We start from the raw sequence: 46,178 nt of genomic DNA on the forward strand, positions 1-46,178 counted from the left end.
TTGATGCAAAATTTCAGGAAACTGGATTATCTTGGAACAGGATAAAATTGATTAATTAAACCGCCCATTGAATAAAGGGCGACCCGACCTCATTGAGTGGATGGGTATTTTCCATTAATGCAAGCGGGTCGCCCCTACCGGTTTTATTTTATGCTTAATTGATGCAAAATTTCAGGAAACTGGATTATCTTGGAACAGGATAAAATTGATTAATTAAACCGCCCATTGAATAAAGGGCGACCCGACCTCATTAAGTGGCTGGGTATTTTCCATTAATGCAAGCGGGTCGCCCCTACCGATTTGATTTTATGCTTAATTGATGCAAAATTTCAGAAAATTAGATTATCTTGAAACGGGATAAAATTGATTAATTAAACCGCAAATTTGGTAAATAGCGAACCGACAAAATTGAATATAGCTATCGCAATAGCGGTTAGGAGGCATTATTTGTTCCCTGTTCCCTGTTCCCTGTTCCCTAATCTCCACCGCTAACTTTAATGTCCACCTACTTACTGTACCCAATTTAAAGCCGTAACAGCTTATTTCCCGCATAAAACAGGCTAAGATTTTCATAGGGGCGTTTTTTCAACTCACGCCGTCGAACCGTCAACCGTCTTCCCCAACTCTCCTCTCCTCCGACTTATGCCTCAACCCCAATGGCACGTTCAACCCTCTCCAGATGTTCCACAATGGTTCCTCGATGCAGTTAAATCCTACGCCCCCGCATCAGAAGGATATTACGCCGCCCAATTATTATGGCAACGCGGAATTCGGGAGTTAAATCAATTAGCTGGATTTATTAATCCCGATTTATATCAACCCGCGAGTCCCTTTGAATTTGGTCAGGAAATGAAACGCGCAGTACAACGATTACAGCAAGCGCGGGATAAGGGGGAAAAAGTAGCGATTTGGGGAGACTTTGACGCGGATGGAATTACCGCAACTAGCGTTTTATGGGACGGATTGGGGCAGTTTTTGCCGCAGAATCAACACCTCACCTATTACATTCCCAATCGTCTCACGGAATCTCACGGGTTGAATTGTCCAGGAATTGACCAACTAGCAGAATCGGGAACTCAACTGATTGTCACCTGCGATACAGGCAGCACCAATCTCAGCGAAATTGACTATGCTGATCAGTTAGGCATAGACATCATTATTACCGATCATCATACCTTACCAGAGGAGCGACCGAACGTCCTTTCAATTATCAATCCTCGCTATTTTGCCGAAACCCATCCCCTGTTTCATCTCTCTGGTGTGGCGGTAGCGTATAAGTTAGTTGAGGCACTGTATCAAACATTACCCGATATTCCCCAACAACCTTTAGAGGACTTATTAGATTTAGTGGCAATTGGTTTAATTGCTGATTTAGTCCAACTGAGTGGTGATTGTCGCTATTTAGCCCAACGGGGAATTCAAACGCTACAGCAACAATTGAAAACTCGCACCCGTCCCGGTGTAGCTAAACTTTTAGAACTCTGTCAGCGCAGTGGCGATCGCCCCACGGATATTTCCTTTGGTTTAGGTCCAAGAATTAATGCAGTCAGTCGGATTCAGGGTGATGCGTCTTTTTGTGTGGAATTATTAACCCGTCGCGATGAAACCTATACTCAAACCTTAGCCTTAGAAACCGAATTAGCTAATAGTCGCCGCAAATCCTTACAGAAAGATATTACGGAACAAGTTAAACGGAAACTGGCACAACTTGACCTTTCCACAACCTGTGTTATTGTCCTAGATGATCCCCAATGGTCAGCGGGAGTTTTAGGCTTAGTTGCGGGTCAAATTGCCCAGGAATATGGACGCCCGACGGTTTTATTAAGTACAGGCGAAGAGTGGGGAGACGAAGGTGCAGAGGCGCAAGGTAGAGACGTGCCATGGCACATCTGGGAGCAGAGAAGCGGGGGAGACAAAGGAGATTTTTTTCAATCAACAATCAACAATCAACAATCAACAATCGCCAGAGGTTCTGCCCGTTCCGTGAATAGAATTGATTTGTATGAATTAGTCCAATCCCAAGAACACCTATTACACCGATTCGGCGGACATCCCTTTGCTGCTGGGTTAAGTTTACCTGTGGAGAATATTCCCTTATTTAGCGAAGGGATTAATCAAAAGTTACGCCAACAACTTGCCGCCCAAGACGCCTTATTAGCCCCAGTGGTTACCGCTGATATTGTCGTCACGGTTGCGGCTTTGGGAAAACCGTTATTCCAGGAACTTAAACTCTTAGAACCGTGTGGCATGGGAAATTCGGTTCCCAAATTGCTAATTGAAAACTGTTGGTTTGAATCGGTTTGGAATCGTAATACCCAGGACTTAAAGGGAAAAAAGGTACACTATATTAAAACCCAACTAGAAATCTGGGATGATTCCACAAGTGTGGGATTTCCCGGTATCTGGTGGGGACATTATCGCGATGAAGTTCCCAAAGGTCGATGTAATGCGATTGTAGAACTGGACTATAATAACTTCAAAAAACGTCCCGAAGTGCGCTTAGTGGCCGTTCAATCGGGGGATAGGATTTCCTCGTTTAATCTTCCCAGTCAACTGGATTGGATTTTAGATTGGCGCGATGGAATGCAGGAGGATAGAGATAAGCTTTTGTCCATATCCGATCCGTTGATGCAACCCGCCTTGGTTGGCGAACCAGGGGAAACGCCCACACCTGAACCCATTGATCCGTTAACCGTTCGCGAATGTCCCACCAGTTGGGATGAATTGCAACTCTGGTTTAGACGGGCGATGCAAAGTGAACGGAAATTAGCGATCGCGTATCCGCCACCGCCTCAACACTCCTCCCGCCAGGTTTGGGAGACATTAGTTGGATTGGCTAAATTCCTCAGTCGCACCGGGAAATCCGCTACCCTAGGGCAATTGCAAGACAAGTTAGAATTAAGCGATCGCACCTTACATCGGGGACTCACCGCCCTTTCTGGGTTAGGGTTTCAGGTAACCCACCAAGGCGGGTCCATCCAAATCAGTGGGTCGATTGGGGAGTTGGGTGAAGACGCGATCGATCCAACCACAAAAGAAAGCATTCAACTCTTTTTATCGGCTGTCGAAGAAGAACAATTTTTGCGTCAGTATTTTTATCAGGTTCCCTTGTCCACCATTCATGGAATGTTAGCGCTATCACCAAATAATAAGTAGGTAGGGACAATTAAAGTGAACGGTGGAGATCGTCATTTGTCATTTGTCATTCGTCCTTTGTAAGGATTTGAACTCTATTTATAGCAATAGACACATCGATTAGGACGTTCGGCACCATTGTAGAGACGCGCCATGGCGCGTCTGGAACATAAATGATGTGTCCTAACAGCCATGGCGGTTGCTATATATAACTTAATATAGGTAGATTTATTGCCACCGACCTACTTATCATGTTTGGTTGAATATTGTGTTTATGCAACAGGGAAACAGTAGAGATACGCCCTTGATATCATGTACTGACGATTGCCCATAATTGTCATGCGGTAATCACAAGGGTTTCAGGCGTTGTTATTAGGGGTGTTTGACCGGACACGATATGAACCCGTTTTAACGGGACGCGAGCTTTTAGCCGGAACTTTAGTTCCCGGCTTGGTGCTAGATTAAGTGTTTGTCGTCAATGGTTCAACATTTATGGCTTTCAAATTTGACGAAAACGCAGCATCTGCAAAAGTTCCTCAGTATCCATTTCCAACCCTTCAGCAATATACTCTAATTCCGTATCCGTTGGTCTCGCCCCCTCTTTGATTTCCTGGAGTCGTTCATCTGAGATGGGTGGATTATCTTTATATTCTTCCGTCCATTCCAATCCAGCTACTAAGTCACTCAATAGCGGCTTACCCAAAGCATCAACATGGCGTTTAATCCGCTCATTTGTCGCCTTTTGCAGCGTTCGCAGTTCATCAATCCTTAAATTGTCAAGGCTATCCAGGATTTGTTGCAGAGTTAAGGAGGTCGCCATAAGCAAAACTAATGATAAGGAGCGACATTTGTTACTGGTAAGGATTTAATCCTCACTTTCTAGAAGATAACATAGATGGCTCTCTGGGAGTCATGGTGATAAGTTTGCTCAGGCTTTCTGAGACTTGATAAAAGTGTTAACTTTCTCCACAAATCGCTCAGCAAAAAGTTGAGCCGAGTAGGGATCTTGTCCCGTAATCAGTTCCCGATCTTCGACCACTTTAGCCCGCATTGGGATATTTGTCTGTTCCAGAATTGCCCCCGCTTCTTTTAACACCTGGGTTGGATACTTTTTCAGGTGACCTGGAATGACTTTCATCAGTGGCGTGTCTTCCATGAAAAACTCACTCAGCATGGTGATTGCCGTCATCCGATAACCTTGATAAATCCATTTGCCATCAACATTGGGAGCGGCAGCAAGCACAGCCGGAGCATGACAAATCAGTCCAGTCGGTCGCTGTGAATCATGGAAGAATTGGAGAATACGACCCATCTGTTCATTAGGGGCTTCGTCTTCTAGATGGTTTCGGTGGAGCAGATCAACCATTGGTGCATGACCCCCCGGTATAAATAATCCATCAAACTGGGCAAGCTGTCTAGGATCTTCAGCCAGTTCCTCTAGCAGCAATGGATGGGCTAATCCCTTGTTCAGCAAGCTTTCATAGAATACCTTAGCCTGATTAACCCGCTTCTTCGAGAAACCCCAATATATCAGGTCGTAGCTATGTTTGTCGATGATGGGTTCCTTGCCTCCAGGACTGGCAAATGTTAGCTTAAAGCCTGCTTCATGCATCGCTTCGACGGGTTCCGTAAGTTCTCCCAGAAAGATTCCCGTTTCGTGGGTTCCGCCCTCCCTGAGAGGAATTTCACTCGCCGTGGAAACAACGACTAATATATGGGGAATATGGGACATGCTCTCCTCCGTTGAACCAGGTCTTTCAGTCAAGGATAACAGTTTACAAACCTTAGAGGGAAAGAATTATAAGGTTTTCAGGTATTCAATCAGAGCTTTTTTCTCTCCAGATGACAAATCAGTTCCATAGAGATGTCCTTGATTTCCGTTAGCCGCCACATGGGTATCGTATTTAAACCCAACCTTTTCGGCTTCCGCTCCTTGAGCCACAAAGCCAACATTTTCTGGATTGTAAACATCGTACCCTCGATAGAATATTTGTGTCCGATTTTCCGGCGTTTCTAGTAAATCGGTGAGGTTGGGTACTGAGCCATTATGCAAATAAGGCGCTCTTAACCAAATCCCATCTAGGGATACCGCTACATAACCATCCGTTTTGCGTACATTGTCGAAGTCAAAGTCATACCCTTCGGCAAACTCGTTATAAGCCTCAGCCGCTTGTTGAGTCCACATATCTAAGCGGAAAGGATCCGTTCCCACTTCTTCAACGGGGATGACTGTACCTGTTCTTTCCCCACCAAAAGCATGGCAAGAGGCACAGTTACTGTCAAAAAGTTTGCTCCCTTGGTTGGCTAATTCTGGATCAATGGAGAATGGATATTTGGGGGGATCGAGTTTTGTCATGTACTCTTCAACCCGCCGTAGACTTGGCAGATCTATTGAATCCTTGGTTGCACCATTGCCAATACCTCCCATGTTTACCGCTTCTGTGAGTGAGGTTTCCAATCCATCCAAATGTCGGGCAAACCCTTGATGTTGCTTCTGATTCCACAGGGGCATCATATCTGAGGTGCCAATGGTATCGTCTAGGGGTAGACCCAAAGTTCTAAACTTCACCGGATTAAACGGATCAATTCGACCTGGACCCCAGTTGGGTCGAGAATCCATCCAAGCAAAACTTTCCTGCTGCTTGAGCAGTGCTTCTTTAGTTTGGGGAATGATCAGATAGCGATACAGCAGTTTTTCCACCAAAGAAAATTCATGGTTATATTCGATTTCCGGGAGAATATAGTCAGCGGTAAATCTGGGGTCGCTGGCACTCTCAAGGAGAAATCGGGTGTAGGTTTGACCATCAAACTTAATCGCTGGTCCGGTGGGGACAATGATCGGCTTATCTTTAGGGGTTTTACGATAAGTTGCGGTATGGCAAACAGCACAAGTAACACCTTGACGAGGAAAACCAATGGTTTTCTTAGAAATTCCCACTGGAGTTTCTTTGCCCTCTTCCCAGGTCAATCCTAGAGACGTATACCCTCCAGAACCGGGTAACTTTTCCGGAAAAAGTCGAGGCAGAACCAGCCAAATCCAATAGGGAATCCCTTCAGCCTTTTCGGTACCAACCGAACCATATTTGAAATGCTCTTCGGCTGACTCGTAATAAGTGGGGACTTCGCGAAACAGGTTATACCAAGCGATATACCCAACACTACCAACGAGGAGGACAATGACCAGGATAATTGCTGTTATCGTTTTTCCTAAATTTTTCTTCAGTGTTTCCATAAATTCTCTCTACGGCTTCCTTGATAATTCAACTTATGAATCCAGCATCCAGAACTTTCCTTTATGGCAATACCTTTGCTGTTGACGAGATGGGTGATGATTGAGTTTTAGGCTACATGGCTATGAACAAGAGGATTCCCTGAACAATTTTGTCATTTTTGATTGGTCATTTGTCCTTTATCATTGGTCATTGATGAATTACCGAGTCAAGACAAAAGTGCGGATTTATGTGTGGACGTTAAAGTGTCTTCATATACTCAACTAGTGCATCTTTTTCCTCTGGTGAAAGGTTTAAGCCATAGTCATGACCACTGTTGCTGTTACCAGGAGCGGTAGTGTCAAATTTGAAGTACGTTTTACCATTTTCTGCAGCGACATCAGAGACAAAGCCGACTTTTTCTGGGTCGAAAACATCGTAGCCACGATAGAATGTTTCGGGACGTTTATCTGGAATTTCGAGCAAGTCTCGCAAGGTGGGTACTGAGCCGTTATGCAAATAAGGCGATCGCAACCAGATGCCATCTAGGGGATGATTGGCATAACCGTTGGTCTTACGGAACTTGGTGAACCGTTGATCTTCACCCTGATAGGAAATTCCTGTAAATAGGGTATATTGATTGGATGCCAGTTCGTAGGTGTAGGAATCCAGACGCCCCGGATCAGTCCCAATTTCGGCAATCGGGACAACCTTGCCCACCTGAGATCCACCAAAGGCATGGCAACTGGCACAGGTGTTTTCGTAAATCGGTTTACCCACAGCGGCTAACTCTTGATTAATCGGATAGGGATAGCTGGGGGCTGGTAGTTCCATCAGCCAATCTCTGACTCGGTGAATGGAGTCAAAGTCAATGGTTGTTGGCTGAACCAATGCCAATGCGGCACTCTTATTGCGTTCATCAACGGAGGTATTGTTACCATCCCAGTGAAGTTGCATCCCTTCCCTCGGTCCTTGATTCCAGACACTGGGGAAATCGGCAATACCATTGAGTTCATCTTCCTCTAATTTGTCAGTGGGGAAGTTGAAGCGACGGGATTTATAGGAGCTAAACGTATCTACTCGTCCAGGTCCGTAGGGGGTTTGCCGTTCCATGAACGTAAAGCCATCTCTGAGGTTAACCAAAGCATCCCGTGTTTGCGGAATTGCGATGTAACTATAGATCAACTTCTGTAGTGGGTTGAGATTAGCCCCCATCTCGTCAATGTAGGGCATGATCTCGTTAGCCGTGAAGCGCTTGTCTACCCCAACATCAGCGAGAAACTGAATGTAGCCTTGCAGATTGACGGTATTACTTGGCATTGCTGAGATAATAACCGGTTCGCTATCCGTCCTATCCCGGAGACTGCCCACATGACAGGTGGCACAGTTTTGGGTGACAACATCCAAGCCTAGGGAGTTGGGGCTTTTGGCAAAGCCAATGGGTAACTCATGTCCGGCTTCTTGAATAAAGCCAAAAGACGTTAACCCTTCTCCTGGCAATTTGTCAGAGAAGACAACGGGAAGGGCTTTCCAAATCCAGTAGGGAATTCCATCCGAGTCTTCACCACCAATTGAGCCATATCTAAAGTGGTCATTAATATTGGCATAGTTGACGGCATTCCGATTGGTGAGCAAGGGCAATGCCAAAATCAGGGCGATAATTAAAACCGCACCGACGATAAAAACAGACGCTTTTTGGATAAAAACCCAAATTTTCTGGAGAAGACTTGGTTGTCCTTTGTCATTTGTCATTTGTCCTTTGTCCTTTGTCATTTAAACCAATGCCTCTACATCACCGGGGGCTGGCTTATAGACGGTCATCACTTCGTCAATCATTGCCTGGTAGTCGCCACCGAAACGAGCGGGTTCATAGCACCCTAAGGGATTTTCTAAGGTGTTGAGTAAGCATTTATTGCAGTAGGTGCAGGGGCGATCGGGAAGATCTTTACCGGCGGCAAATTGTTGAGGCAGATCGTTGTTTGCCACAAACATGCGTGCCATACTGACGGCATCACAATAGCCATCATTAATCGCGTTGCGAATATAGGAGGCTTGCTGGAATCCACCCGTACAAATTATGGGAACCTTAACCGCCGCTTTGATAGCTTTAGCATCCTCTATGCTGATGCCTTGATACTTGCGTAATAGTTCCTCAACCTCTTGGGGGGCGAAGAACTTACGGAACTCAGGGTTTAGGGATTCGGCGGTGATATCTAAGCCTTTAAATGGTTTCTTCTCCCGATTTCTCATATTGGGGATACGATACCACAACCACATAAATAGGGGTTGGAGAAATGGATATCGGAACAAGAGATAGTTGCGGAAGGTGGCATTCCCGCTGGATAACATGGTGTCGTAGGAATTTTTGGCGCAATCGGTAGCATAATCTCCAAACAGCGGAAATGTTCCCGGTGGGTTTAAGGGATGGGGAAACAAGCTGCCACTGGAGACATGAATGGAATCAATTCCAGCTTCTTCTATCCATTTACAGATTTGTACGGATTCTTGTAGGGTATTTCCTGGCTTTTCCCAAGGAATCACCGCGTCATTGTACTCCACAGCACTAATCTTGCACTGGAAGTGAAAATCGTCTCCCACTTTCTGGCGCACGGCTTCGATAATCTCTAAGAGAAAGCGGGCGCGATTTTTCAAGGAACCGCCATATTCGTCCGTGCGATCGTTGATACCGGAACTGAGGAATTGAGTAATCAGATAGCCATTTGCTCCATGCAACTCCACCCCATCAAGTCCGGCTTCTTTTGCCCGTCTCGCCCCTTCAGCAAAGGCATTCACCGTGTCCTTGATTTCGTCTTTCGTCATTGACCGACATTTTAAGCCATGAAAGGATTCGGTTTTGCTGGTGGAACTGAGGCGGATGTGATCGTTCTCAACCCCTTCAATATCCTGTTGTCGTCCACTGTGACTTAGCTGCATGATGAATTTGCAGTCATGGCGATGAACAGCTTCACCGACTTTGCTCCAAAAGTGGATGCGATCGTCCGAGTGAATTGTGGCGTAGTTAGGAACGATACGCCCTTTGAGCGTAACAGGGACAAAGGACGAAATGATTGCGCCAGCACCCCCACGAGCAAATTTCTCTTCCCAATTAATCCGAGCTTGATTGCCGGAACCATCGTAGTTATCAAATCTCCCGCTGATGTTAGAGCGGAAAATGCGATTTTTGACAGTCAGGTTGCGGAACGTGAGCGGTTCAAAAATGACATCCTTGTCCATGGGAGTTTCGGCTTGTACTCAATAGGCTGAATTTTAATCGGATTGTTGTGCTTTGGGCAAATTCGACCGAATATTTTAATATTGCGTAATATTTAGTGAGTCAGTGAGTCATCAATATAAATGAGTTGTAAAACTCTGTGTCACTCAAGGATTTTCTTTGTAAAAGGTTTTATCCGCCCAGAGTTTTATCAGTCGTGAAATTTTTCACCACCTATGTTTAGAGTTATTTAGAGTTTTGCCCGTTCAACATTAAGATTTATTTATTTGTGACTTCAATCACACTCATCGCCAAAACGTTAAAAAATGTTACAATTTCTTGGTTTCTTTCCCATTACAGAAGACGTTGGAAAATAAGTAATACTTTGAGCAGACATATACAGCTAAGGCTTCTATCTTTAAGGAGAGTTTAATTTTGATGAAGAAGTCATATCTAGGCTTCGTGTGCTGTTTGATCCTAATGGTGACACTTCTGGGCTGTTCCGCTGATAACTTTCAAACCACATCAGCAGAACATCTCAGAGATCTCCTAGCTCAGACCTCTACATACGCCACTGATACCTCTACTTCACCCACTGATTACACTGGTGACATCTCAACTCAGCCAACTGGGTACGACAAGGATAGCGATTCAGAATCCTATGATGGTTATCTCGGTTATGTGCCGGAGGATTCCTACGGCGATTTGACAGAAGCACAAAAGCGTGGTCTTCAGACCTGGTACTATTGGACTGGCTTTAATGAGGAATTCTTCCGTGGAATTGCCAAACAGAGTCATGGAGAAATCGACTTTTTGAGTCTGGTTGATGCTCGTCCGGATAGTGAACTCGTACCAGGAGATCAACCTCACCTACCGCGCAATCAGCGGTTTAAGACCATCGGCGTGGTCAATGATCCGAGCTGTAAAACTGCAACTGAGCCGGATGAGTATGGGTTATGGTTAGACCAATGTGACAAAGACCCCCATTCTGCGGGAGTCATGGGGGTACGAAAATTCCCCAATCCCAACTTTGACTCAGAGAAATGGGATCTAGTCAGCTACTATCAACCCGGAGAAAAACGGGCTCAAATTGAACCGCCCTACCGCATCGGCATATCCTGTGGCGTTTGCCATATTGCCTTTAACCCCCTCAAGCCTCCTGCTGATCCCGAAAACCCCAAATGGGAAAACCTCGCGTCAGCCTTGGGGAATCAGTACATCAAGGAAGGCGGATTATTTGGCGGTAGTGTCCCAGACGCGGATTTTCGCAAACAGGTGTTAGAGAGTCAGCCCCGAGGCACTTCGGATACCTCTCGTATCGCCACCGATCACATTAATAATCCCAATGCGATTAACGCGATTTTTAACCTAGCGGATCGACCCCGGTATGATGAGGTGATGAATGATGGTTCTATTGAGCCAGTTCCTCACATCCTTAAAGATGGTGCAGACTCCGTTGGTGTAGCCTTAGCATCCCTGCGGGTCTATGTCAACATTGGTATGTGTTCTGATCAGTGGCTACGGCGTCATGATGCTGTCTCTGGGTTAACACCTCAGTCTCCCTTCGATATTGAAGAAGCGCGGCGGGATTGCAAGGGTTGGCAAGAAACTGAAAAACGCATGGCAGATGCGGAGAAATTCCTGGCGACGATTGGACCAATGCATCTAGAAGATGCACCTGGGGGTAAGGCTTACTTAACCAAAGATGAGTCGGTTCTCAAACGCGGGAAAATTATCTTTGCTGAGACTTGTGCCACTTGTCATTCCAGCAAGCAACCCCCTGCGGAAATTGTTGGAGATCCAGAACAGGCGCAGCAATGGTATCGGGAGTCGGTACTGAGTTCCGATTTCCGGGATCATAACTTCTTGTCCAATGACAAGCGTTACCCCGTAACCTTGATCGGCACAAATGCTGCCCGTGCGTTAGCCACCAATGCGCTCAAGGGTCATGTTTGGGAGCAATTCTCGTCGAAGACCTACAAAGAACTGCCCTCACCGGGTACTCTTGAACTGGAGAATCCCTATAATCCAGATAAGCCGATTGAGTTGGAGATTCCAGCCGGTGGCACAGGTTATTATCGCGTCCCCTCACTGATCAGCATTTGGTCAAGTGCGCCCTTCTTGCACAACAATATGTTGGGTAAATACACCGGAGATCCATCGGTGAAAGGACGGATGGAAGCCTTTAATGACGCGATTGAAAAGCAACTGTGGCCCGAAAAGCGCGAAGGTATCATCAAGCGAACCGATCGCGAAACCTATTTGCAACAGGGTAAACTGGTGGCTACGGTTCCTAAAGGTGCGACAATCAACTTGCTGGCAAATTTAGATCCCCGCAATACACCAAGCATCCTACAGCGGAAGTTAAATTCTGACATTGGCTCAAAGGTGTTGGAAAAGCTGGTGGACTTTGTACCAGATGATGTGATTGCCCCAGTTTTGCTCAAGGCAAACCAGGTGCCTGATTTCATTGAGGATCATGGACATTACTTTGGCACAGAGTTGCCCGATGAGGACAAGCTGGCGCTGATTGAGTTCTTGAAGACGCTTTAATCGTTACTTGTCCTTCGTCTTAATATCATGTCCTGATGATTGCTAATAATGGCAATGCTGATTAACGGTGTTTGACATGATCTGAGATAGAAAGAACCCCGACTTCTCCAAGAAGTCGGGGTTGTTGTTTGGATACTCTGAGTTAATAGAAATGGCGCTGACTTGAGTCTGGTGGGCAATGCCCACCCTACGGTAAGCCGTTAATACAGAACGTTTTCGTCTAATTTCAACCACCATTGATACTCACAATCGAAGCCTAACTTACGCCAAGCGTCTAAATCAATATCCGTTAGGGGCGTAACCTGGGAACAGTGCGGTTGAATTCCCTGACTCAACAGCGCCCAAGCTAGGCTGCGCGTCACATCTAATCCCGTCTTCCACCAGGATTCTTGATTCCCCGGAATTCCCCGTTCCTGTACCGTATCCACATCCACCCAAATCCCATTCGCACCCAAAAGAATTTGCGCCATCCACCCTGCTCGTGGTAAATGGGTGGGAGAGGTAATTAACTGAACATGACGCACCCCCCACTGCCGTAAAATCGGAATCCCGAAGTAGAAATTACCAAACGTGGAATCCGCACATTTTTCTAACCAAACCTGACCCATGGGTGCGTTATACTTTTGAAAGATTAGCCAAATACAGGGTTCATCAGAGCCTTGAGAAATCAAAACCGGAGTTTGGGGATGTTGCTTCACTAACTGAGCCACATAAACCTCCCGGCGAATACTTCCCCCCAAAACAAAAAACGTATCTACAGGTGCAGCGGCTCCTGCCGACAATCTGAAGATACTAGAAAGTAACCCTATACTAAGAATAACGACTAGGCTTAATAGCCCTAAGCCTAACCAGCGTAGTCGTTGCTTAGACAGTAGCCAACGTGCAATCCCTAGCCAATGGCGTGTTATCGATCGTCTCACTGAGGCTTTCCACTTGATTCACTCTGACTGTCCGAGGCAAAGCCATTGTCTTCATCACTAGGACAATAGGTCAACTGGCACAAAATTTCTGGAAATTAGCCAGATAAGTTGAGTATAGTAGCAATAGACGGATTTGATGCCGCCAAAACCATGCTATACCTACTCAGGGTGAGTAACTTGAACTAAGTCCTTGGACACCTCTACCTGTTATTACCCAAAACTGGGGAGAGACTTGTCTTGATGAAGGTTACCACCGGGAGTATGTATACTTTATTGGTATACCTATCTAGCCAAAAACCACAGTTAGGTAGGTCAAAGAATGGTTCAGCCAGTTAGGTGGTGTTAGCCTGTGGACTGGTCGAGTGCCGTCACCACCAGGATGAAACAGGAAGTAAGTTCCAAAGATGTCCGCCTGTAGGTAACTTTGGGTAAGTCTTATGTAACGGAATGCTAATTATTGCAGCTAACGACTGGGTACGCTTTGACTGTCCGCTTTAAACCAACCCATAGTCTGTTCGACGTATTTCCCATGAATCAATATTCTAAAACCTTCCCTTGGCTGAAAAGCATCCTCGTAACGGGTGCGATCGCAACAACAGCCACATTATCATGGTTAGCCCCAATTGGCAGCAATCGCTCCGTCTTTGCGGCGCTTGAGGATAGTCCCAAGACGGTTGTTGATGAAGTTTGGCAAATTGTTAATCAGGAATACGTTGATCCCTCGTTCAATCAAGTGGATTGGCAAGCGACCCGTCAACAGCTACTCAACCGCAATTATACCTCTCCAGAACAAGCCTACAAAGCCATTCGCGACGCCCTAGAACCCATCGGTGATCCCTATACTCGCTTTTTAGAACCCCAACAATTCAAAGCGTTAACGGATCAAACAGCAGGTGAACTGTCTGGGGTAGGGATTCGTATGGGCGTTGATGATAAAACCCAGAAGCTGCTTATTATTGAACCGATTGAAAATTCACCGGCATTCAAAGCCGAACTTAAATCTGGAGACAAAATTATCGCCATTGATGGCAAATCCACTCAAGGGATGAGTGCGGAAGAAGCCTCGGCGTTAATTCGCGGCGAAGTTGGCTCATCCGTCACTCTGAAAATATCTCGTCAAGGGCAAAATCACTTTGATGTCACCCTAACCCGCGCTCAGATTGAGCTACCGTCTGTACACTATACCCTCAAGCAGGAAGGTCAAATGCGGGTGGGTTATATCAGCATTGATGAATTTAGTTCCCACGCACCTGAACAAATGCAACGGGCAATTCGCAATCTGGATAACCAAGATGTGAATGGTTATGTTTTAGATTTGCGTGGTAATCCTGGTGGATTATTGTACGCCAGTATTGAAATTGCCCGGATGTGGCTCGATGAGGGTGAGATTGTCCACACCATTGATCGCAAAGGGGGAGAACAAAAGTTTTCTGCCAACCAAACCGCACTAACTCAGCTTCCCCTGGTTGTTTTAGTTGATGGCAATTCAGCTAGCGCCAGTGAAATTCTAGCGGGTGCGCTGAAGGATAATAAACGGGCGAGGGTTGTCGGTTCGACGACGTTTGGTAAAGCTGTCGTACAGTCTGTTCATTCCTTATCGGATGGTTCAGGTTTAGCGGTGACGATTTCCCGCTACTATCCTCCCAGTGGTATTGATATTAATCACAAGGGAATTAATCCTGATGTGCAAATTGATTTAACTCGCGCCCAACAGCGGCGTTTGGTTACACAACCGATGTTACGTGCCACAATCGAAGATCCCCAATACAAGCAAGCGCTTACGGTTCTCGAAAATACGATGCTGGCAGAACGGGGTTTGAATCAACCACCGGAACCGATTAGTGTTCGTTAAAAGTATCTCTCCTGTTGATGACACAGGGCGGGTTTTGTTGAGAGGTTATCGGTAGATAACAAAATTAAACGGCTCGCGCCCGCCCCTACAATTGACAGACGTTCCGCTTTCCTTGAAGTTGAGCCAACGTCAATTATAATCAGTCAATCATAATCAAATGGGTCTAACCAAAGAGATTAGACCCAAGTGATCGTTTTATTAGGACTTTTCAAGCCGTTAATTTTTCAGGTTTTAATCTGAGCTTACTAATGTTTACAAATCCCACAGGTTCACCGCTTATTGACCCGCATAAATGTGTCTTTCTGGACTTGAGTTGGGTTTCGGTTTTCACCGAATCTAACCCCTTAAGGCTACGCTAGGTTGGTTACTTCTGTGCCAGAGCCAAAGATTGGGGATGATCGTCATGACGTTCGACATATTGCATTTGCCTTTCGTCTGGGCAATTACAGACTCGTGCTTTTAACCTGTACGCACAAGGGTTGTTTAATTGGGCTTGCGCCCCTCCCGTTTCTGGGGTAATGTTAGCTTCGCATAAGTTAACGGTCGGTACTTTCTCCAACACACTGGCTTAACCCTGTACACCTGTTTAATGCTGGAGTTGTAGAGCTACAAACTAGCGGAAGCATTTGTAGGTACGAACTTTAACGCTTACCGTTAACGTAGACCGCGTAGGTCTTATGCTGGTCAGGTATGGGCTTTATTTCAAGCCCCCGCCTTTAGGCGTGGGGTTCCTGACCACCTCTGACTCTTCGTTGGTTTTTCTCCAGTTATTGTCTCTGGAGGACGATCTCCATATTTAAAGTAACATGGTTCTCTCTGGCTGCCAAACAGTATTTACCAAAGTTTAGGAGTTGTTACAAATAGCAATTTTCTGGGGGAGAAACGCTAAAGCGTAGTGGCTGAATATTAGCCAACAAAGAACGAACTAGCGTTGCGGTTCCATATCCCCGTACTTAATTAAAAGCGCGATCGCAATACTCACGGCAAAGATTAACACCATACTCAGCGCTGAACCAAATCCCCAGTTTTGGGTTGCGCCCAGAAACTGGTTGTAAATGAGACGGGATACCGTCATGCTGGAAGCCCCCCCTAACAACTCCGGATCAACGAAATCCCCCAAAGCGGTAATAAACACCAGAATCGAACCCGCCGCAATACCGGAAAAGGTTTGGGGTATAGTTACCTTCCAGAAGGTTTGCACCGGATTAGCACCCAAATCCGCCGCCGCTTCCAATAAACGCCGATCTAATTTCTCTAAGGACGCATAGAGAATCAATACCATGTACGGTAAATAACTATACGCCATACCAATTAATACCGCCGAACTGGTATTTAAGAGTTCCAACGCGGGTAAGCCAATCGAGGTTAAGATGCTATTGAGTACCCCGGTGGGTCGCAAAATCGTAATCCAGGCATAAGAGCGTAACAGGGAGGAGGTAAAATTGGGTAGGATAAACCCTAACAGGAGTAAATTCTGCCAGCGCTTCGGTGCCATCTGAGCAATCCAGTAGGCTACCGGAAATCCCAACACCAGACAAATCGCCATCGTACCTACTGCAAAAAACACTGATCGCCCCATCACCTGAAGATTGATTGGTTCAAAGACGCGCAGATAGTTATCCAGTCCCGACGGGTTAACAATATCCCCCGGTTTAATATCAGGAACCAAGCTCAACTCAAAGATGATCAGAGTTGGTAAAACCAACAATAAAAACAGCCACAGTCCAGCCGGTCCTAATAACGCCAAAGGTTCTAACCACTGGCGTCGAGAACGTGTGGGTTCTTCTATAAATGATGGTTCAGCCTTATGATCTTTGGCTGCGGGATTGGGTAAGGAGGTGGGAGAAACTTTTTTGTCGGTAGACACAGTATAAGTATTGATTATGAATTAGTCAGCATTTATAGAAGGAGACAGAGGGCAAAAGTTGGGGTCATTTTAGGCGTTAAAGAAAGTCCTAACCGTTAGGACGACAGCTATAATTAGGCGCTGGTCAATTTAGTCCAATAGCGGTCATAGACGGCTTCAACATCTCCTAACGGTTCCAAATTTTCGCACCGTTCCAGGGCTTCTTCTGGAGGAAATAGACTGGTATCATTTTTCAGGTCAGGCGGTAAGAGATTATAGGCAGCTTTATTGGGCGTCGCAAAACTTAGGCGTTCCACGATGCGTGCGGCGACATCCGGCTGCAACATAAAATTAATCCAAGCATAAGCGCCCTCGACATTGGGAGCGGTTTTGGGAATGGCTAGGGTATCAATCCACAGGGAGGAACCACTTTCAGGAAGCACATAGCGTAAATCTTCATTCTCTGGCATGATTTCCGTGGCATCGGACGAATAACACATGGCAATTTTTAAATCTCCGCTGAGAATCTGGGGACGCCAAGCATCAGACGTAAATGATGCGATCGCAGGTTTTAAGTCCATCAGGGCTTGATAGGCGGCTTGAATATGTTCCACGTTGGTTGAATTGTAAGAATATCCCAACTTTTTCAACGCCGCACCCATAACTTCTCGCACATCATTGACCAACGTCATCCGTCTTGCCAACTGCTGTTGATACACCCACAGATAGTCCCAATCTGCTGGCGGGGGTTGGACTTGCTGGGTATTGTAAACCAAGCCAGTAGTTCCCCAACTGACGGGAACAGAGTGGCGATTCCCCGGATCATAGTCGGCTTGCTGAAAACGGGGAAACAACCGATACATACCCTCGATGCGGGGTTGGTCGAGTTCTAGCAACATCCCCATCGTGATCATCTTTTGCACCATGTACTCCGAAGGGTAAATGATGCTGTAAGCGCCCCCGCCACCCGCCTGTAATCGAGCCAACATCGCTTCATTAGAATCATAGACATCCGCGATCGCCCTGATCCCGGTTTCTTCCTCAAAGCGGTCTAACAAATCTTGGTCAGTATAGCCAGCCCAAGTGTAAATGTATAACAGATTGGCATCATCTTGACTCCCCGCCGCAGGGCGCACATTCGCCAGTCTCCAGCCACACCCTGACAGCGTTAGCCAAGGTAAGGTTAAAGCCGCCGCTTGTAAAAACTGACGGCGGGTTGGTCGTTTTCGGGATCTTGGCTGATTAGTCATTAGAAAGGACGAACAACAACTTTAGCAATAGCGGACAGATTGTTCTAGGGGTAAAGGTTCCCCAGTTTCTGCATCAGTGTTGTGACAGGCAAACATGACCTTGGGGGGAAGTTTCTCAAATTCCAGATCATTCCCCGTCCCTTGCAGAACATAGCCACGTAATTCTTTGATGGGTAACTGGGTAAATTCGTCAATATCCGGCGTAAACGAACGCAGGATCAACGAACCATGAGGTTGACATCCCCCCAAAAGTTTGGCGACAAAGAATTCCTTAATATCCAAATCCGTTCCATACGTTACCTTATGTCCCTGACGATTAAGGTCAATGGCAAACGACTCTCCATCACTATTGAGGAACGTCGCGATCGCACTCGAGTTACAGTGCGACTCCAATTCAGCTAAAAACAACCTGACTCCTGATTGTGCCATGGTGATTACTCCTCTAACGCGATACAATCGGTCGTTGCCCAACGGGCGTACACTGAGGTATGGGGTTCGGGTAGCTTGTTCATAGTATTATTCGGCAGCATAACCGTCAGGCAATCGCCGGTTAGGAGTTCCACGACCAAGTGAACGTGAGTTCCCAGATACATAACATGTTTGAGACGACCTTCAAAGCAATTCACGGTTGAGTTGGGTGGTGAAAGACTCAAGCGAATTTTCTCCGGACGCACGCTAACCACCATTTCCTTAGAGTTACTCATCCATTCTTTGGCGTCAGAGGATTGCACAACCATCTCCAAACCGCTGGACGTGATAATTTGTAGCGTAGAAGAATCAGCAGCGTGCAGGCGACCCTTAAACAGATTCGTATCACCGATAAAATCAGCCACAAAGGGGGTACGGGGACGTTCATAGATTTCAGTGGGGTTGCCCACTTGTTCAATCTTCCCCGCCTCCATCACGGCAATCCGATCAGAGAGGCTCAAAGCCTCTTCTTGGTCGTGGGTCACCATAATAAACGTTAACCCTAAATCCTGATGTAAGTTAGAGAGTTCCACCTGCATTTCTTTGCGAAGCTTAAAATCTAACGCCCCCAAGGGTTCATCCAACAATAGAACAGTAGGACGATTCACCAAAGCTCGTGCTAATGCTACCCGTTGTTGTTGTCCTCCAGACAGTTGAGCGGGAAATCGATTGCTATAAGTTTCCATTTGCACCTGTTTGAGGGCTTGTTTGACTCGCTCATCAACGTCTGTCCCCTTGAGCTTTTTCAGTCGCAACCCGAATGCGACATTTTCCGCAACGGTCAGGTGATTGAATAGAGCATAACTTTGAAATACCGTATTGACAGGTCGACGGTGAGGAGGTACGTGATTCATGGATTGCCCTTGAATCAAAACCTCACCTGCAGAGGGAGACTCAAATCCTGCCACTAAGCGCAGAGTAGTCGTTTTACCGCAACCCGATGGACCGAGAATGCTAAAAAATTCTCCCCGTCGGATCTTCAAGTCAATTCCCCGAACCGCTGTCTCGCCATTGAAAACCTTGAAAACCTTGCGGAGTTCAACATCAAGCTCAGCCGTAGTATCCGGAGCGCGTTGGTCTTTAACGGAAGGTTGAAACATAATAATTCATTCACTAGCGCTTTCGTCGCCCTGATTTAACCAATCAAACCCGATGAACCTGTGAATTCGTTAATCCTTTTTTTTATACTTGGGTCTATTTTATCTGTCTACTAACCTTGTGGGGTGGCTTCCAAGAATTGACCCGCTAAAAATGCATTCGAGGAAAGGATGCGCTATTATTTCACCTTGATGCGACTGGGTTAACGACCTAGTTTGGCACAGATAAGCCACTTCTGTGAAAAAAGCGTCACAATCAACACTAGACTGAGTACAAACTACTAAAGAGAGTTGAGAAGCCGTTTACTATGACCGTGATTCAGCCCTATTCCGGAGGTCGCCAAACGACACCCCGTACCGTTGGACGCAATTACCAATCGGTCATTGTCATGCTGATTGTCAGTTTGTTCCTAGTCGGGGCAATGGGTTCTCGTCTGGCGTACTTACAGTTGGTTCAGGGAGAACGTAACCGACAACTGGCTGAAAATAACCGGATTCGGCTGGTGCCGAAACAGCCAGTGCGGGGCAATATTTTTGACCGCAAGGGCAACGTGCTAGCCAGCTCTCGCTTGTCTCATTCGGTGTTCTTGTGGCCCGTGGCACTGAAAAAAGATGAATGGCCCCAAACGCGACAACGTCTATCCCAACTGTTAGAGCTTCCCGAAGACGAGATTCAAAAGCGGGTTGAACGCGCTGGCTTTAATTCACCTTCGCTGATCCGGATTGAACGGGGTCTTTCACCTGCCCAAATTACCGCTCTACAGGAGTATAGCCATCAACTGGATGGGATCGAGGTGGATATCGAAGCCGTCAGGGATTATCCCAATGGGGATTTAGCCGCTCACGTTTTGGGATATACCGGGGAACTGAATGATCGAGAACTAGGACAACGTCGCGCCCAAGGGTATCGCATGGGCGATGTTGCTGGGAAGATGGGGGTTGAAGAAGCCTTTGAACCAACCCTGCGAGGAGAATGGGGCGGTCAGCAAGTGGAGGTCGATGGTGCAGGTCGAGTTCTGAGGATTCTGGGTGAGAAAGAGGCAAAATCAGGTAAAGACCTGCAAATTACCCTTGATTTAAAGACCCAGAAGGCAGCCGAAGCTGCATTGGGCAATCAAAAGGGTGCGATTGTCGCCCTTGATCCCAGAAATGGAGCGGTTTTAGCTATGGTTAGCCGCCCTACATTCGATCCCAACATTTTTTCAAGCCGGATTACTCCAGATATGTGGAAGCAATTGCAAGGGAAAGGAAATCCCTTTGTCAATCGAGCGATGCGCGGATTTCCCCCGGCGAGTACGTTTAAGGTGGTGACCCAAACAGCGGGTATGGAGTCGGGGAAATTTAGACCAGGTACCGTGTTGCCTACCTTTGCCGCCCTGAATGTTGGGGGTACAGCCTTTGGCGAATGGAACCGTGCCGGTTTTGGTCCGTTGGGATACCAGCAAGCTATGGCATGGAGTAGTAATACGTTTCATGGTCAAATTGGCAAAGGGGTAGGTGGACCGACTTTGATTAAATGGGCAAGGAACTATGGATTTGGTCAACCCACCGGAATTGAGTTGTCTGAAGAAGCTGCCGGTTTGATTGCGGATGATACCTGGAAGCGGGAGCGCTTCAACTGGGAATGGACAGTGGGGGATACCGTGAATATGTCCATTGGTCAGGGATTTACTCAGGCAACACCCCTGCAAGTGGCAGTCATGTTTGCTGTTCCGGCTAATGGTGGCTATCGAGTTAAACCGCATTTACGTAAGGATAATGAGGCGGTGGACAACTGGCGGGTGTCAATGGAAATGAAACCTTCAACGATAGAGACACTACGTAAGGGATTACGAGCGGTGGTTGCTGGTGGTACGGGACAAGTGTTAAATGTGCCTCATCTACCGCCGATAGCTGGAAAGAGTGGCACAGCCGAAGCGCCACCTGGAAAGCCTCACGCCTGGTTTGGTGCCTTTGCGCCATTCGATAAGCCCGAGATTGTCGTGGTCGCTTTTGCTGAACATTCCGGTGGTGGTGGCGGTTCCGTAGCTGCACCGATGGTTAAGCAGGTGTTGGAAGCTTACTTTGATGCCAAGTCCTCGGAGGAGGCAAAGGAAAAGTAGGTAGAGGGGTAGAGGGGTAGAGGCGTAGAGGGGTAACATTAAGAGACGTACCATGGTATGCTGTAAAATTGTAGCCCTTCTGTATTTGCCGCCATGCTGTACTAAGACAGATAACGTATTCATCTTACGCCAATTGGCTGATGCTAGTTCCGGAAAACTTATTGTATGATTACGTTAGAATTCCGCTGCTCCTATATGTCAAAAACATTAAGTGTGCACCCTAAATATATCCAAGCTGTCGAACAAGCTTGGAGATATAAGAGTAACGGACAAGAGCAAGAGCTAGCTGAACAGCTAGGTCGCTCGCTGCCTATTGTAATTAATAATCTTTTTCTCAAAGGTCAACCCGTTAATCGGCTAAATTTTCTGCAAATTTGTCAGCTATTAGGACTGGATTGGCGAGAAGTGGCTGGTTTTGAGGGACAAGAATCATCGCTCACCTCTGTATCTTCTGTAGCGTTCAATTCTGGTGAGAATCAAATTAACTCCTATTTTTCAGTCGAAAAAGACACGGTCGATAAAGCGTTACAGGATTTGGTACGCACTCTTTGTGAAATGTTAGGTCGTATCACTCGTAAAGCTGGAGACTTGCTGAGTGCCGATCGCGCCAGTATCTTTTTAATCGATCAGCACAAGAAGGAAGTGGGTTCTTTAATCGCTGAGGATGGAAAAGGGGGTTCCTTAATCATTGATATCCCCATGAACAAGGGAATTGTTGGTTTAGCTGCCCGCTCGTCCAACATGATCAATATTCCCTTTGATGTCTACGACGACCCCCGTTCAGAACAAGCGAAGAAAACGGATAAAAAAACAGGTTACCGTACTTATACAATCCTGGCGTGGCCCCTGTTGAATCGCCAAAAAGAGGTTGTTGCTGTTGCCCAATTTATCAACAAGCTCAAACCTCAGTCAAACTCTCACGAAGACTTATCGCAGCGAATTGACAAAAAGGGGTTTACTTCAGAAGATGAATTCGTTTTTGCGAAATTTTCCCCATCAGTTATGGGTATCTTAGGCAAATGTCAGCTCTGCCATCAACTGGCACACAAACTTGAAGCGAAGCAACAAATTACCAGAGGTGGTGTTGTTTTGGGAGAAGATGAGTTGATTGCTGAACTCAGGCAGCGAGCGCAACAGCTACGGCAGGGCTTTGCCAAGCTAGTATAGCAGAAGTTCCCTAACAAATAAATTTAACTCGGTGGTGGAAAGAAGAGAACGGGATGCCAACTGCGCCGCATTAATTCCCCAGCAAAGCTACGGATAGGCAATTCAATAATACTGCCGATTGTTTCAGAGGAAACCGCGATCGCGCGGATGTCAAACACTGTCGCCGCATCTAAAACTTCCAGATAAGGATTACCGACTCGGACTTCTGTCTTAACTTGCAAACCCAGCGCTTCTAAGTCAGCTTTAATCTGCTTCAGCTTTTCCTGTGCGACTTGGACTTGTTGCTCCTTGGACACAGGTTTACGTCCCACTTCTTCAATCACCCACATTAACAGACACTCAGAGAGTGAGTGATCCGGGCGATTTTGAGCATAAGCTTTCACCTTTTGCAACAGATACTCCGACGCCTTCCCGCCGTTATAAGGAATCAGAAAATAGCGGAATAAATGTTGACAGCGCAGCTCGAGTTCTTCACAGGTATAAGTCGAAACCAGTTGGGGACGCAGGATCAACAGGGGAGTGGTATAGTTCCTGGCTAATCCGGCTGTAGTGCTACCAAACAGCTTTTCTTGTAAAAAATTGCGGCTTTCCATCCCCGTCAGAATCACATCGGCGTTGTAACGTTTGGCAACTTTGGGAATAGTATCCAAAGGACGTCCTGAAAGAACTTCAATGTGAACCTCTACACCCTCGGGTATCGTCTTCAATCCAGTTTGCAGGCGATCGCGAGCGCGGGTAATTCTTTCCTCATCTATCCGGGGAATTTCCCCTTCTTCCCACAACGGTACGCTATGAAGAAAGATAATCGTTTGGATACCATTAGCCGCTAAACTGGGTACAAACTCGACCAACCGATACAAACCGTCGGCAAAATTGGTGCAAATTAAGCAACGCTGAAACATAAGATAGGAAGAATATTTTTTGATCACAAAACCCAGTGTCAAAGCAGGTTTGGCATTGGGCGGCTTAGGGATTCAAGCTTACCGCTTGGCGGATGTCTATAGTAAATGTGTGCTTTTTTTCTGAGAAAACTCTTCGATAGTCCTTAACCCGCCTAACTGTTAATTCGTCAAATTCCTTAACAGGACTGGCTCTCTAGTGTATGACTTTGTATGACTTATTGTGTTTTCACTGCAGCTGTATAAGAGTTGACGCCCCAGCATCCCCAGCTCCTTTCCGCCGTAGGAACCGAGCAAGAGACGGAGGTCGCCCACTACACAGGGACCACTGCTCGTACTTTTAACTGGGTTCTAGACCCCATTCATGTTTGAGAAACTCCTTGTACATATTTTCACGCATGATCATTTGCTCGTAGAGCTTAACCAGAAAGTCTTGAGCTTGCTCACGGCTCATTTTCTGCACCTGGGTTTCAAACGAGCGGATATTAAATTGTTGTTCTAGGGAAAGTTGCATGGGTTGGGACATGGTTATCTCCTTGAATGCTAGAAAAAATGGACATTCAGATGACACAAGCCTGCATTTGGCAAGGGCTATGTTCTGTGAACGGGTCAACCGTTCCCAAGCTATATTAAAAATTGTAACAATTATTTGACAAATTGCCTATACCTCCAAATGACGAATCCTGTGGAAGTCCAAGATGGAGAACCCTTCGGAAAAGTTTCTGCTCTTGGATTGAGGAAGTTGTATCAGTTTGTTACCAAAGCAAACTGCTCAAGGTGAACATGTCGTCCATCATCCTTTTTTCTTGGAATGTATCTAATTTGACAGGCAACAGCGATAGACAGTTATGACTCGTTGTGAATTTATACTCATTGATGTCTGGCTTCACAAAAACTTTATATAAATGAGGAAATTGATAAAGAGTTGATAAATAATGCCCATTGAAGGGGGATATCTCTAGACAAAAGTTTGTTGTGTTCTAATATAGAGTTATGAGAGAAAAAGCAAATCGGCTTTCAGAAGTGAAAACTTATTAACTTAAGCATAATTTTTCTCTGGTCAAATATAACCCGCTAAAGGGAAGGAATTACCATTATGAAACTACCAATTATTTCAACATTAAGTATTGTTGCCGCCACAGCTACCACACTAGCAAGTTTTGCTTCTCCTGCAGCCGCTATTACTCTAGGTGTTGATGTCATTGATAATAGCCCGTTTATGAAGGGTATCGGTCCAATGCCTATTCCCCACGCTACAGGAACATTTGAGGGGAATGGTAAAACTTACGAATTTAGCGTTGTGGTTCCAACAGGGCTAGGTTCTAGAGGTGCGACTTACTCAAACTTCGGTTTTATGTCTGGGGAAGTATTCACTTCGCTGTTTACAGAAAACTTAGGTCCATACAACCCTGGCTCCGGTAACGACAATGATTGGTTAGGAACCTGTGGTATCAGTATCGGTGAGGAATGTACTGTTAAATATACCTTTGAAGAAGGTGTGACATATCAGCTAGGATTATTAGACCGTGGCTTTGGTGGTGGAGCCAGTAACTTCTCTGGCTTTGGGGTTGCTCAGAAAGATAGTTACACGTTCAATACAGCAACAGATCAGTCATATCCCAATCCTCTGACTCCAGATTATGTTGCCAATAACCCTGACAAATTCTTGACTGTAGCAGAAGAAGGTGCTTACTTCCTTGGTATGGAAGATGGAATGTTCAAGAAAGATTCTACCAACTACTACTATGACTACCAAGACTGGGTGGTTAAGGTTACACATGCGTCAGTACCTGAACCTGGTACCGTGGGAGCGTTGTTGGGTGTAAGTGCACTAGGTTTCATCAGCCGTCGCCGCAAAGCTGTGAAATAAATAGCCAGGGGTCACTCTTGGACTTAGAAGTTAGGTAATCGCAAGGCTTAAAGTGGTTGGAGAAAAATACCAACTGCTTTTTGTTGTCTTCGTTCTCTGACCCATTTTTGTCGTTTAAGATACATTGTTCCTGCCGAAATAGCCGATGAGCCACTGAATGGGAGAACCAATCTCAGTCAAATCATGTTTTCCCAGTCATGAGGATAGGTTATTGCTCAACATTTGCAGCTCCGAGGGAATTCCGACTAGAGAGGGTGTCTTTCTTCATGAAAACTTCATATAAATGGGGGAATTGATGAAGAGTTGATGAAAAACGCCCTTTTGATGGACGATTCTCTAAACGAGAGTTTATTAAGGTCTAATATGGAATCAGGGAAGAAAAACAAGGGAGTTGCCAAGAGCTTCGGCTCATCGACTCAAGCTTAACTCTTCCCACACAGAAATAATTCTTCACAGTTTAGATCATTAATATCTGCTCTAATCTAGAACTAAAGTCTTAACAGCAAGGATAAACGATGAAATTACTATTCAGTTCTACCCTAAGTGTCGCTGCTGCTACAGCTACTGCCCTCGTTACCTTTGGCGCTCCAGCGCAAGCTGCTAGTTTCCTCGGCGTCGATATCGTTCCAAGTAGCCCAGTGACGGGTACAGCCCCAAATATACCCCATCAAACTAATGTATTCCTTGGTGATGGCTTAAGCTACGAATTCAGTGTAATGGCTCCAGATGGGCTAGGTTCGAGAGGCTTATTCTACTCAGACTTTGGCTTTATGTCCAATGGGCAGTTTACGGCACTGTTTATGGAAGGCGCTAATCCAACCGCCGCTAAGCCGAATGGCAATTCTTTTGATACCCCTAACAGTGCCTTCATCAATGATTGGCAAGGGACGTGTGACGTCACAATCAAATCACCCTGTATGGTTGATTATACCTTTGAAGAAGGTGTCGAATACCAGTTAGGAGTTTTGGAGCGTGGCTTTAGCGGCAATGGAACACCAATGTTCCGTACCTTTGGGGTGGCTCAGCTTGACAGTTTCAAATTCCCCAGCTTGACCGATCAAGCCCCAAATAACCCAATCATAGAGGTATCTGATCCAGGATACTACTTCATCGGGATGGAAGATACTCGCTTCCCTCTTCCTAATGGTGACTTCTACTACGACTTCCAAGACTGGGTTGTTAAAGCAAAAGCTCCAGAGTCAGTTCCTGAACCCGCTACAGTGGGAGCCTTGCTCGGTTTAGGTGCGCTAGGTTTCATCAGCCGTCGCCGTAAAGCAGTTAAACGGTAATTGCTGGCTGTTTGAGTTCAAAATTGTAACCTAACCAGATACTGAAAGTAGTTGGATGCAAGTGCCAACTGCTTTTTGTTTGATGGTTGCTCAACAACACCACATCCTGACAGGCAGACGTATAGCAGTAGACACATCGATTAGGACAAATGAACTGTGCTAAAGACGCGCCATGGCGCGTCTCTACATAAATGATGTCTCCTAATCGTCTTGGCGGTTGCTATAACTCGCTAAAATAAGGCTATGTCTCAATCAATGCCTGTGCCTAACGCCTTTCCCTCTGCTGACCATAGAACGGCAGAAAAACCCCTGTTTATCCTGGTTGACGGTCATTCTCTCGCGTTTCGTTCCTATTACGCCTTCGCTAAAGGACGAGATGGGGGACTACGAACCAAGAGTGGAATACCCACCAGTGTGTGTTTTGGCTTTCTCAAGTCCTTATTAGAGGTGATCAGTTCCCAGCAACCTCAGGCGATGGCGGTGGCGTTTGACCTGGAATTGCCCACATTTCGTCACGAAGCGGATGATACCTATAAAGCCGATAGACCGGAAACACCGGAAGATTTTATCCCAGATTTGCAGAATCTCAAAGAATTGCTGACGGCGTTGAATTTACCCGTATTGGCGGTTCCGGGCTATGAGGCTGATGATGTTTTAGCAACCTTGGCACATCGGGCGACTGATGAAGGGTATCAGGTAAAAATTTTAACTGGCGATCGCGACCTATTTCAACTCATTGATCCGCAAAAGTCAATTACGGTTCTCTATCTCAGCCATAAGGCATTAAAAAGCGGCAGTTCCACTGGACTGGAAGAATATAGCACCCAAGGGGTAAAAAATAAACTGGGTATTACACCAGAACAGGTGGTGGATTACAAAGCCCTTTGTGGCGATAAATCCGATAATATTCCCGGAGTGAGGGGAATTGGCGAAAAAACGGCGGTTAAGTTACTGCATGATTTTGGTTCCCTGGAAAGCATTTATGCATCCCTTGATCAGATTAAAGGTGCAGTAAAAACTAAGCTGGAAACGGGAAAACAAGATGCTGAACATTCTAAGTACTTAGCACAATTGGCATTTGATGCGCCTGTGGATGTGGAATTAAAGGCGGGCAAGTTAGAGGGGTTTGATCCCTCTGTGCTTAAGCCTTTCTTACAAAAACTGGAATTCGAGTTTTTCTTACATAAAATTGACGAAATTCAGCAGCGTTTTGGTGGAAACGTGGTGGAAGAGGTAGGGACAGAATCAGAACCCTCGGTTGAAGAGAGTAGTCCTGATCTGTCTTTCTGGACAGCCGATGAAACAGAAGACTATCAGAAACAAGTGGCAGCCAGTTGTCCAATTCACCCTAGAATTATTGATACAAAAGATAAATTAGACCAACTGGTCGATATTCTGGAAAACTGCACGAACATAGAAACTCCAGTGGCTTGGGATACGGAAACCAGCGCTTTAAAGCCACGGAACGCCGAACTGGTGGGAATTGGGTGCTGTTGGGGAATTGAAGCAACAGATGTTGCTTATATTCCTATCACCCATAACCAGGGTCAGAATTTAGACCAACAGACCGTTCTAGAAGCACTGCGTCCTATTTTAGAGCGCGATCGCTATCCCAAAGTGCTACAAAATGTAAAGTTTGATCGTCTGATATTCCAGAGTCAGGGGATTAAACTGGCAGGGGTAGTTATGGATACCATGCTAGCCAGTTATGTTCTCAATCCCGATAATAGTCATAATCTCAATAGTATAACGGAGCGCTACGTCCCAAAAATTCAGCTAAAAAGCTACAAAGATTTAAAGATTCCCAAAGCAAAAACCATTGCTGCATTGAGTAGCAAAACAGTGGCAGAATACTGCGGGATGCAAGTCTATGCCACGTTTCAACTGGTTCCTAAATTCAGGGAAGAACTGAAAGCAATTCCAGCGCTAGAGAAGCTGTTGCTTGAGGTTGAGCAACCGCTAGAACCTGTGTTAGCCCAGATGGAATATCAGGGAATTCGGATTGATACGGCTTACCTCAAACAACTCTCGGAATCTCTAGAAAAGAAACTCGCAGACATTGAACAGAACGCTTACAAGCAAGCCAGAGAAGAATTTAATTTAGGATCTCCCAAACAGTTAAGCGAGTTACTGTTTGAAAAATTGAATCTTGACCGCCGCAAGTCGCGCAAAATGAAAACAGGGTATTCAACGGATCATGCCACATTGGAAAAGCTACAAGGGGATCATCCGGTTATTGATACCATTCTGGAACACCGCACCCTCTCTAAGTTAAAATCCACATACATTGATGCTTTGCCGAAACTGGTTCATGCAGACACCCAGCGCGTGCATACGGATTTTAATCAAACCATAACCAGTACCGGACGTTTATCCTCATCGAATCCGAATTTACAGAATATTCCGATTCGGACGGCATTTAGTCGCCAAATTCGCCAAGCATTTTTACCTGAATCGGGTTGGTTATTAGTATCAGCAGACTATTCCCAAATTGAGTTACGGATTTTGGCACATTTGAGTCAAGAACCTGTGTTAGTGGAAACCTACCGAAAGAATCAGGATGTTCACGCAGTAACGGCTAAATTATTGTTTGAAAAAGAAACCGTCACACCAGACGAACGGCGATTGGGGAAAACGATCAACTTTGGCGTAATTTACGGTATGGGACCCCAACGATTTGCCAGAGAAGCCGGGGTATCAGCCACAGAAGGAAAGGAATTTATTGACCGATTGAAGCAGCGCTATGCCAAAGTTTTCGGGTATTTGGAGCAGAAGAAACGGGACGCGATCGCAAACGGTTATGTGGAGACTATTTTAGGTCGTCGCCGTTACTTTGAGTTCAATAGCAACAGACTGCGTGATGCTAAAGGTAAAAATCCCCAAGCTATTAATCTTGATGAATTCAAAGGAATCGGTCAATATGACGCTGGGTTACTTCGAGCGGCTGCTAATGCTCCGATTCAAGGATCTAGTGCTGATATTATCAAAATTGCGATGGTAAAAATGCATGAGGTGTTACAGAATTACCAGGCGCGATTACTGTTACAAGTTCATGATGAATTAGTCTTTGAAGTTCCACCAAATGAATGGGAGGAGTTGCAAGCAAAAATACCAGAGACGATGGAATCAGCCGTTGAGTTAGCTGTTCCGTTGGTGGTAGATGTGAGTGAGGGCAAAAATTGGATGGAGGCGAAGTAGAAGAAGATGGGGGAGATGAGGGAGATGAGGGAGATGGGGAAGCTGATCAAGATGATCAGGATAGGATTATCGTGGTTGTAGGGGCGAGTCGCTGCACATCGTAGTTGGTGTAAGACTTATAGCACTGAGCGCTTGTATGTTTACACATTAGAAATGGAGGCTTTATCAGGAGGCTTTTATATCACTTGTACTGTAACTACGCTAGAGCGCACTGCTATACCTATATTGACTCGCCCCTATCTCCCCCATTTCCCCCTCACCTCACCACCTATTCAGCGGGGGGCGACCCAGTAAAATTAAGGGTTAGGTTCTGTTGATTGGGTACGGCGGGTCGCCCCTACAATGTTTACCTAGAGAAGGATAGCTGAAAACTAGGATGGGCAAGGTTTGTGGCTTAAGTACTACTTTTATCTTTTTGATCACAAACTGCCAGAACCGACCCAGAAAACATCCTTTCTAATCGTTCATCTTGCGGTTAAGAATCGGGCTTCATTTTATCCGCCCTTGTTTGATTATCAAGATTCAGAACGTCGGCGGAATAGTCAGCACCCTCAAGCATAATCTCGGTAATTGCACCGTAAGCATCAACCCAAGCTTGTTTAGTTTCCGGAGTCCAATCATCCTTTAAAAATTGCTCAAAGGTCATTAATAAAGCATTCCCAACTAGGGGATAATGTTCAGGAAGTGCACCGTATTTAACGTGCCGCGCCCCTAAGCCTTTGAGAGAATCACTCAAGACTTCGGGTTTACGAATATTTTCGACAACTAAGACCAAAGAAGCTAACAGCTTTTTGCCTTGTTCTTTCATGTTAGTGTTGACAAACAAAGGCTTGGCTTCGGGATAAGTTGTGAACAAGTTGCTATAAAAGCTAGAGGCAAATTCATTGGCGTGGGGCTTGACTTTGTTAAAGCTTGTTTCCAGCAGTTCAACGTTTAGTGACATCGTTTTATTGTAATTTTTACTGTACTTAAAACAAGTATAACAAAAAAAAAATTTTCTTAAGTTACATTTTCAAATGCCAATTATGCATTTGAGCGGTTAAATTGAGTGGTCTCAATGCCACAACAATTCCCTGGGGCGATCGCCCTCAAGGGGTGACAAGATAGCTAAAGAGGATGCAAGGTGTGGGGAAATAGAAGGAGGTTGACCCTTAGACATCAATTTCATTCATCTGCGATCGCGCTTGCCAAAATTTCGCGAACCCAGATTGCGTCTTCAGGTGCAAGGGCTGGTTTGACGGGTTGGGAGTAATCAATTGCTAGGTCAAATCTAGCACGCTCATAGATATCGTTAACTAACTGCTGTAGGTCTACAATAGGTTCATTTTTAGGAGAAAGTATTTCTATCACAGAGACAACAGCACCCGTTTGGGTTGATCTGACTTCCAGAAATCGTTCAGTAACCTGTTCCGGTACAGGAACTTTAACCGGAGTGGGTTCAGCTAACCGGGTAGCCGTTACTGTTGCACCAGTACGGGTGGAGTCTCGACGGGAAACCGCCACATCCGCAATTCCTAAGAGTAACGAGTCATCGATGCTGGTATAGATTCGTTCCTCAATCGCCACCCGATATTTAGGAACGATTTGAGGAGTAATGGCATCTGCGATCGCGACAATAAGTCGATTATGGACTTGATGCCACAGGTCTGGCAACTCCAAGTAGGGGTTCATTCCTGGGAATGGATTGTGCATTATTTTTAGCCTAAATCATGCCCCAATATTCTTATAGCTTACTGCGATCGCGCTGTTGGTTGCTTGACAAAACCCAAGCGCTTAGGTTAGCGTATAGATAACTCAAGCGCTTGGGTTAATCGACTATATTAAACTTTGTATTTATGGCAACTATTTTACGCAAGGATGGCTTTAGTGTACGTATTTATACCAATGATCACCTTCCATCTCACGTCCACGTTATTAAGGCGGGCGGTGAAGCCAAGATTAACCTTGGTAGCGAAACAGAACGCCCTTCATTCGTCAAAATATGGAAAATGAGTGATTCAGATGCAGTTAGGGCGATGAAATTGGTTATTGCTCATCAGACAGCACTATTAGAGAAATGGAGAGATATTCATGGAGAATAATACTGAAGATGAGTTGGATTAAGATAAAATCAAATAGGTTTTTATAGATGCAGTGGTGTTAGGTGTCTGCTAATACCTAACACCTAATACCAAAAAATTACTCCTTGAAAAGGATAACCTAATTATGAAAAATACAGATCTGAATGAAGAAATATTAAAGAATGAGATTGCCCAAGCAAGATCAGCAGCACAAGTTGCCGATGCTTCTGAACCACGCGCTCAATCTGTTCATTATAATCACCAATCTGGTCGAACTGTTATTGAACTCCAAAATGGAGCCAGTTTTTTGTTTCCCCCAGAGTTAGTTCAAGGGTTAGCGGATGCCTCACCAGATGACTTGGCGCAAGTTGAATTGACACCATCCGGTGAAGGTCTACACTGGGAAACACTAGATGTTGATCTCAGTATTCCATCCCTAATACTCGGAATATTTGGAACTAAGGCTTGGATGGCTGAATTAGGTAGTAGAGGAGGTTCTGTAACTTCAACAGCTAAAGCAAGAGCAGCTCGCCAGAATGGTAAGCGAGGAGGGCGTCCACGAAAAACAGCTCAGGATACATAGTATGGAAACTCAGAAAAACAGGTCATTAACAAACCGTAAAACTAAGCTATTGTTCTAAATCTAATCTGAATGTATCGGTTATTCCCGCTTGCGGTTTACGGTTACTCCTGTGTTATCTAGGTAGTGAAACAGTTACGTTCTCGCTTAGTTTAATACTATGTCTGACAACTCTCAATCTTCGGCTCAACTTCCACCCACCAGCGCCATCCAAAGTCATTCGTTAACCGCCACAACCGAACACTGGTATGAATATCCGGTGCGGGCGCATCCTCACCACAGCGATTATGCGGGTGTGGTTTGGCATGGTAGTTATATAACCTGGATGGAAGAAGCACGGGTGGAATGCTTGCGGTCAATTGGCATTGAGTATGCTGATTTAGTGGCGATGGGATGTGAATTACCCGTGGTTGACCTCTCTGTGCGTTATCACCGTCCGCTTCGCATGGGTCAAACCGCTATTGTCAAAACCCGGATGACAGATATGGACGGCGTTCGCATCTATTGGGATTACCAGGTTCAATCGCCCGATAGTAAAGAACTTTATGTAACCGGTCGGGTGACGTTAGTTGCTGTTGACCGGGAGAAAGGCAAGATTCTGCGACAATTGCCGTCAGCCGTCAAAGATGCACTTGTAAAGCTTTCCCTTTAATGTCTGTGCAGGCGGACTAAGCTAAAACGCATTTAAATTGTGTGTTCCCTGTTCCCTGTTCCCTAATCTCCACCGCTAACTTTAATTGTGTCCACCTACTTAATTAAAGTCAACCAAAATGTTGTTCCCTCTCCTGGAGAACTAATCACGCCAATTTCGCCGCCGTGTGCTTTAATAATTTGCCGACACAGATACAATCCTAAGCCAATACCACTTAAACTGCGAGAAGAAGCGCCGCGATAGTAGAGATCAAAAAGGCGATCGCACTGCTGTTGATCCATCCCTACCCCATTATCCGCGATCGCACAGCGAACTTTCTCCCCTTCAACAGTATCCTCCACCACCGTCGCACTCAGGGTTAGGTGAATTCCGGGCGGGTTATATTTCATCGCATTAGTGATTATATTCTCAAACACTCGCCACAATTGCTTGGCGTCAGCACTCACGAAGGGTAAATCATCGGGAACTTGATTGGTCAACGTCACTTGATTTTTTGCCAGTAACGGTTGCAACTCTGTCAAAATTTCTTGAATGAGTTGACTCAATTGCAAGGGTTCGCACTCACAGGGAATCCCATAAGATTCAGCCGCGTGAATTTCCAATAACGAGTTAATTAAATTAAGCTGGCGATCGCTACTTTGAATCATCCGTTCTACAATAGAACGCGAGACAGGAATTGTCTGTTGTTTTTTGTCGTATGTCTGGAATTCTTGGTTCTCAGGAGAGGAGTAACTATTAAGTAAATTCTTCAGCACCATTAACATCCCCATCACGGGTGTACGTAAATCATGAGATACCGCATGTAAGAACACATCCTTGAGTTGATTCAGTTCTTGCAGTTCCTGCATTTTTTGCTGCAATTGTGCCGTTCTTTCTTCGACTTGATGCTCTAAATTCGTATTCAGTTCGCTAAGCTGTTGGTATAATCGTCCCTGCTTAATCGCAATGGCTACTTGTGTCGCTAGACGGCGCAGTAAATCCACTTCCAAGGGTTGCCACTGACGCGGACTTGTGCATTGATGTGCCACTAATAAGCCATACATTTGCTCATCCACGACAATCGCCACGGCTAATGCTGCTTTCACTTGAAATTGATCCAAATATTCGGCGCGTTCCGGGGACGTTTCCAAAAGAGCGGTATCGTTAATAACTTGCACATCAGTATGTTCAAATAAAGCAATTAACTCCTGAAAATACTCATCATTTTCCACCGCTAAATCCCAGCAAGAGGGAAAAGTATCCGCCACGGATTCCGCCACAACTTTGCCATGCATCGTCCCATCCATATAACTAATCAGAACCCGATCCGCTTGCAGGAACTGGCGCACTTCTGCCACAGTCGTATTCAGAATTTCATTCAGATCCAAGGATCGGCGAATTCGAGCCGCAATTTCTCCCAACAAGCGATCGCGTTCAGCCGCTTCTCGTAACCGGGCTTCGGCTTGCTTTCGCTCCGTAATATCCCGCACCACGGCTAAAAGATGGGGTTTTCCTTTGTACATAAACCCGGTTCCCCGTACCTCAATGGGAAACGGCGTACCATCGGAACGCAAATCCACCGCTTCCCGCTGAAAGGGAACCCCCTGTCTGACAGCAGTAAGATACTCGTAAAATATTGAATGGGAGTCCGGATGAATAAAACGTTCGGGATCAAGATGGATAAACTCTGAATAGGAATAGCCATGCATTTGACACGCGGCTGGATTCACCTCCACCAGTTGTCCGTCTAAATCGCTAATAATTAAGCCATCCGTCGTGGCTTCAAAGATTGCCCGATATTGAACTTCACTCTCTTTGAGACGCTGTTCTGCTAATTTACGCTGGGTAATATCATGGGTAAGTGCTAGTAAGCAACGTTCTCCCCTTAAATTAATAATCTCAGCGGAAAGCAAACCGATTAAAATCTCGCCCGATTTTGTGCGAAACTCATATTCTTGGTTCGTAATCGTACCGTTGTGCTGTAGGCTATGAACCATGCGATCGCGATCCTCAGGATTCACCCAGATATTCAATTCCTCAGCGGTGCGACCAACTGCCTCTTGGCGTTCATACCCAGAATACCGCATAAAGGTTTCGTTGACCTCGATATACCGTCCATCTGCTAAGGTGCTAATCGTGATCGAATTGGGACAACAGCGAAAGGCTTTAGCAAACTTTTCCTCGCTCAACCGTAACGCCTCTTCCGTGCGCTTGAGTTCAGTAATATCCACGCTGACACAGACAGCGGCTTGACCCTGTTGGTATTTCTGGGCAACTAATAAATAATACCGACAGTGATCACCAATCAAGGTTTCAATTTCTCGCTTGGCTTCCTGGAGGGGACTAGCAAAAAACTGGGCAATAAAGTCCTTAAATCCGGGGGTGGAATTCATAAACCCCAGTTCCTTCCCCACAAATCCTGCGGCGGATAATCCGAATGTCTTAGCCAGATAACGGTTAACGCCTTGGTACTTTAAATCTGTCCCCATCCAGGATACACATCCGGGTACAGCATCTAAAATAGCTTGTAACTGGTCTTTCGCCGCTTGCAGTGACGCGATTAACTGCTGTTCCGTCTCCTGCGCCCGTTGACGTTCAGTAATTTCCTGGCGCAATTGCTCATTGGTTACGGTTAACGCCGATGTGCGTTCAGCAACTCGCTCCTCCAATTGTTCATTCATCAAGCGCAGAGCGTTTTGAGCGAAATGACGCTCGGTGATATCGTGACCAATACAGAGAATACCCGCTACTTGTTCCGATTCATCCATCAGCGCTTTATTCGTCCACCCTACCCAAACGCGACTCCCATCCCGGCGGATATTTTCGTTTTCGTGGTAGCGGTATTGATCCGGGTGTTGAATGATGTCTTGGATCAGGTTTGTCAAGTCTCGTCCCGATGTCTCGGTTTCTGGAATAATAGTTCCCGCCGCAGAATGTCCGCAGATTTCTGCTTCCGGGTAACCAAAAAACTGTTGGGCGAATTCGTTTAAAAAGGTGATTTTGCCGTGAGTATTGATGCGTAAAATCAGGCTATTGGCATTTTCGACAATGTTACGATAATAAGCCGCTCGCTCTCGCCATACCTGTTCAACCTGTTCTCGTTCTGCAATCTCGCGCCGTAGTTGCTGATTAATCCGTTTTAATTCCTGGATCTCGTCTGAGTTGTCGGCTGGGGATTGAGTCTCAGGGTAAAATAACAGGGGGATAGGAGTTTGCAGAGGAGAATTAGGCGATCGCGGATGGTTATCGCCTTGGTGGTTGGTAATTGCTAGCCAGAGCTGTTTGAGCTTGTGATACATCGGTGGCGTTCCGAGAATGGCTCCCAAAACGTAATGTTCTTCCCACTATACTCTGACAAGTCGGGCGATTTTTATACATTTTAGGTCAAATCAACAATTAACCCACCGGGAGACGGTGGGCTAATAGACCTATAAGTTTCATGAAATGACCCTGATGAATGCGTTGCTTGCTCGTACCTGCTAGTAACGATGTTGAGAGCCTGTTGATGTAGCGTTAAAGACTCTGATAGCTGATTCAACACCCCTCCTACACGATTTTTTTGGGAGTGCGGTTGGGAAGAATCCAGCACAACACGGGTGACAGAACAATTGAGAAAACAGAAACGATCAAAATCATCGATAAAACTTGGCTGAGTTCAGTAGTCATGATCTTTACCTCAATAATTTTTTATTAGGTTACGCTGCTTTTCTATTTCAAGTTTAACCGCTTTGTATCTCTGAAAACAAATTTGGCTGTAATTTTATGGTAAAGATATCCGTCATTTTTATGGGGTTATCTTTATGAATTTTTATTAAATATTATTCCTGAACAGAAAAATCTGTAGTGTAGAGACGTAGCATGCTACGTCTCTACAGGGTTAGTTCACCAGAGCGTTATGGTTTAGAAGCGGTAACCCGCACCCGCTTGGATACTAACTGCAGACGCTGGACTATCTTCGTAGGCTTCGATACCGAGTTTTGTATCGCCATAAACCACAATGTTGCGACCAAATTGAGCTTCAGCACCGACGGTTACCACAGGCGCATTTTTGTTTCCTAATGGGGTCGGTTGTCCGTCTTCTTCAACGAAGGAATATCCAGCACCAACGTAAACATTAGCATTATTGGTGACCGGAACATCGTAGGAAACAATTGGCATAATGGCGCTGGTATCATCGCTGAATAGAACAGCACCGCGCAGAGAAACTGGCGCTTTTGAAGTCGTTACACGACCTTGAATATTCCCGCCAAATGTTGCGGCATCATTATCTCCTCCACCGTTGGTCACGCCTGCAGCGACACCAGCACCGATATAGTTGGCATCAGTTCCCGTGGGCTTGGCAGACGCCATATCAGCCGATAATAAAACAGGCGCGATCGCGGTAGCGGCTAGGGTTGAAAAGGTAACAAAAGACTTAAGGTTGCGTTTCATAGTAACATCCATCAATAGGTAGGGTGTAGTGTTGCGTTGTTACTATTAAAGTCGTTTTTAATCGAGTCAATGTTCCAGGTTTAGCGATTTTTTGATGGATTTCTTTTTGTCAAACCCTGGAATGCCTTAAGGATGAAGCATTTCAGGAAAATTAATTAATTGCTTTTCAATAAATATAGAAAAAATGTAAAAATTAGTTAGCAATGAATTGAAAAATTATAGTTAAGGTTTAAAAAATTGTGATCAGCTAGTAGACTATTGATTAACTGTCACATTTTTTTTTATTTTTTCCGGATGAGAGTTCCCTACCCTTGACAAGGAGAGGGTTTGTAGTAAGGGCTTTAGCCTTAAATTTTGTTAGGTAACAAGCGTCAGCCTAACCTACAGTCTAATTTTTAAATGAGGTGTGCCACACCACGACTGGTATGATATCATGTCCGGTCAAACACCCCTGAATAAAAACGCCTGAAACCCTTATATTTAAGGCATTGCAATTATGGGCAATCGTCAGGACATGATATGACACGGCTAAAATGGTGGAAGAGATTTTTACGGCTTTGAGAGGGCGCAAAGCTTTGCGCCCCTACAGTTGTTTGTCTCAACCGACTAACCAAAAAATGAAAAAACCCCCGTTCGTGTTGATCCGGGGGATGAATTCAATCTATCGATTGTCGGGGCAATCCATGACTTGCCCCGACAGAGTTCTATTTCACGGAAACCTTAGCACCAGCTTCTTCAAGCTGCTTCTTGGCTTCTTCTGCGGATTCTTTTGCTACCCCTTCTTTAATCGGCTTGGGCGCAGACTCGACCATATCTTTGGCTTCCTTGAGTCCCAACCCAGTCATGGTTCGCACGACTTTCAGGATAGCAATCTTCTTATCAGCGGGAACTTCTTCTAAGATGACATCAAATTCCGTCTTCTCTTCCACCTCTTCCGCCGCAGCACCAGGCGCACCTGCCGCTGCCATTCCAGGCATCATCATCATGCCACCCGCAGGAGCAGCCGCGCTAACACCAAAGGTGTCCTCGATTTGCTTAACTAATTCTGACGCTTCGAGCAACGTCAGGGATTTTAGCTTTTCCAAAATTTCGTCGGTTGTAGCAGACATGAATAAACTCCTTTGTTTGATTGTTTACGTGTTACCCTTCGACTACGCTCAGGGTAACGATTACGCTCAGGGCAAGTGTTTTGACCGTCCAGGTTGGGATTAATCGCCACCTTCTTTCTGAGCGGCGAGCGCTTGTAAAACGCGACCCAGTGACCCAGGAATCTCGTTGACACTGCGACCCAAAGATGCAGGTACTTCGTTAACACCCACAGCCAGTTTGGTGGCGATGGAATTAATCGCCCCCGCAACCTGTCCGATGAGTTCTTCCTTAGACGGCAAGTCGGCAATCGCCTTAACTTGGTCTTGACTCAGGGCTTGACCTTGCATTACGCCACCCTTGAAGTCGGTTTTTTTGGTGGCTTTCTGGAAGTCCTGATATGCCCGAATTGCACCGCCTACGTCGTCTTTGACTAACATGAAGGCGGAGGAACCGACCAAGAATTCGGTCATGGGTTTCCAGTTTTCATCATCCTCAACCGCCCGTCGCATCAGGGTATTTTTTGTGACCTTACAGACTGTGCCTGTGGGACGCAGCCGATTCCGCAAATCGGTAATTTGCGCCACAGAAAGTCCCTGGTAGTCAATGACGATAGCGAGTTGAGATTCACTCAAGAGTTCCTTGAGATCAGCGACGACTTCCTTTTTGTTGTCTAGGGTTCTGCCCATGCTTGTTTCACCTCCTTTTTTCCTTTCAGAGTTGCCAGTGGGAAAATCCTGCCCTCAGCCATAACGAAACCCCGGACATGCCGGGGTTACGCTGAGTATCTTTAATACCTGTACTTTGGTTTAGATGTAAAGTGACAGTGGATACTTCGGGCGTTGACCTCGGCAGGATATTAAGTGATGAACACCTGCTGTCTTTGGTACAAGCCAATGCAATTATTGGATTGTAGACTGCAAAAATAACGGTTCAGATTACGCAGCTTCAGCTGTTTTCATGTCCCGTAAGCTAGGGATATCGACTTCAATCGCCGGTCCCATGGTCGCACTGATAAATATACTGCGCCAAAAGCGACCTTTCGCCCCGGAGGGACGATTGCGGTCAATCGTTTCCTGTAAAGACTTGAGATTAACCAACAAATCTTCCGCTGGAAACGATGCCTTACCAAACATAACATGAACGATGCCTGTGCGATCGGCACGAAATTCAAGTTTACCTGCTTTGAATTCTTCGATCGCCTGAGTTAGGTCGAAGGTAACAGTACCGCCTTTTGGGGAAGGCATCAAGCCCCTGGGTCCGAGGAGGCGTCCTAACTTCGCCACTTGGGGCATCATGTCTGGTGTGGCAATCAAGCGGTCAAAATCCATCATCCCATTTTGGATTTCGCCAATTAATTCTTCCGAACCGGCAATATCTGCTCCCGCATTAGTCGCTTCGGTGACTTTTTCGCCTTTGGCTATGACGGCGACTCGCACCACCTGACCCGTTCCTTTGGGTAGGGATACGGTTGTCCGCAGTTGCTGATCGGTGTATTTGGGATCAATTCCCAAGCGGATATGGGCTTCGGCGGATTCCGGGAATTTTGCCGTTGCGGTTTCTTTTAACAGCTTCAGGGCTTCTGTAGGTTCATAAGGTCGTTCTTCGACCTTGCTTTGTAATTCTTGTAATCGACGTGACAGTTTTCTAGGCATTTATCTCTCCTGGGGTGACTAACGAAGCGTCTCGCCTCTCCCCCAAATTAGGTTGACAACGGTCTGCAATTGCGGGTTGATGGCAGTGAAGGACTATTCTGCGATCGCGACGCCCATATTCCGGGCAGTCCCTTCGACGATTTTCATGGCTGCTTCAATATCATTAGCATTGAGGTCAGGCATTTTCGTCTGGGCGATTTCTTGGAGTTGCGCCTTTGTAATCGTGGCGACTTTTTGCCGATTGGGTTCACTTGCCCCTTTTTCAATCCCGGCTGCTTTTTTAATCAGCACGGATGCAGGCGGGGTTTTGAGGATAAAGGTAAAACTACGATCCTCAAACACCGAGATTTCCACGGGGATAACCATTCCCACTTGGTCGGCGGTCTTGGCGTTGTATTCTTTACAAAACGCCATAATATTCACCCCATGTTGACCGAGTGCTGGTCCTACTGGGGGAGCCGGGTTGGCTTTCCCCGCAGGGAGCGCCAACTTAATAACTGCAACGATTTTTTTTGCCATTCTTAGCCTGTTTTTTCCACCTGATTGAATTCTAGTTCCACTGGCGTATCTCGCCCAAAAATGGAGAGTAACGCCTTGAGCTTACTGCGTTCGGGGCTAACTTCAATCACTTCGCCTTCAAAGTCTTTAAACGGACCTGATAGCACGATGATTTTGTCACCAACAGCCATGTCCACTTTAATGACTGGCTCTTGTTCTTCGGTTTGCTTGAAGATCCGTTCGACTTCCCCTGGACTCAAGGGTACAGGTTTAACGTGACCTCGCCCCCGTCCATAGCGACGTTTCTGTTCTGCCCCTACAAAATTAATCACATTGGGTGTGTTTTTGACAACCTGCCAGCTTTCATCATCCATGACCATTTCGACCAAGACGTAGCCAGGGAAGACCTTTTCTTCAGAGTGCTGGCGAGATCCATCCTTACGGATTTTTACCGTCGGGGTTTGGGGAATCTGAACTCTCAAGATTCGGTCAGCGACATCTAGGGTTTGCACTCGCTGTTCTAGATTTGTCTTTACCCGCTTCTCACAGCCGGATGCCACCTGAACCGCATACCAACGGGCAGATGGGGATTCTTGAAACTGTGAATCGCGATCGTATGATTCGTTTGCTGCAAAACTCATCCAAATACCTGTTGTGATGCCCACAAGAATAAGCCATCCACTAAATAGATTAGGGTGGCTGATAGAACGACCATCAATAACACGGCAGCCGATTCGCTAATCAGTTGCTGCCGAGAGGGCCAGACGACTTTACTGAGTTCTTCTTTGGTGTCTTGAAGAAACGTTACAACATTAAACCCAGAGGCTTTTTGCTGAGACTCTGTTTCCGTTTTAGTTTTCTTTGCCACAATAGTTGACTTCCCCCTTCTACTGATTATCAGAGCTGTTCAACCCAGCGTTCATCACTCATATTAACCTGCTTCACTCATCCGTGAAGTTGACAAGATCTGGGTAGAACCGCTGATGCTCCCCCAGCCTTTTAATATTTTATAGATTTAGAACGCGCCCTGGAGGACTTGAACCCCCGACATCAGGTTTTGGAGACCTGCGTTCTACCAACTGAACTAAGAGCGCTTGGGTTGGCTGGTAGAGGTGAATTTATCCCCTTTGCTTTACTTAGTGTAACGCACTGAGGGCATGAATACCAAGCCAATATCCAAAAAAATCTAAATCCCCCGGTCAAAGCGCTGCTTAACCCGAGTCGCTTTACCCACACGCTCTCGCAAATAAAAGAGCTTCGCCCGACGCACCTTACCTCGTCGCACAATTTTAATACTGGCAATTCGGGGGGAATGGAGCAGAAAAACCCGTTCTACACCAACACCTTGGAAGATACGCCGCACGGTAATCGTTTGGTTGATACCCCCGTTACGCATGGCAATCACGGTACCTTCGTAGGGCTGAACCCGTTCCTTGTTCCCTTCGCGAATACGGACACCGACTCTAACTGTGTCACCAACATGGACTGTCGGTAAGTCGGATTTAAGCTGTTCCGCTTCTATGGAGCGAATAACCTCTTGAGCATTCATGGTTTTTTAAAAAAATCACAGCCTCTAATCATAGCGCACTATCTGATCCGGCGTCTAGATTGAGGGAGTGTGTAGGGGCGGGTTTAATCGATAACACTCTGGCTCAAACCGCTAACTGAACTAAACCCGCCCTGACTTGACCCAACTTGCTCAAGGGAACCTGGTTTTGATTAAAATGTAAAGAATGATTAAAAGATGCTGGTTTTATCTTGACCTAGGGGAAAACTAGCAGTATGCACAATTCATTGATGCGACTGGGAGGAGAATTATGCGTTTCAAAAATCTTCTAGGACCCCTGTTGATATTAGCATTGCTGTTTATCACCTTAGGCGATCGCGTCCTACCTGCACCGCTAGATGATGCTAGCCGCAACACCCGCACCAGCATCAATCAATTCTTCGTTGGGCTATTTCCCGACTGGAATCCCACCAACCCGAACGAACGTACTGAAAAGGAAGTTGAGCAATTAGAACAGAGGTAAACGACCTAGTTTACTCATCAAATCAAGGATTATGATGTAAGCTTTCAGTAGCCCTGTACTGTATTAAATTAATTCTTAGTACAAAGATCCCCGACTTCTTGAAGAGGTCGGGGTTTTGGCTGGCATAGACTGTAATTCATCAACTTGAAATTTGCTGTAAAAGTGAAGTCTCTTAACCTATGACCTTAATACTGACGAATCACTATGATTTTATTCCTCGCTTTTATCGACTAGCGATCATTAATATTCTTTCCAATTTAATGATTCCCTTAGCGGGTTTAATCAGTGTTGCTTTTCTCGGTCATCTCAGTGAAATTAGTTCCTTAGCTGGGGTATCTTTAGCTAATATTATCTTTAATGTTGTTTATTTAACGCTCGCGTTCTTACGCATGGCAACCACAGGGGTTACAGCTCAAGCTGTGGGAGCCGATGACCGACAAGGGATATTATTAATCGGATTAAGAAATGGATTAATCGCTTTGACACTAGGGATGACTATAGTTATTTTTCAGTATCCTTTACGAGAGATCGGATTTTCGTTGTTGAATGCTGACGTAACGGTAAAAGAGTCAGCGATTAATTATTTTAATGCTCGGATTTGGGGCGCACCAGCCGTGTTACTTAACTTTGTGCTGATCGGTTGGCTTTTGGGCAGAGAGAAAAACAGTCAAGTCTTAATCTTATCATTTTTTGGCAATGCCTTTAATGTTCTTTTAGACTATGTATTTATTCTTCAATTGAATTGGGAGAGCAAAGGGGCAGGAACGTCTCTGGCTTGTAGTCAATATCTTATGTGTTTTATCGCTTTAATCTTTTCTAATCGAGACTTTTCCTGGCAAGAAATAAAAACAGGAATAACACAAATTTTCGAGCCATCTGCCATTAAACAAACGTTTTCTTTTAATCGGGATATCTTGATCAGCAACATCAGTGAATTATCAGTATTAGCATTTTTTGGTAAATTAAGTGCCATGATGGGGACGATTACGTTTACTCAAAATTTCTTACTCGGACAAATCAGCCATCTTAGTGTTTATTTAACGGATGGCTTGGTATTTGCCACAGAAACATTATCCGGAAACTTCAAAGGTCAAAAATCCTCAGAAAAGTTTTTGCCTTTACTAAGGGTCGCCATGATTAGTAGCTTAATACTAGCTTTAACTATTGCTATAATTTGTGTTTTGTTCCCTCACACTATATTTTCTATATTCACCAATAAATCAGAAATTAATAGCCAGATACATATTTATATTTGGTGGTTGTTTTTTCTATTAACCCTTGCCTCAGCTTCTACAATGTTAGAAGGATATTTTGTCGGTTTAGCGGATGGAAAAGTCGTTCGTGATACCATTTTGCTGGCTAGTGTTTGGGGATTTATCCCACCGGCTGTAGCCACGTGGTATTTGCATAATAACCATGTTTTATGGTTATCAATGACATTATTTTTGTTGGTAAAAACCGTTGCACTATTGGTCTATTTAGTGATAAACTTAACCGATGGATTATCCAGGACTCCCTTTCGGGAAGACAGGATTTAAACTAAGTTTATGATCAATTTAAACAACACCCTATATAATGAGTTAAAGAATCTCAGGGTTTTACGCAAAAAAAGGGATGTATTGCCATGAAATCAAAGTTATTTGTCGCTTCAGGTATGCTGAGATCTGGGAGTACATGGTTATATAATGCTACTCGCCTAGTACTTTGTAGTTCACCGACAATCAAGAATAATTTTAGTTGTGGATGGTCAGGAGATTGGAAGTATAAGAAGATACCGGAAAAAGAATACACGCTGATCAAAATCCATGATTTCAACGAAATGATCGTCAATAAAGCGCACTTGATTGTGTATTCGTATAGAGATATTCGAGACGTGCTGGCAAGTAATTTGAGAACATTTACAACGCCTCCATCCATTGAATCCGCTGACTCTCTCATACAAACCCACGAAAAATGGATCAATGTGGCTGATATAGTAGTTCCTTATGATCGGATTCTCAATCAAAAAAATACTGTTATAGAGGAATTAGCTCGACGTTGTGAGGTAGGTTCTGTGGACGCATCAGCTATTGTTGAGGAAATCAATAATTTATCTTATGAAAGTGAGGGTGAGCGGGATGATATTCACCACAAGACTAATCTTTTCCACAGCAATCATATTACTGATGGTAGTAAGGGTTATTGGGTTAACTATTTAGATAAAAATTTAGTGGAAGAAATTGAGAAAAAATATCGAGATTGGTTTGAAAAATATGAGTATCCGATCTAGAGCGCCAGTCTATAGGAGTGTGAACGTAGGGGCACCATCCTTGCGCCCTCACCCCTGTACCGAAGCTTTTACCAATGTTCCTAGCGATGAAGTTCCTGCCAAAAATAGCTAGGTTTTATCTTATTTAAAAGAGGTAATCCTGTCCGTAAAGCGGCGATTTTTTCACCGTGATCATAGAGACAGAAGGCAAAATAAAACAAAGCATAGTTTCTAGCAATGCTTCGTTGTAAGACAGCATCTTGTTGCAAATTAAGATAGGGGGGTATATCACCCCAATTGATGCTCGATAACTTTAGCGGCGCTGATTTAGCTATTCTGTTATAGATATCAAAATACGTTTTAGGTAAGTCTTTATAAGACTCTTCCCAAGTCCAAGATTGACGGATTTCTTGGAGTAAAACTTCAGCTCTTGCTTGAGCTATCTGGGGATTTTCCATATTAAAAATGATCGCTTCGGCGATTTCTTGACTATCGAATCCCGAAAGCAGTTTGCCACATCCAGGTTTGGCAAGAAGTTCTACCGCAATACCGACGGGAGTTGATATGATTGGAATACCACAAGCTCCCGCTTCTAGAAGGGTTAAGGGACCGCCTTCGATGCGTGATGTTATCATATAGAGGTCGAGTTGATGATAGTATTTAGGGACATCTTCTCGTGGAACACTGACTTTATAGGAAACCTGACAACCTAGTTTTCTCAGAGCCGGGACGAAATTTTTCCAGCCGTAACCCATACAGCGCTTTGCGCTATATCATAGTACAATTGATGAACAGAGATTAAGGCGTTGGATAGCCAATGAAAGCATATTCAGTAGATTTCAGAGAAAAAATAGTCAAAGCTCATTTAGTAGAAAAAAGCTCAATTAGACATG

Annotated in this window: 40 protein-coding genes and 1 tRNA gene; 16 read left to right on the forward strand and 25 right to left on the reverse strand. The window is 45.4% G+C overall.

Going from position 1 to position 46,178, the window contains the following annotated elements:
• The first annotated feature begins 642 nt into the window (after positions 1-642).
• Positions 643-3,156 (forward strand): single-stranded-DNA-specific exonuclease RecJ, encoded by a 2,514-nt coding sequence (locus tag RIG27_RS24030; protein WP_446349359.1) that lies wholly within the window; start codon positions 643-645, stop codon positions 3,154-3,156.
• A gap of 478 nt (positions 3,157-3,634) precedes the next feature.
• Here the strand turns inward: RIG27_RS24030 and RIG27_RS24035 are convergent, their stop codons facing one another.
• The 3 genes from RIG27_RS24035 to RIG27_RS24045 form a co-directional block, all read right to left on the reverse strand.
• Positions 3,635-3,955, reverse strand: coding sequence for a hypothetical protein (locus tag RIG27_RS24035; protein ID WP_446349361.1), 321 nt, complete (start codon positions 3,953-3,955; stop codon positions 3,635-3,637).
• 108 nt (positions 3,956-4,063) lie between these two features.
• Positions 4,064-4,867 (reverse strand): type 1 glutamine amidotransferase domain-containing protein, encoded by an 804-nt coding sequence (locus RIG27_RS24040; protein WP_446349363.1) that lies wholly within the window; start codon positions 4,865-4,867, stop codon positions 4,064-4,066.
• 66 nt (positions 4,868-4,933) lie between these two features.
• The gene (locus RIG27_RS24045) at positions 4,934-6,367 is read right to left on the reverse strand and encodes a c-type cytochrome (protein ID WP_446349365.1); all 1,434 of its coding nucleotides are present in this window, start codon (positions 6,365-6,367) and stop codon (positions 4,934-4,936) included.
• A 100-nt stretch (positions 6,368-6,467) separates the two neighbouring features.
• On the opposite strand from RIG27_RS24045, the gene RIG27_RS24050 reads away from it, so the two are divergent.
• Positions 6,468-6,632, forward strand: a complete 165-nt coding sequence (locus RIG27_RS24050) for a hypothetical protein (protein ID WP_446349367.1) — start codon at positions 6,468-6,470, stop codon at positions 6,630-6,632.
• On the opposite strand, the gene RIG27_RS24055 is transcribed toward RIG27_RS24050, so the two are convergent.
• Both RIG27_RS24055 and RIG27_RS24060 read right to left on the reverse strand, forming a co-directional pair.
• The gene (locus RIG27_RS24055) at positions 6,606-8,096 is read right to left on the reverse strand and encodes a c-type cytochrome (RefSeq protein ID WP_446349369.1); all 1,491 of its coding nucleotides are present in this window, start codon (positions 8,094-8,096) and stop codon (positions 6,606-6,608) included. The two genes, RIG27_RS24050 and RIG27_RS24055, sit on opposite strands and share 27 nt — an antisense overlap.
• Positions 8,097-8,117: 21 nt before the next feature.
• Positions 8,118-9,578 carry an NADH:flavin oxidoreductase gene (locus RIG27_RS24060; RefSeq protein ID WP_446349371.1) on the reverse strand — a complete coding sequence of 487 codons (1,461 nt, stop codon included), beginning with the start codon at positions 9,576-9,578 and terminating at the stop codon, positions 8,118-8,120.
• A 415-nt stretch (positions 9,579-9,993) separates the two neighbouring features.
• Between RIG27_RS24060 and RIG27_RS24065 the strand changes: the two genes are divergently transcribed.
• Positions 9,994-12,108, forward strand: a complete 2,115-nt coding sequence (locus RIG27_RS24065; protein WP_446349373.1) for a hypothetical protein — start codon at positions 9,994-9,996, stop codon at positions 12,106-12,108.
• Between the two features lie 200 nt (positions 12,109-12,308).
• Here RIG27_RS24065 and RIG27_RS24070 read toward each other — a convergent pair whose 3' ends face one another.
• On the reverse strand, positions 12,309-13,028 hold the full coding sequence (locus RIG27_RS24070) for a YdcF family protein (RefSeq protein WP_446349375.1): 720 nt from the start codon (positions 13,026-13,028) through the stop codon (positions 12,309-12,311).
• Positions 13,029-13,557: 529 nt separating this feature from the next.
• Between RIG27_RS24070 and ctpB the strand changes: the two genes are divergently transcribed.
• Complete coding sequence (ctpB, locus tag RIG27_RS24075) at positions 13,558-14,880, forward strand: carboxyl-terminal processing protease CtpB (protein WP_446349377.1); 1,323 nt, start codon at positions 13,558-13,560, stop codon at positions 14,878-14,880.
• A 925-nt stretch (positions 14,881-15,805) separates the two neighbouring features.
• On the opposite strand, the gene RIG27_RS24080 is transcribed toward ctpB, so the two are convergent.
• From RIG27_RS24080 to RIG27_RS24095, 4 genes are all read right to left on the reverse strand, one after another.
• Positions 15,806-16,669 carry an ABC transporter permease gene (locus RIG27_RS24080; RefSeq protein WP_044207328.1) on the reverse strand — a complete coding sequence of 288 codons (864 nt, stop codon included), beginning with the start codon at positions 16,667-16,669 and terminating at the stop codon, positions 15,806-15,808.
• 191 nt (positions 16,670-16,860) lie between these two features.
• A complete protein-coding gene (locus tag RIG27_RS24085; RefSeq protein ID WP_446349379.1) occupies positions 16,861-17,976 on the reverse strand; it encodes an ABC transporter substrate-binding protein in 1,116 nt (371 codons plus the stop codon).
• A 21-nt stretch (positions 17,977-17,997) separates the two neighbouring features.
• Entirely contained in the window at positions 17,998-18,405 is a 408-nt protein-coding gene (locus tag RIG27_RS24090) for a hypothetical protein (RefSeq protein ID WP_446349381.1), read from the reverse strand.
• Positions 18,406-18,410: 5 nt separating this feature from the next.
• Positions 18,411-19,544, reverse strand: a complete 1,134-nt coding sequence (locus RIG27_RS24095) for an ABC transporter ATP-binding protein (RefSeq protein WP_446349383.1) — start codon at positions 19,542-19,544, stop codon at positions 18,411-18,413.
• Positions 19,545-19,849: 305 nt separating this feature from the next.
• Here RIG27_RS24095 and mrdA point away from each other — a divergent pair, with 305 nt between their 5' ends.
• Both mrdA and RIG27_RS24105 read left to right on the forward strand, forming a co-directional pair.
• Positions 19,850-21,643 carry a penicillin-binding protein 2 gene (gene mrdA / locus RIG27_RS24100; protein ID WP_446349385.1) on the forward strand — a complete coding sequence of 598 codons (1,794 nt, stop codon included), beginning with the start codon at positions 19,850-19,852 and terminating at the stop codon, positions 21,641-21,643.
• Between the two features lie 195 nt (positions 21,644-21,838).
• The gene (locus RIG27_RS24105; protein ID WP_446349387.1) at positions 21,839-22,810 is read left to right on the forward strand and encodes a GAF domain-containing protein; all 972 of its coding nucleotides are present in this window, start codon (positions 21,839-21,841) and stop codon (positions 22,808-22,810) included.
• A gap of 23 nt (positions 22,811-22,833) precedes the next feature.
• Here RIG27_RS24105 and RIG27_RS24110 read toward each other — a convergent pair whose 3' ends face one another.
• Positions 22,834-23,754, reverse strand: a complete 921-nt coding sequence (locus tag RIG27_RS24110) for a universal stress protein (protein ID WP_446349389.1) — start codon at positions 23,752-23,754, stop codon at positions 22,834-22,836.
• 295 nt (positions 23,755-24,049) lie between these two features.
• Positions 24,050-24,235 (reverse strand): NblA/ycf18 family protein, encoded by a 186-nt coding sequence (locus RIG27_RS24115; protein ID WP_006101159.1) that lies wholly within the window; start codon positions 24,233-24,235, stop codon positions 24,050-24,052.
• Positions 24,236-24,805: 570 nt separating this feature from the next.
• On the opposite strand from RIG27_RS24115, the gene RIG27_RS24120 reads away from it, so the two are divergent.
• The 4 genes from RIG27_RS24120 (at position 24,806) to RIG27_RS24135 (ending at position 30,170) form a co-directional block, all read left to right on the forward strand.
• On the forward strand, positions 24,806-25,579 hold the full coding sequence (locus tag RIG27_RS24120; protein WP_446349391.1) for a PEP-CTERM sorting domain-containing protein: 774 nt from the start codon (positions 24,806-24,808) through the stop codon (positions 25,577-25,579).
• 515 nt (positions 25,580-26,094) lie between these two features.
• Positions 26,095-26,868 (forward strand): PEP-CTERM sorting domain-containing protein, encoded by a 774-nt coding sequence (locus RIG27_RS24125; RefSeq protein ID WP_446349393.1) that lies wholly within the window; start codon positions 26,095-26,097, stop codon positions 26,866-26,868.
• Positions 26,869-27,111: 243 nt separating this feature from the next.
• Complete coding sequence (gene polA, locus RIG27_RS24130; protein ID WP_446349395.1) at positions 27,112-30,066, forward strand: DNA polymerase I; 2,955 nt, start codon at positions 27,112-27,114, stop codon at positions 30,064-30,066.
• A complete protein-coding gene (locus RIG27_RS24135) occupies positions 30,048-30,170 on the forward strand; it encodes a hypothetical protein (RefSeq protein WP_446349397.1) in 123 nt (40 codons plus the stop codon). Before polA ends, RIG27_RS24135 begins: the two co-directional genes overlap by 19 nt.
• A 371-nt stretch (positions 30,171-30,541) precedes the next feature.
• Here RIG27_RS24135 and RIG27_RS24140 read toward each other — a convergent pair whose 3' ends face one another.
• Both RIG27_RS24140 and RIG27_RS24145 read right to left on the reverse strand, forming a co-directional pair.
• Positions 30,542-31,009, reverse strand: coding sequence for a globin family protein (locus tag RIG27_RS24140; RefSeq protein WP_446349398.1), 468 nt, complete (start codon positions 31,007-31,009; stop codon positions 30,542-30,544).
• A 221-nt stretch (positions 31,010-31,230) separates the two neighbouring features.
• A complete protein-coding gene (locus RIG27_RS24145) occupies positions 31,231-31,758 on the reverse strand; it encodes a DUF4058 family protein (RefSeq protein ID WP_446349400.1) in 528 nt (175 codons plus the stop codon).
• Positions 31,759-31,901: 143 nt separating this feature from the next.
• Here RIG27_RS24145 and RIG27_RS24150 point away from each other — a divergent pair, with 143 nt between their 5' ends.
• The 3 genes from RIG27_RS24150 to RIG27_RS24160 all read left to right on the forward strand — a co-directional run bounded on the left by RIG27_RS24150 (position 31,902) and on the right by RIG27_RS24160 (position 33,358).
• Positions 31,902-32,147, forward strand: a complete 246-nt coding sequence (locus RIG27_RS24150) for a DUF4160 domain-containing protein (RefSeq protein WP_446349402.1) — start codon at positions 31,902-31,904, stop codon at positions 32,145-32,147.
• Positions 32,148-32,271: 124 nt separating this feature from the next.
• Positions 32,272-32,709 carry a DUF2442 domain-containing protein gene (locus RIG27_RS24155; RefSeq protein ID WP_446349404.1) on the forward strand — a complete coding sequence of 146 codons (438 nt, stop codon included), beginning with the start codon at positions 32,272-32,274 and terminating at the stop codon, positions 32,707-32,709.
• Positions 32,710-32,866: 157 nt separating this feature from the next.
• Complete coding sequence (locus RIG27_RS24160; RefSeq protein ID WP_446349406.1) at positions 32,867-33,358, forward strand: acyl-CoA thioesterase; 492 nt, start codon at positions 32,867-32,869, stop codon at positions 33,356-33,358.
• Between the two features lie 95 nt (positions 33,359-33,453).
• Here the strand turns inward: RIG27_RS24160 and RIG27_RS24165 are convergent, their stop codons facing one another.
• The 10 genes from RIG27_RS24165 to rplS all read right to left on the reverse strand — a co-directional run bounded on the left by RIG27_RS24165 (position 33,454) and on the right by rplS (position 42,556).
• Positions 33,454-36,663, reverse strand: coding sequence for a sensor histidine kinase (locus tag RIG27_RS24165; RefSeq protein WP_446349408.1), 3,210 nt, complete (start codon positions 36,661-36,663; stop codon positions 33,454-33,456).
• Between the two features lie 574 nt (positions 36,664-37,237).
• Entirely contained in the window at positions 37,238-37,768 is a 531-nt protein-coding gene (locus RIG27_RS24170) for an outer membrane beta-barrel protein (protein ID WP_446349410.1), read from the reverse strand.
• Between the two features lie 704 nt (positions 37,769-38,472).
• On the reverse strand, positions 38,473-38,877 hold the full coding sequence (rplL, locus tag RIG27_RS24175) for a 50S ribosomal protein L7/L12 (protein ID WP_446349412.1): 405 nt from the start codon (positions 38,875-38,877) through the stop codon (positions 38,473-38,475).
• Positions 38,878-38,976: 99 nt separating this feature from the next.
• On the reverse strand, positions 38,977-39,543 hold the full coding sequence (gene rplJ / locus RIG27_RS24180; RefSeq protein ID WP_446349414.1) for a 50S ribosomal protein L10: 567 nt from the start codon (positions 39,541-39,543) through the stop codon (positions 38,977-38,979).
• 249 nt (positions 39,544-39,792) lie between these two features.
• Entirely contained in the window at positions 39,793-40,509 is a 717-nt protein-coding gene (rplA, locus tag RIG27_RS24185) for a 50S ribosomal protein L1 (RefSeq protein ID WP_446349416.1), read from the reverse strand.
• Positions 40,510-40,602: 93 nt separating this feature from the next.
• Positions 40,603-41,028, reverse strand: a complete 426-nt coding sequence (gene rplK, locus RIG27_RS24190; protein ID WP_446349418.1) for a 50S ribosomal protein L11 — start codon at positions 41,026-41,028, stop codon at positions 40,603-40,605.
• Positions 41,029-41,030: 2 nt separating this feature from the next.
• Complete coding sequence (gene nusG / locus RIG27_RS24195; protein WP_446349420.1) at positions 41,031-41,648, reverse strand: transcription termination/antitermination protein NusG; 618 nt, start codon at positions 41,646-41,648, stop codon at positions 41,031-41,033.
• Positions 41,645-41,875 carry a preprotein translocase subunit SecE gene (gene secE, locus RIG27_RS24200; RefSeq protein WP_446349422.1) on the reverse strand — a complete coding sequence of 77 codons (231 nt, stop codon included), beginning with the start codon at positions 41,873-41,875 and terminating at the stop codon, positions 41,645-41,647. The genes nusG and secE overlap by 4 nt, the downstream gene beginning before the upstream one ends.
• Positions 41,876-42,028: 153 nt before the next feature.
• A tRNA-Trp gene (locus tag RIG27_RS24205) sits at positions 42,029-42,101 on the reverse strand.
• A 92-nt stretch (positions 42,102-42,193) separates the two neighbouring features.
• Positions 42,194-42,556: a 50S ribosomal protein L19 gene (gene rplS / locus RIG27_RS24210; RefSeq protein ID WP_446349423.1), complete on the reverse strand. Its 363-nt coding sequence runs from the start codon at positions 42,554-42,556 to the stop codon at positions 42,194-42,196.
• A gap of 268 nt (positions 42,557-42,824) precedes the next feature.
• Here rplS and RIG27_RS24215 point away from each other — a divergent pair, with 268 nt between their 5' ends.
• The 3 genes from RIG27_RS24215 (at position 42,825) to RIG27_RS24225 (ending at position 45,306) form a co-directional block, all read left to right on the forward strand.
• Positions 42,825-43,037 carry a hypothetical protein gene (locus tag RIG27_RS24215; protein ID WP_446349425.1) on the forward strand — a complete coding sequence of 71 codons (213 nt, stop codon included), beginning with the start codon at positions 42,825-42,827 and terminating at the stop codon, positions 43,035-43,037.
• Positions 43,038-43,216: 179 nt separating this feature from the next.
• Complete coding sequence (gntT, locus tag RIG27_RS24220) at positions 43,217-44,575, forward strand: guanitoxin biosynthesis MATE family efflux transporter GntT (RefSeq protein ID WP_446349427.1); 1,359 nt, start codon at positions 43,217-43,219, stop codon at positions 44,573-44,575.
• An 86-nt stretch (positions 44,576-44,661) separates the two neighbouring features.
• On the forward strand, positions 44,662-45,306 hold the full coding sequence (locus RIG27_RS24225; RefSeq protein ID WP_446349429.1) for a hypothetical protein: 645 nt from the start codon (positions 44,662-44,664) through the stop codon (positions 45,304-45,306).
• 80 nt (positions 45,307-45,386) lie between these two features.
• On the opposite strand, the gene RIG27_RS24230 is transcribed toward RIG27_RS24225, so the two are convergent.
• The gene (locus tag RIG27_RS24230) at positions 45,387-46,040 is read right to left on the reverse strand and encodes a glycosyltransferase family 4 protein (protein WP_446349431.1); all 654 of its coding nucleotides are present in this window, start codon (positions 46,038-46,040) and stop codon (positions 45,387-45,389) included.
• Between the last annotated feature and the right edge of the window lie 138 nt (positions 46,041-46,178).

Source organism: Coleofasciculus sp. F4-SAH-05 (assembly GCF_040222985.1).
Classification (GTDB): domain Bacteria; phylum Cyanobacteriota; class Cyanobacteriia; order Cyanobacteriales; family Coleofasciculaceae; genus Coleofasciculus; species Coleofasciculus chthonoplastes.

What these genes read in the sequence shown, in the direction of transcription:
- RIG27_RS24030 (WP_446349359.1), top strand. Translation starts at nt 643, where the DNA reads ATGCCTCAACCCCAATGGCACGTTCAACCCTCTCCAGATGTTCCACAA.
- RIG27_RS24035 (WP_446349361.1), bottom strand. Translation starts at nt 3,955, where the DNA reads ATGGCGACCTCCTTAACTCTGCAACAAATCCTGGATAGCCTTGACAAT.
- RIG27_RS24040 (WP_446349363.1), bottom strand. Translation starts at nt 4,867, where the DNA reads ATGTCCCATATTCCCCATATATTAGTCGTTGTTTCCACGGCGAGTGAA.
- RIG27_RS24045 (WP_446349365.1), bottom strand. Translation starts at nt 6,367, where the DNA reads ATGGAAACACTGAAGAAAAATTTAGGAAAAACGATAACAGCAATTATC.
- RIG27_RS24055 (WP_446349369.1), bottom strand. Translation starts at nt 8,096, where the DNA reads ATGACAAATGACAAAGGACAACCAAGTCTTCTCCAGAAAATTTGGGTT.
- RIG27_RS24060 (WP_446349371.1), bottom strand. Translation starts at nt 9,578, where the DNA reads ATGGACAAGGATGTCATTTTTGAACCGCTCACGTTCCGCAACCTGACT.
- RIG27_RS24065 (WP_446349373.1), top strand. Translation starts at nt 9,994, where the DNA reads ATGAAGAAGTCATATCTAGGCTTCGTGTGCTGTTTGATCCTAATGGTG.
- ctpB (WP_446349377.1), top strand. Translation starts at nt 13,558, where the DNA reads ATGAATCAATATTCTAAAACCTTCCCTTGGCTGAAAAGCATCCTCGTA.
- RIG27_RS24085 (WP_446349379.1), bottom strand. Translation starts at nt 17,976, where the DNA reads ATGACTAATCAGCCAAGATCCCGAAAACGACCAACCCGCCGTCAGTTT.
- RIG27_RS24090 (WP_446349381.1), bottom strand. Translation starts at nt 18,405, where the DNA reads ATGGCACAATCAGGAGTCAGGTTGTTTTTAGCTGAATTGGAGTCGCAC.
- RIG27_RS24095 (WP_446349383.1), bottom strand. Translation starts at nt 19,544, where the DNA reads ATGTTTCAACCTTCCGTTAAAGACCAACGCGCTCCGGATACTACGGCT.
- mrdA (WP_446349385.1), top strand. Translation starts at nt 19,850, where the DNA reads ATGACCGTGATTCAGCCCTATTCCGGAGGTCGCCAAACGACACCCCGT.
- RIG27_RS24105 (WP_446349387.1), top strand. Translation starts at nt 21,839, where the DNA reads ATGTCAAAAACATTAAGTGTGCACCCTAAATATATCCAAGCTGTCGAA.
- RIG27_RS24115 (WP_006101159.1), bottom strand. Translation starts at nt 24,235, where the DNA reads ATGTCCCAACCCATGCAACTTTCCCTAGAACAACAATTTAATATCCGC.
- RIG27_RS24120 (WP_446349391.1), top strand. Translation starts at nt 24,806, where the DNA reads ATGAAACTACCAATTATTTCAACATTAAGTATTGTTGCCGCCACAGCT.
- RIG27_RS24125 (WP_446349393.1), top strand. Translation starts at nt 26,095, where the DNA reads ATGAAATTACTATTCAGTTCTACCCTAAGTGTCGCTGCTGCTACAGCT.
- polA (WP_446349395.1), top strand. Translation starts at nt 27,112, where the DNA reads ATGTCTCAATCAATGCCTGTGCCTAACGCCTTTCCCTCTGCTGACCAT.
- RIG27_RS24140 (WP_446349398.1), bottom strand. Translation starts at nt 31,009, where the DNA reads ATGTCACTAAACGTTGAACTGCTGGAAACAAGCTTTAACAAAGTCAAG.
- RIG27_RS24145 (WP_446349400.1), bottom strand. Translation starts at nt 31,758, where the DNA reads ATGCACAATCCATTCCCAGGAATGAACCCCTACTTGGAGTTGCCAGAC.
- RIG27_RS24150 (WP_446349402.1), top strand. Translation starts at nt 31,902, where the DNA reads ATGGCAACTATTTTACGCAAGGATGGCTTTAGTGTACGTATTTATACC.
- RIG27_RS24155 (WP_446349404.1), top strand. Translation starts at nt 32,272, where the DNA reads ATGAAAAATACAGATCTGAATGAAGAAATATTAAAGAATGAGATTGCC.
- RIG27_RS24160 (WP_446349406.1), top strand. Translation starts at nt 32,867, where the DNA reads ATGTCTGACAACTCTCAATCTTCGGCTCAACTTCCACCCACCAGCGCC.
- RIG27_RS24170 (WP_446349410.1), bottom strand. Translation starts at nt 37,768, where the DNA reads ATGAAACGCAACCTTAAGTCTTTTGTTACCTTTTCAACCCTAGCCGCT.
- rplL (WP_446349412.1), bottom strand. Translation starts at nt 38,877, where the DNA reads ATGTCTGCTACAACCGACGAAATTTTGGAAAAGCTAAAATCCCTGACG.
- rplJ (WP_446349414.1), bottom strand. Translation starts at nt 39,543, where the DNA reads ATGGGCAGAACCCTAGACAACAAAAAGGAAGTCGTCGCTGATCTCAAG.
- rplA (WP_446349416.1), bottom strand. Translation starts at nt 40,509, where the DNA reads ATGCCTAGAAAACTGTCACGTCGATTACAAGAATTACAAAGCAAGGTC.
- rplK (WP_446349418.1), bottom strand. Translation starts at nt 41,028, where the DNA reads ATGGCAAAAAAAATCGTTGCAGTTATTAAGTTGGCGCTCCCTGCGGGG.
- nusG (WP_446349420.1), bottom strand. Translation starts at nt 41,648, where the DNA reads ATGAGTTTTGCAGCAAACGAATCATACGATCGCGATTCACAGTTTCAA.
- rplS (WP_446349423.1), bottom strand. Translation starts at nt 42,556, where the DNA reads ATGAATGCTCAAGAGGTTATTCGCTCCATAGAAGCGGAACAGCTTAAA.
- RIG27_RS24215 (WP_446349425.1), top strand. Translation starts at nt 42,825, where the DNA reads ATGCGTTTCAAAAATCTTCTAGGACCCCTGTTGATATTAGCATTGCTG.
- gntT (WP_446349427.1), top strand. Translation starts at nt 43,217, where the DNA reads ATGACCTTAATACTGACGAATCACTATGATTTTATTCCTCGCTTTTAT.
- RIG27_RS24225 (WP_446349429.1), top strand. Translation starts at nt 44,662, where the DNA reads ATGAAATCAAAGTTATTTGTCGCTTCAGGTATGCTGAGATCTGGGAGT.
- RIG27_RS24230 (WP_446349431.1), bottom strand. Translation starts at nt 46,040, where the DNA reads ATGGGTTACGGCTGGAAAAATTTCGTCCCGGCTCTGAGAAAACTAGGT.